General features: G+C 57.2%; 40 protein-coding genes and 15 pseudogenes. 13 read left to right on the forward strand and 42 right to left on the reverse strand.

Annotation, left to right across the window (positions count from 1 at the left end; translation table 11 throughout):
* Nucleotides 1-385: 385 nt before the first annotated feature.
* Nucleotides 386-575 (forward strand): annotated as a pseudogene (locus CO655_RS33625) (transposase); the annotation flags it as partial.
* Here the strand turns inward: CO655_RS33625 and CO655_RS28185 are convergent.
* From CO655_RS28185 to CO655_RS28215, 4 genes and pseudogenes are all read right to left on the reverse strand, one after another.
* Complete coding sequence (locus tag CO655_RS28185) at nt 557-1,054, reverse strand: helix-turn-helix domain-containing protein (protein WP_245423943.1); 498 nt, start codon at nt 1,052-1,054, stop codon at nt 557-559. The pseudogene CO655_RS33625 and the gene CO655_RS28185 overlap by 19 nt on opposite strands.
* Before the next feature lie 98 nt (nt 1,055-1,152).
* Nucleotides 1,153-1,644, reverse strand: coding sequence for an ATP-binding protein (locus CO655_RS28190; protein WP_225882825.1), 492 nt, complete (start codon nt 1,642-1,644; stop codon nt 1,153-1,155).
* 74 nt (nt 1,645-1,718) lie between these two features.
* Nucleotides 1,719-1,952: pseudogene (locus CO655_RS34490) on the reverse strand (DUF5372 family protein); the annotation flags it as partial.
* Between the two features lie 884 nt (nt 1,953-2,836).
* A complete protein-coding gene (locus CO655_RS28215) occupies nt 2,837-3,013 on the reverse strand; it encodes a DUF3606 domain-containing protein (protein ID WP_004668584.1) in 177 nt (58 codons plus the stop codon).
* Nucleotides 3,014-3,487: 474 nt separating this feature from the next.
* Between CO655_RS28215 and CO655_RS28220 the strand changes: the two genes are divergently transcribed.
* Both CO655_RS28220 and CO655_RS28225 read left to right on the forward strand, forming a co-directional pair.
* A complete protein-coding gene (locus tag CO655_RS28220) occupies nt 3,488-3,682 on the forward strand; it encodes a hypothetical protein (protein ID WP_010068053.1) in 195 nt (64 codons plus the stop codon).
* A gap of 58 nt (nt 3,683-3,740) precedes the next feature.
* Nucleotides 3,741-3,851: pseudogene (locus CO655_RS28225) on the forward strand (IS630 family transposase); the annotation flags it as partial.
* Nucleotides 3,852-4,060: 209 nt separating this feature from the next.
* Here the strand turns inward: CO655_RS28225 and CO655_RS34495 are convergent.
* Both CO655_RS34495 and CO655_RS28230 read right to left on the reverse strand, forming a co-directional pair.
* A pseudogene (locus CO655_RS34495) lies at nt 4,061-4,238 on the reverse strand (IS630 family transposase); the annotation flags it as partial.
* Between the two features lie 173 nt (nt 4,239-4,411).
* Nucleotides 4,412-5,323 (reverse strand): LysR family transcriptional regulator, encoded by a 912-nt coding sequence (locus CO655_RS28230; RefSeq protein ID WP_042120104.1) that lies wholly within the window; start codon nt 5,321-5,323, stop codon nt 4,412-4,414.
* A gap of 242 nt (nt 5,324-5,565) precedes the next feature.
* Between CO655_RS28230 and CO655_RS28235 the strand changes: the two genes are divergently transcribed.
* From CO655_RS28235 to CO655_RS28250, 4 genes and pseudogenes are all read left to right on the forward strand, one after another.
* On the forward strand, nt 5,566-6,231 hold the full coding sequence (locus CO655_RS28235; protein ID WP_016737469.1) for an ABC transporter permease subunit: 666 nt from the start codon (nt 5,566-5,568) through the stop codon (nt 6,229-6,231).
* A 4-nt stretch (nt 6,232-6,235) separates the two neighbouring features.
* A complete protein-coding gene (locus tag CO655_RS28240; protein WP_016737468.1) occupies nt 6,236-6,985 on the forward strand; it encodes an ABC transporter permease in 750 nt (249 codons plus the stop codon).
* A gap of 57 nt (nt 6,986-7,042) precedes the next feature.
* Nucleotides 7,043-7,885: pseudogene (locus CO655_RS28245) on the forward strand (transporter substrate-binding domain-containing protein).
* Nucleotides 7,886-7,966: 81 nt separating this feature from the next.
* Nucleotides 7,967-9,201: pseudogene (locus CO655_RS28250) on the forward strand (CapA family protein).
* Between the two features lie 77 nt (nt 9,202-9,278).
* On the opposite strand, the gene CO655_RS28255 reads toward CO655_RS28250, so the two are convergent.
* From CO655_RS28255 to CO655_RS28335, 17 genes and pseudogenes are all read right to left on the reverse strand, one after another.
* Complete coding sequence (locus CO655_RS28255) at nt 9,279-9,764, reverse strand: helix-turn-helix transcriptional regulator (RefSeq protein ID WP_097667546.1); 486 nt, start codon at nt 9,762-9,764, stop codon at nt 9,279-9,281.
* A 374-nt stretch (nt 9,765-10,138) separates the two neighbouring features.
* Entirely contained in the window at nt 10,139-10,528 is a 390-nt protein-coding gene (locus CO655_RS28260) for a hypothetical protein (protein ID WP_176539317.1), read from the reverse strand.
* A 174-nt stretch (nt 10,529-10,702) separates the two neighbouring features.
* Nucleotides 10,703-11,101, reverse strand: a complete 399-nt coding sequence (locus tag CO655_RS28265) for a type II toxin-antitoxin system VapC family toxin (RefSeq protein ID WP_097667528.1) — start codon at nt 11,099-11,101, stop codon at nt 10,703-10,705.
* A complete protein-coding gene (locus CO655_RS28270; RefSeq protein ID WP_097667529.1) occupies nt 11,098-11,364 on the reverse strand; it encodes an antitoxin of toxin-antitoxin stability system in 267 nt (88 codons plus the stop codon). Before CO655_RS28270 ends, CO655_RS28265 begins: the two co-directional genes overlap by 4 nt.
* A gap of 84 nt (nt 11,365-11,448) precedes the next feature.
* Nucleotides 11,449-12,240: pseudogene (locus CO655_RS28275) on the reverse strand (DUF2493 domain-containing protein); the annotation flags it as partial.
* Nucleotide 12,241: 1 nt separating this feature from the next.
* Nucleotides 12,242-13,384: pseudogene (gene virB10 / locus CO655_RS28280) on the reverse strand (type IV secretion system protein VirB10); the annotation flags it as partial.
* A pseudogene (locus tag CO655_RS28285) lies at nt 13,371-13,958 on the reverse strand (TrbG/VirB9 family P-type conjugative transfer protein); the annotation flags it as partial. The pseudogenes CO655_RS28285 and virB10, both read right to left, overlap by 14 nt.
* Nucleotides 13,955-14,625, reverse strand: a pseudogene (locus CO655_RS28290) (virB8 family protein). The pseudogenes CO655_RS28290 and CO655_RS28285, both read right to left, overlap by 4 nt.
* Before the next feature lies 1 nt (nt 14,626).
* Entirely contained in the window at nt 14,627-14,908 is a 282-nt protein-coding gene (locus CO655_RS34500; RefSeq protein ID WP_097667530.1) for a hypothetical protein, read from the reverse strand.
* A gap of 38 nt (nt 14,909-14,946) precedes the next feature.
* The gene (locus tag CO655_RS28300) at nt 14,947-15,879 is read right to left on the reverse strand and encodes a type IV secretion system protein (RefSeq protein WP_176539318.1); all 933 of its coding nucleotides are present in this window, start codon (nt 15,877-15,879) and stop codon (nt 14,947-14,949) included.
* Between the two features lie 2 nt (nt 15,880-15,881).
* Nucleotides 15,882-16,115 (reverse strand): EexN family lipoprotein, encoded by a 234-nt coding sequence (locus CO655_RS28305; RefSeq protein WP_097667531.1) that lies wholly within the window; start codon nt 16,113-16,115, stop codon nt 15,882-15,884.
* Nucleotides 16,112-16,813, reverse strand: a complete 702-nt coding sequence (gene virB5, locus CO655_RS28310; protein WP_097667532.1) for a P-type DNA transfer protein VirB5 — start codon at nt 16,811-16,813, stop codon at nt 16,112-16,114. The genes CO655_RS28305 and virB5 overlap by 4 nt, the downstream gene beginning before the upstream one ends.
* Nucleotides 16,810-19,176: a VirB4 family type IV secretion system protein gene (locus CO655_RS28315; protein ID WP_097667533.1), complete on the reverse strand. Its 2,367-nt coding sequence runs from the start codon at nt 19,174-19,176 to the stop codon at nt 16,810-16,812. Before CO655_RS28315 ends, virB5 begins: the two co-directional genes overlap by 4 nt.
* A pseudogene (locus CO655_RS28320) lies at nt 19,169-19,506 on the reverse strand (type IV secretion system protein VirB3). Before CO655_RS28320 ends, CO655_RS28315 begins: the two are co-directional and overlap by 8 nt.
* A gap of 5 nt (nt 19,507-19,511) precedes the next feature.
* Nucleotides 19,512-19,810, reverse strand: a pseudogene (locus CO655_RS28325) (TrbC/VirB2 family protein).
* Nucleotides 19,807-20,475, reverse strand: a pseudogene (locus tag CO655_RS28330) (lytic transglycosylase domain-containing protein). Before CO655_RS28330 ends, CO655_RS28325 begins: the two co-directional pseudogenes overlap by 4 nt.
* Nucleotides 20,476-20,478: 3 nt before the next feature.
* On the reverse strand, nt 20,479-21,015 hold the full coding sequence (locus CO655_RS28335; RefSeq protein WP_097667534.1) for a hypothetical protein: 537 nt from the start codon (nt 21,013-21,015) through the stop codon (nt 20,479-20,481).
* 98 nt (nt 21,016-21,113) lie between these two features.
* On the opposite strand from CO655_RS28335, the gene CO655_RS28340 reads away from it, so the two are divergent.
* Entirely contained in the window at nt 21,114-21,485 is a 372-nt protein-coding gene (locus tag CO655_RS28340; RefSeq protein ID WP_004673403.1) for a hypothetical protein, read from the forward strand.
* A gap of 769 nt (nt 21,486-22,254) precedes the next feature.
* Nucleotides 22,255-22,437, forward strand: coding sequence for a hypothetical protein (locus CO655_RS28345; RefSeq protein WP_097667535.1), 183 nt, complete (start codon nt 22,255-22,257; stop codon nt 22,435-22,437).
* A 110-nt stretch (nt 22,438-22,547) separates the two neighbouring features.
* Here the strand turns inward: CO655_RS28345 and CO655_RS28350 are convergent.
* A pseudogene (locus CO655_RS28350) lies at nt 22,548-23,467 on the reverse strand (zincin-like metallopeptidase domain-containing protein).
* A gap of 294 nt (nt 23,468-23,761) precedes the next feature.
* Between CO655_RS28350 and groEL the strand changes: the two are divergent.
* Nucleotides 23,762-23,989, forward strand: a pseudogene (groEL, locus tag CO655_RS34505) (chaperonin GroEL); the annotation flags it as partial.
* 744 nt (nt 23,990-24,733) lie between these two features.
* On the opposite strand, the gene CO655_RS28355 reads toward groEL, so the two are convergent.
* The 10 genes from CO655_RS28355 to CO655_RS28400 form a co-directional block, all read right to left on the reverse strand.
* Nucleotides 24,734-27,532, reverse strand: a complete 2,799-nt coding sequence (locus tag CO655_RS28355) for an EAL domain-containing protein (protein WP_097667536.1) — start codon at nt 27,530-27,532, stop codon at nt 24,734-24,736.
* 175 nt (nt 27,533-27,707) lie between these two features.
* A complete protein-coding gene (locus CO655_RS28360; protein WP_097667537.1) occupies nt 27,708-29,969 on the reverse strand; it encodes a methyl-accepting chemotaxis protein in 2,262 nt (753 codons plus the stop codon).
* Nucleotides 29,970-30,261: 292 nt separating this feature from the next.
* Nucleotides 30,262-31,227, reverse strand: a complete 966-nt coding sequence (locus CO655_RS28365) for an AraC family transcriptional regulator (protein WP_097667538.1) — start codon at nt 31,225-31,227, stop codon at nt 30,262-30,264.
* 295 nt (nt 31,228-31,522) lie between these two features.
* Nucleotides 31,523-32,788: an NAD(P)/FAD-dependent oxidoreductase gene (locus tag CO655_RS28370; RefSeq protein ID WP_097667539.1), complete on the reverse strand. Its 1,266-nt coding sequence runs from the start codon at nt 32,786-32,788 to the stop codon at nt 31,523-31,525.
* A 63-nt stretch (nt 32,789-32,851) separates the two neighbouring features.
* Entirely contained in the window at nt 32,852-33,163 is a 312-nt protein-coding gene (locus CO655_RS28375; RefSeq protein ID WP_097667540.1) for an antibiotic biosynthesis monooxygenase, read from the reverse strand.
* 12 nt (nt 33,164-33,175) lie between these two features.
* The gene (locus CO655_RS28380) at nt 33,176-34,279 is read right to left on the reverse strand and encodes an NAD(P)-dependent alcohol dehydrogenase (RefSeq protein WP_085739625.1); all 1,104 of its coding nucleotides are present in this window, start codon (nt 34,277-34,279) and stop codon (nt 33,176-33,178) included.
* Between the two features lie 58 nt (nt 34,280-34,337).
* Entirely contained in the window at nt 34,338-35,336 is a 999-nt protein-coding gene (locus CO655_RS28385) for an ABC transporter permease (protein ID WP_085739624.1), read from the reverse strand.
* A gap of 5 nt (nt 35,337-35,341) precedes the next feature.
* On the reverse strand, nt 35,342-36,283 hold the full coding sequence (locus tag CO655_RS28390; RefSeq protein ID WP_004671512.1) for an ABC transporter permease: 942 nt from the start codon (nt 36,281-36,283) through the stop codon (nt 35,342-35,344).
* A 12-nt stretch (nt 36,284-36,295) separates the two neighbouring features.
* Nucleotides 36,296-37,825, reverse strand: coding sequence for a sugar ABC transporter ATP-binding protein (locus CO655_RS28395; protein ID WP_176539319.1), 1,530 nt, complete (start codon nt 37,823-37,825; stop codon nt 36,296-36,298).
* Between the two features lie 55 nt (nt 37,826-37,880).
* Nucleotides 37,881-38,969 (reverse strand): substrate-binding domain-containing protein, encoded by a 1,089-nt coding sequence (locus tag CO655_RS28400; protein WP_097667542.1) that lies wholly within the window; start codon nt 38,967-38,969, stop codon nt 37,881-37,883.
* Between the two features lie 255 nt (nt 38,970-39,224).
* On the opposite strand from CO655_RS28400, the gene CO655_RS28405 reads away from it, so the two are divergent.
* Both CO655_RS28405 and CO655_RS28410 read left to right on the forward strand, forming a co-directional pair.
* Nucleotides 39,225-39,854 (forward strand): 2,3-bisphosphoglycerate-dependent phosphoglycerate mutase, encoded by a 630-nt coding sequence (locus tag CO655_RS28405; RefSeq protein WP_085739622.1) that lies wholly within the window; start codon nt 39,225-39,227, stop codon nt 39,852-39,854.
* Nucleotides 39,855-40,218: 364 nt separating this feature from the next.
* A complete protein-coding gene (locus CO655_RS28410; RefSeq protein WP_097667543.1) occupies nt 40,219-41,325 on the forward strand; it encodes an NAD(P)-dependent alcohol dehydrogenase in 1,107 nt (368 codons plus the stop codon).
* A 236-nt stretch (nt 41,326-41,561) separates the two neighbouring features.
* On the opposite strand, the gene CO655_RS28415 is transcribed toward CO655_RS28410, so the two are convergent.
* The 8 genes from CO655_RS28415 to CO655_RS28450 all read right to left on the reverse strand — a co-directional run bounded on the left by CO655_RS28415 (nt 41,562) and on the right by CO655_RS28450 (nt 48,907).
* On the reverse strand, nt 41,562-42,842 hold the full coding sequence (locus CO655_RS28415) for a bifunctional 3,4-dihydroxy-2-butanone-4-phosphate synthase/GTP cyclohydrolase II (RefSeq protein ID WP_176539320.1): 1,281 nt from the start codon (nt 42,840-42,842) through the stop codon (nt 41,562-41,564).
* 16 nt (nt 42,843-42,858) lie between these two features.
* Complete coding sequence (locus tag CO655_RS28420) at nt 42,859-43,377, reverse strand: NAD(P)H-dependent oxidoreductase (RefSeq protein WP_085739693.1); 519 nt, start codon at nt 43,375-43,377, stop codon at nt 42,859-42,861.
* A 360-nt stretch (nt 43,378-43,737) separates the two neighbouring features.
* A complete protein-coding gene (locus CO655_RS28425) occupies nt 43,738-44,136 on the reverse strand; it encodes a GFA family protein (RefSeq protein ID WP_008534386.1) in 399 nt (132 codons plus the stop codon).
* 11 nt (nt 44,137-44,147) lie between these two features.
* Nucleotides 44,148-45,365 carry an LL-diaminopimelate aminotransferase gene (locus CO655_RS28430; protein WP_097667548.1) on the reverse strand — a complete coding sequence of 406 codons (1,218 nt, stop codon included), beginning with the start codon at nt 45,363-45,365 and terminating at the stop codon, nt 44,148-44,150.
* 77 nt (nt 45,366-45,442) lie between these two features.
* Nucleotides 45,443-46,612 carry an ABC transporter substrate-binding protein gene (locus CO655_RS28435; RefSeq protein WP_097667545.1) on the reverse strand — a complete coding sequence of 390 codons (1,170 nt, stop codon included), beginning with the start codon at nt 46,610-46,612 and terminating at the stop codon, nt 45,443-45,445.
* Nucleotides 46,613-46,735: 123 nt separating this feature from the next.
* Nucleotides 46,736-47,857, reverse strand: a complete 1,122-nt coding sequence (locus tag CO655_RS28440) for an LLM class flavin-dependent oxidoreductase (protein WP_011053356.1) — start codon at nt 47,855-47,857, stop codon at nt 46,736-46,738.
* Nucleotides 47,858-47,917: 60 nt separating this feature from the next.
* The gene (locus tag CO655_RS28445) at nt 47,918-48,325 is read right to left on the reverse strand and encodes a carboxymuconolactone decarboxylase family protein (protein ID WP_008534380.1); all 408 of its coding nucleotides are present in this window, start codon (nt 48,323-48,325) and stop codon (nt 47,918-47,920) included.
* 72 nt (nt 48,326-48,397) lie between these two features.
* Nucleotides 48,398-48,907 (reverse strand): flavin reductase family protein, encoded by a 510-nt coding sequence (locus CO655_RS28450; protein ID WP_008534378.1) that lies wholly within the window; start codon nt 48,905-48,907, stop codon nt 48,398-48,400.
* A 134-nt stretch (nt 48,908-49,041) separates the two neighbouring features.
* Here CO655_RS28450 and CO655_RS28455 point away from each other — a divergent pair, with 134 nt between their 5' ends.
* Nucleotides 49,042-49,809 carry an SDR family oxidoreductase gene (locus CO655_RS28455; protein ID WP_064842546.1) on the forward strand — a complete coding sequence of 256 codons (768 nt, stop codon included), beginning with the start codon at nt 49,042-49,044 and terminating at the stop codon, nt 49,807-49,809.
* The last annotated feature ends 556 nt before the right edge of the window (nt 49,810-50,365 follow it).

Consider the following 50,365-nt stretch of genomic DNA (forward strand, 5'->3'; position numbering starts at 1 on the left):
TTGGTAGAACGCGGATCCGATGACGAACGGTCAGGTGGCCTCCGTTCCGTTCGTTTCATGAACCGGCATCATGCAGACTGCTTTCTGCCGCTTGTAACCAGGGATCAGCAAACACCATGCCAACTGCTCCGACGCGCCAAGAAGATCATTTTCTTTTATCAATGGGCGGGTTGAGGGCAGGTTGATGTGGATTTGACGGAGAGACGGTCGAACAAAACGTTCCAATCACGACAAACCTGACAAAAGTGGCGGATGCCCGACATTTGCGAGAAATGTCGACGGTTGCGCTGGGGACAAGGGAATTCACGTGGACTTCAAATCGCGCCAAGGATCATGTGCCTGTTCGTGGCTAAGGGGCGTTACCCGGAAAATCAAAACTCGCGGAGCTCTCCGCTATTCCATATCGCGCCGCGATATCTTCGAGCGCTTCCTGAAAGACGGCCGCGTCGAAGTGGACTCCACATGTTGAGCGGGCAATCAAGCCCCAGGCGTTAAGAAAAAATAGCCTGTTTGCTGAAGGTGACGAGGGCGCGACATACTCCTCATCTGATGATGTCTATAAAAGAGGATTTTGAACCGGATCCTGAGATATCGGACGCCGGGATCGCCTGGCATCGGCTTCGCGGCGCACGGTTTCGTGTTGAAGGTCGGAAAGCTGGATGATCCACGGCGCTCCGGTGCATAACTGGCGAGCGGGAAGGACACCGCTGCTGACCATCCGGTAGGCGGTAGCTCGACTCACCTTTAGAATGTCGGCGGCCTCGTCGAGGGTTCTCTCACCGCGTTCGGCCCGTTCACCTTCTCGATAGACGGAGACGCCGTGGATGTTGCGAAGACTGCAGACGTGGCTTCGCGTCCAGCTGGCGCCATGCCCTGTCCGCTTGCCGGATCGATTCAAGATCGCTGCGATCGACAAATCGGGCAACTGCCTCGCCAAGTTGCGAACGAGATCGACAACATCAGCCTTAACTGCCCAGCGGGTCTGGCCGATCTTGTTTTTCTTCACCGTCATCCGGGTGTGATCGCCACCCTGCCAATGAATGACGAGCGCCAATGTGTCGTCAACGGTATCGACAATGATTTCTTTGATCAGCAGCCGAATGATCTTTTGGCGTGTCTCGATAGACGCGTCGGGACCTGTGCCATGCCTTACTATAGATCGCTACCGAGCATCATCAATCTTGTACGGTCGTCGGCCGATAAAGCAGGCGTGTTACGGTCGGTCGAGAGCATCTCGAACTGGACCTCGAGATCACGCAATAGGATCAGCTTCTCATTCCAGCGCCGCTCCAGTTCGCCGGCGACCAACCGATTGCCCGGATCGACAGCATCATACTGGCGGCGCGCCCTGGCAGCCTCGTATTGTGCTTGCTTGATTAAGTTCTCGAGTTGCTGTTGATTGTCGCTATGACGCTGCGTGTGCGCCTCCATTGCCCGCAAGGCCGCCTCGATTCCCGGAGGTTGCAATCGCTCGAGCACCTCCTGCGCCACGGCCCGATCGACCCGCATGCCGCCGAACCCGATACAGTTGCCGACCGCCATGGCGCCGAACGTGCCGCGACAAACATATCGCTGCGCCGCCTTTCCCGGAGTATTGAATGTGCAATCGGCGACCGCAGCGACCGCAACGGAATAGTCAGGCAACAAAGCTTGGCGCGCAGTTCAACGAGTTTGGTTGCCGAAAGGCGCGGCGCAGCTACGATCTCGATCGAACTTGCCGCAGGATCAAACATCCATGCCGGAATTTGAAATGAACCACCGTGTGCCAGAATGAGCAGATAGTGAACGCCTTCGTGCTCATGGCTGCCGGTTACCAAGACGGTTTGGTCAACCAGTGGATGGAAGGGATAGGTGACCCTTGCTTCAAACGTCGGAAATCCGGCATTATGAACCCGGCTCGGAAGGCGGCGGCAGGACTTGGGCGACGATCGCGACGCTGCTTCAAACTGCATTTTGCCGCGCGCGGCAAAAGCACGTTTATACTGACCAGCAAACTATGCCGATTAACCGACTTTGCCAACGTTTCCGGCACCATAGCAGCCGCCTAGTCGGCATAGCTTAGGGTCTCTCCGTCGCGAAGGAGAGGACACATGAACGCAACTCAGGATCGCATCGCCCTATGCAGGAAGCTAGTCTACAGTCCACATCGGGACGACGATGCACGTGGCACTCGCTAAGCCTGTTTCGGGATCTGATCGACTGGCATGTCGGCAATGGAATACTCCGCAGGATTTAAGCGAGGTTCACGTCGACCGCTTCCCTGAGCATCGTTTCAAACACTGGAGACCCGACTCGGGCGATTGATCGGCGCTCCGCCGCTCGCCTTTGGCGTTACGGGAGAATGGCTTAATACCGACCGCGCTTCCTATTCAGCGCAGTGAGCACGAGAAGATCGACGATGCTGGCCGGTCCCAAAAACGGGATGGCAGCTTCTAGAAGTCGATTGAACGGACCGGTCGGGACCGGCGTCCGCACGCGGTGCCCCACGGTCTGTGGGCCTCTGAATTCTGTTCTGCAGGTAAAGTCAGCCGACGCCGTCGCGTATCGCGACTTTGGAGCTCGTTGGGTTCGCTCGCCAGCCCCTTCCTCATGCGATGCGGCTCCGCCCCTTGCAAGAAACGCTCCGGCGTCCCAATACTTTTGGCTTTGCTCGACGGCGCTGTATCCCGCAGCTTCGATAGCCTTGCTCCGAAACGCTTCCTGCGGGGTCGTCAACTCCTGCAGTCAGGCGCCTTCCGCCGCTGCGTTATGATCCGTCGGAGCCAGACTTTCAGCGGCTGTTTCCGCCGCTGACTTTATGGCTGCGGACCCTCACGGTTGAACTCTCCAACCCGGATTAGTGCCGGTCGAGTTCGGCTTCGACCTTCTTGCGACTGTTGCCTACGTTCTTCACGGTCTTCTTCACCGCTTCCTTGGAAATGCCTTCCTTCCGGGCTTCGTACTTCACCTCGTGATCCTGACCACCTGCGACGCGAGCACGATCCTGGCTGCGGGCTTTGGATGTGGTTGCCATGGTGAGATCCTCCTAATGTCGGTCCTTACGAACGGGCGCCGATTCAATAAGTTCCGGCCTCCGTTATGGTGAGGCGCGCTTCGGCGATGTCGCGGACGCGCTGCACATGGCCTCGGGCGAGATGGTTCACTTCGACGATGAGATCGCGCAAGGCATATCTGCGACCGCAGTTAATCAGTAGCGGACAATTCTTCCCAGGCAGTTGGTACGGCTCGTCGTGTGCCTATGAGCAAACCCATGGATTGATTGTCATAGAAAGCAGGACTAGAACAACAGCGCTAATGCAGGAGCGCTCGGCATCCGAACGCAGAACAAGATCGCGGCGGAAGCCACGCAAGAGCGTCGTCTGCGAAGAGAAACCAAGCGGCTCGGCAGGTTGCGGCTAACCTCTGACCGAGTCGGCACCACGAAGGAGCCAACCCATCGGGGACAGATCCCCCTCAGCCGCTACATCAACGTGATTTGGAGTTTGGAATGGATCAATTTGCTACCGCCGACAACACCTCCGCAGCCGCTCGTCGCCGCGAAGCCAGGATTGCGAAGGGCTACAGCCTTGAGGACCTGGCCATCGCCACCGGACTTACGGTCGAGGAAATCGCAGCGGCCGAGGAACCCCTTCAGATCGTGCCTCAGCACCACCTCGAGCGCATTGAGCATGTGATCTCATAGCTTCCGTCGCCACCGGCACGCGGTCCCGGTTTAGGGGCCGCAGTCAACCACGGAGGGCGCGGAACGAAAGATCGATGCTCTATGGGACGTCCTAGGCGCATTGATGCTCCGCTTCACGCCGACAGAATGCGCAAACTACTTCAGGGCTGCTGGATATGAGCCGGATTGAACAGGATTTGCTCTAGTCGATATTGCGTCCAATTGAAGTGTCATCCGCCATTTTAAGATAACTGCAGAATCACTTAAAGAGAACATGGCACCAATGATCGCACAAACAACCGGTCCGCTTCTGCCAACCGACGCAGTTCCGATTGTCGCGATGTTCTTCTACGATATGGCGCAACTATCTGCTCGGTGGCTTAGGTAAGCCACCGCCGTTCGCGGCTTGTGGCTACTCATCCTGCCGGGCTGCGCTGTCCGTCGCGTCACGCGCCGCACCCAATCGATCGCGATGCTGATGCCAATGCGGAAGCGCTTGGACGCCGCCCGGCACCACACCCCTCCTGTATCACCGCTTCTACAACTTCTCGCGGTTATTCGAAACAGGTCTCGCCATCCAGCTCAGCCTCCTGACCGGCCAGAAGGATGAATCTGATTTGCGTCATAGGGAATCCTTCTCACGGGTCTACCTAAAATCATCCCGCTCTAAGCTTACGCGCACAACTCGCGGTTCAGCATGAACTCGCAACATCTGTTTTACGGTGCGAGGGTCATACCTCGATGCGATCGTCAAGCAGCCCGATCTGTCAAAGCCGCGACTATCTCTTCCAATGCAAATCTTAGGCTATCACTCAGCTTTCGATCTTTTTGCCAAACGACGACGTAGTGATATGTTGCCCCTGGCTGAAATTCGCGGAATGCAACGTCGAATTCAGCATATTCGCTCGCAATGATCTCGTTCGTAATCGAAACGCCGATCCCTGCCATGACATAGCCAATGTCATGGCCATTGGCGTCATATTCCACGGCGATGTCAGGAGCGGTTCCCATATATCGAAGGGCATTGACGCTCATTTGGTGAGAGGCAATTTGCGGGTCGATATCGATGATCGCCTCACTAGCAAGATCTTCGGCAGTGACAAGCTGCTGTGCCGCAAATCGATGGTTGGCCGGAAAAAGACATACGTTGGTGGCCGAGCCGACGGGCACCCAATCAAGAATGCGCTCATCAAGAGGCAATCGGGAGATGCCAAGATCCGAGCGGCCGTTTAACACATGATCTGCAATCTGCTCATAAGTTCCTGATTTCACCTGAACGGCGTAAGAGCGGCTTCTCTCCCGAATCCTTTTGACCACTTTCGGCAAGGTCGCGAAGGAGAAAGCGCTTGGCGCCGCGATGCCGATCATTCGCGTATCGTTGTTCCGCAGGAAGTCGATTGACGGTCCGATCCGATCAAGTCCGGCAAACGCCGCGTCGATTGTGCGTAGAAATTCCCATGCCTTGACGGTTGGCACCAGTCTGTTGTTTTCCCGGCGGAAGAGCGCGAAGCCGACAGTCTCCTCTAGCTGCTTGATGTTTTGGCTGACCGCCGGCTGGGTTATTCGCAACATCTGCGCTGCGAGCCTTTCCGAGCCGGCGCGCATAACCTCCCGCAATATTTGAAGGTGGCGGATCTTCACTCCGGAGTCGGTGACGTCCATGGCCGGGAATCTCAATCGTGGTCGAGCGACGCGCCTCATAAGCTGCGCTTATCAAAACTTCCTGAATCTTATAAATTGACGGCGGCAAGTCAAAGTATATTTTTGACATACGCCAAACTTAGAGCGCCGGTTAAGCTAATGAATCCAATCTACCCTCGGTTAAATCTCGGCAAGCCCTTTGTATATGTCGGGAGAATACCTTTCCTATTTCGGTGCGCTCGCAAGAATATTGGAGACTTGCATTGTACGCATTTGTAGATCAATTTTTATCTGGATTGAAGAACACACTTTTAGTGTTTGCCTTGAGCTGCGCTTTCGGGACCCTATTAGGTTTGCTTATTGCCGTTCTCCGCAACTCGACCCGTAAGTCGGTTTCATCGTGCATGCGGGCCTACACGGGCATCATCCGGGGTGTTCCGGAACTTCTGATCATCCTCCTGACGTATTTCGGCGGAACCGCCCTTTTGAGCGCGATTGCCGGTGGCTACATCGAGATTAATGCATTTGCGGCCGGTGTCGCGGCACTGACCGTCGTGTTCAGCGGGTACGCCGCGGAAATATTCCGTGGTGCGATCAACGCGGTTGCACCAGGCCAACGAGAGGCTGCAGCGGCGCTCGGGCTTTCGAACGCGCAGATTTGGTTTCTGATCATCATTCCCCAGATGATCCCGATCGCTCTGCCGGCATTCTGTAACCTTTGCATCTCCTTGATAAAGGATACATCGCTGATTTCCGTCGTCGGGCTGACGGATGTCATGCGCGTCGCCTATATAGGCGCAGGCTCACTGCGCGCTCCACTCCCCTTCTATCTCGCAGCGTCTGCAATCTACCTCGCCCTCACAAGCCTGTCCCTTCTTTCGTTCCGGTTATTGGAGCGCCGCTATTCGCTCCCGGCGATGAAAGGTTGAGGCAATGAGCATGACCATCGCGCTTGAAGCGTTTCTCACCCTTCCCCGCGGCCTTCTTCTCACTCTGGTTCTGACATTCGCATCGCTTGCCGCAGGCTTCGCCGTCTCGGTCCCGCTCGCCTTCCTACGGGCATCATCAAATCCGTGGGCTTCCGCGCCCGTGCTGGCATATACCTATGCGTTCCGCGGCACGCCACTTCTGGTTCAGCTTTTCCTGATTTACTACGGGATTGGCCAGCTTCCCCTCGTCCGCCAAAGCTTTCTATGGGCCGTGATGCGAGAGCCGTTCTGGTGCGCCTTCATTGCTTTCACCCTGAACAGCGCCGCCCATACGACAGAAGTTCTGCGCGGCGGGATCCAGGCGGTCCCGCGTGGGCAGATTGAAGCGGCCAAAGCCTTGGGCCTTTCCCGTTTCCACACTGCCCGTCTTATCGTGTTCCCTTTGACCCTCAGGATCGCTCTTCCCGCCTATGCAAATGAGGTGGTTGGAATGCTGAAGGCAAGCTCCCTTGCAAGCACCATCACGCTGCTTGAGGTGACCGGGCTCGCCCGACAGCTGGTGTCGGAGACATTCGCCCCATACGAGGTCTTCATTGCCGCGGGGGCTTTCTATCTGCTGCTTACCCTCTTGATCACGCAAGGTTTCCAGATGCTGGAGACGCGTTGGACGCCGACGGCAAACCGTCCACCGCCGGCGCAACCTGTACCTCGAAGAGCGAACGGAAAGCCGCCTCTCGCCTCGGCTGAAACTTGACGCCAGCCCACATCCCGGACGCCAACAATCAAACTCAGCAATGAAAGGAACATCGTCGTGAAACGAACACTTCTGCTTGCCCTGTCTCTTGTCGTCTGCGCCAACAACGCGGGAGCAATGGACAGGAAGACACTGACAATCGCCTCTGAAGGTGCTTCGCCGCCCTGGAATGCCATCACCCCCCAAGGGGAGCTCGCCGGCTTTGACATCGACGTCGGCCGCGATCTTTGCCGGAGGATGAAGTTCGAGTGCACTTTCGTGCCTCAGGACTGGGACGGAATCATACCGGCGCTCACCGTTGGAAAGTTCGATGCCATCATGTCGGGGATGGCGATAACTGAGAAGCGGAAGAAATCGATCGCTTTTTCCAAGCCCTACGCCGGAGGTTTCAACCAACTTGTCATGCGCAAAGACCTCGATCTTCCGCCCACGGATACGTCGGCCGAGCTCGACCTCACAACTATCGACCCTGAAAAGCAGGCAAAGATCGAGGAGCTTCGAGCCGCTCTCAACGGCAGAACTTTGGGCGTATTGCGATCATCGAATTCGGAAGCGGTGCTCAATGAACTGTTCGGAATGGTCGCGACGATCAGGAGCTACGATTCCCAGGACAACATGCATCTCGATCTCGTAGCTGAGCGCATCGATGGCGGCCTTGCCGACTATTTCACCTGGAAAGCCTTCCTCGACAGCACGGATGGCGGGATTGCAACGCTCTACGGCCCGCAGCTCTCCGGTGGCCTGTAGGGCCCAGGTGTCGGCGTCGGGCTTCGGCAAGACGACGGCGAATTGGTTGCGGCATTCGATAGCGCCATCGAGGCCGCCACGAGCGACGGAACCCTTAAGCGGCTGAGCGAGCAATGGTTCAAGATCGATGTTTCGCCGCAGACATCGAACTAGACACTGGCTCTACGACACGCATTTCCCCCGAAGCCATAGCGCGTGAGCAGTCGGCAGTCCCAAAGATCGAAGGTAGACCACATGTCCGCACCCTTTTCCATTGCTGTCACCGGCCAGTCGCTCATCCGTCATGATCTTCGAGCGATCGGCGATCCACGGCTCGCTGAGATCGCCGAGATCCTCAAAGCAAGCGATGTTGCCTTCACCAATCTCGAGACGACTATCTATGGTCGTCATGGTGGATGGCCGCTCAAAGGCAGCTATTTCGGCGCTGCAACGCCGGATGTCTTGGCCGCGTTGAAGGAGCTCGGTTTCAATAGCCTGGCTCTGGCAAACAACCATGCTTTCGATCTTGGACCGCCGGGGATCCTCTCGACGCTGGAGGAGGTTGCGGCACACAATTTCCTGCATGCCGGCATCGGCCACAACAAGCATCATGCTTCTACGGCACAGAAAATGACGTTCGGATCCCGAAATGTTGCGCTGATTGCCATGGACGCTGGGCCAGGCCCGTCTTTCATGTACGCCGAGGATGCAAGTGAGGGCAGGATAGCAAGGCCCGGCATCAATAGTCTGAAGGTCTCCAGGGTATTCGACCTGGAAGCGGGAACATTCAACTTGCTTCGCTCCATTCAGGAGCGTCTTCTAAGTTCGCCTTGGAGCGCGCGAATTATGCCCAGCCGGAGGATCTGCCTGATCTTCACGGCCAAGACGAAATTGATTTCTATGGAACCGTGTTTCGAAGATCAGATGAGACCGCTCGCCGCATCGTGGTGGACCGGCACAGCGCCTGGGCCCACCTTTCGGCGATCGCGGAAGAAGCGGGCCGAGATACATTCGTCATCGTGTACTTGCATCATCACCATTGGGAGCCGAGCTGGCAGCAAGTCCCCGCCTGGGTCCGCGAATTTGCGCACGATTGCGTGAACGCGGGCGCAGGGCTCTTTGTCAGCCATGGCGCTCCGGTCCTTCAAGCGGTCGAGATATATCGGAATACGCCAATTTTCTACGGCCTTGGCAACTTCCTCTTCCATACGGAAAAGGACGAACAGCAATGGAGCCCGCCGGAGGTGTGGAGGAGCGTCATCGCGACCTGCAATTTTGAATCTAGCGGACGGCTGGAAAATATCCGCTTGCGCCCGATTGTGATCGGTGGAACCGAGGCATTATCGGATCCTGCACGCGATCGCCTCCCCTTCCCTGTGCTTGCCGATGGCAGAATGGCGGCAGATATCCTTGACGATCTTGCCGACCGCAGTGCCGGTTTTGGCACTGTGCTTGACCGAGAGAAGAACGTCGGCCAGATCGTTTGTTAGATGCGGAATAAACCTGCAGTGCGCGACGAGAACTTTACGAACGCTGACCAATTTGCGGCCGCGCTCTTGTTGTCTTTTCATGGGGAAACGTCCTTGTGTTCTTCCATCTCTTCATCGACAATCGAGCTGACGAGGGCAACGACGCGGCTACGCACACGCGGGGAAAGGAGCAAAACGTCGTCTATCAGACGCCGTCCCTCCGCCGTGTAAATATAGGCAATCTTCTCATCAATCTCTGTCATGAATTGCTGGCCCTGAGTGGTTTCGGGATCTGGAAGGCCTTCGAAAAATCTCGAAACAGGGATCTTGAGGCAATTGGCAAGCTCGTAGAGCATCGAAGCGCTGACGCGGTTCTTGCCGCTTTCATATTTTTGCACCTGCTGTAAGCTGACCCCGATGCCGGCGCCAAGATCCCCCAGGGACACATTCGACTGCATTCGGCGGATACGGATTTGCTGTCCGACATGCCGATCAACTGGGTGCACCAACTCGCGCGCTAAATTCGACTGTTCGGCTTGCGCAGGCCTCGAAGTCCGAACCTGTGCTGCTGCATAGCGCTTCATGGTGGACACCCCGATGGCGAGTTTCACGCGGTGCGCCCCCGCGGAATAACTCGCTCAACCCACTGATCGGGGAGTTAGAACACCGTGCTAGACGGCCCTATGGCCTTTAGTTCCGAGGAACCTGGACATACGCCACAGGCTCCTCGACCGAAGGTCAAGGAGTGTGGTGCCGAATCGGCCGACACCAACCGCTAACAGCGGGTTCTAATCCCCAAGGCAGCGCGTACTGCCTCGCGGCCAAACTTAGTGGAAATCCGCCCGCTGCAACCGAATTCTTTACAAAATTCAATAGCTTCGCTTTACGCGCGGACACTTCAAGAGCGAGAGGTCACGCTTCGGGCGGTAAAGTGGTCAGAAAACCAAAGGAGGTGCGATCAGCGGAACGCCCATTGCGAGGATTGTCTGCCCACTCTCCCTGAGGAATAGGCCACCGCAAGCTCCGCCCATAGGGGGTCCTGGGTGAAGCTGGAAAGGGGCCCGCAAGCGTCGATAATGCTCATCTTGCCGAACTGCTCGAGAAGCGTTTCAATTCCCCCACGGCTAAAAGCATTCAACAGCGAAAACGGCTCGCACGGCGAGGAGATGATGCGATGGCCCCAAACCCCCGGCCGTTCGTCGTTTGACAGGGCGTTGAGAAGCTGTGTGTCACGATGGTTGCTCCTCAACGCCTCGCAGAATGCCCAGCGCATCAACGGATAATAGATCGTATGCCGACTTCCACCTAGGACACGCACGCCAGGCAGGATCGACGTTACGATGAACATCAGCAGAAGGTTCGGAACGATCTGGCCAGTTCTCAGGGCCTCCACAAGACTTGGCGGCGAGAATTCAACACGGACATCATCTGTCGCCTTCGACCGGAGGACCCTGCCATCCAGCCAAAGTGGAAAAAGCCGCCCTTCGAGCCGGGTTCATCCGCGGAGCCAAGCTCGGTGTGATCACAAGGCAACAGGATCGGAGCAAGTCACAAACGGAATGCCATAAAGCGCGACATTTTGATCGTCCGAAACCAAATACGCTCCCTCCACCACGGCTTGCGCCATGAGCAGATGATCGAAAGGATCGCGGTGATGAAGTGGAAGAGCAGCGAGAGCGATAAGATGCGCGTCCGAGATATCCAGCCGGTCGAAACCTTGATCCGGCAAAATCGCAACAATCTCTTCGAGATCGGCATCAAGTTTGCCGATGCGCAGCTTCACAGTGATTTCCCAAAGGGAGACAGCACTGACGAGGACATCATTCTCGGGATCGCCGATAAGGCGACGCGCATGGTTCCCTAGCTTCTCGTCGTCGTTCAGCCACCACAGCAAGGCATGTGTATCGAGCAGCAGCCTCACGTCCCGTCTTCCATGGACTTCAGAACATCCGCCGGCAGACCATCGAAGTCATCGGCAACTTTGATCTTTCCGCGCAACGCGCCTGGTTTCCGCATGACGGCGCCGGCTGACGGCGGGCCGATTTCGGCGACAACCTTGTGATGCGACGTCAGGACGAACCGCTGGCCGTCTTCGACCTGCTTGAGGAAAGACGTCAGGTTGCCGCGAAATTCCCGCACGCCGACACGGCGGGGAGATGGTATCTGCTGCCGAGATTGGGTCATGGCGAAGCTCCGTTTCAACGGCAAATGTGTACACAATTTTTGCGAAATGCAAGCATCTCCTTCAGCCGTATGGACAGATGGCGCTTACGCGCCATCTCCCGCCGCTTGCCAAAACGGAGATGCCAAGTCGGCGGGCCTTGTCGGCCAGATTGCCGGTAATGCCGGAGCCGGGGAAGATGACGACGCCAGCCGGCATGACCGAGAGCATGTCGTCATTGCGGCGGAACGGTGCGGCCTTTGCGTGCTTCGTCCAGTTCGGCTTGAAGGCGATCTGTATCACCTTGCGCGCTTCTGCCCAGCAGGCAGCGATACGTTCGGCGCCCTTCGGCGAGCCGCCGTGCAGCAGCACCATGTCGGGATATTTGGCGAGGGCTTGATCGAGTTTCGCCCAGATTCGTTCGTGATCATTGTAGTCGATGCCGCCGCCGAAGGCGATCTTGGTGCCTGCCGGGATCAGCACTTCGGTCTCGGCGCGCCGGCGGGCGGATAGAAAGTCTCTGGAGTCGATCATCGCCGCGGTCATGTCGGCGTGGCTGACCTTGGAGCCCGTCCGCGGCCGCAATGCCGAGCCGCATTGGGTTCGAAGAGGTCGCCCGCATAGGCGCGCATGAACTCGAAGGCATTGCGGCGCTCAAGCAGCGTGATGCCTTCGGCAACGAGGCGCTCCAACTCGACACTCTTGACCTCCGAGCCGTCCTGCTCGCGCTGACCGTTGCGTTGGCTATCCCCATTACGCTGAAGCTCACGCTGGATGCGCTCGCCGGCGCGGTGGAAGAGATTGACCGTCGACCACAGGAGGTCTTCGAGATCGGACTCCAGGCGGGTATCGCCGAGCATTTCGAATAGAGCATCGAACATGGCGGTCAGCGCCGACTGGAAGCACCGCGCGGTCGTAGACACGATTGCGTGGCTCGGTCACGCGAAGCCGGTAAACGCTCGAGAAATCGAGGTCGCGGGCGACGAAGATCGAAACGAGTTCACCCTGATGCTTCATGAGGGTCGGCGGAATGTTGATCGATTGCTCGACGGCGATCGCCGCGGCCTGCTGACCGGCACTGGCGGTGTTTTGCGCGTCGACATCACCGTCCTGCAGCCGGCTGCTGGCATAGGAACTGGCATCGCCGACAATCGACAGGAGCATTGCGCTGCCGAACCGCTCCCACCAATGAGTGTCCACATAACCATCGATGCCGGCCCGGCCGAGCGCATCGGTTGCCGGCGACGCCAAAGTGATGATCACGCCTTTCGGCGTCTTCGCCCGGTTCCAAAGGACGAACAGGCGCTTTTGTCCACGCCGAATGCCGCCGCGATATTCTCCGACGATCTGCGTGCCTTTTTCCATCAACACCACGCGGCTGTTATCTGAGAGAACGTCCCGGTTGATGACGCAGCTCGTGAACCCCGGCTGATCGGAGGAGAGCGCGGTCTCGAGAACGCAAGGAATGGATGTCCCCATGGCGACGATGAAATCACGATTGCCCAACGTGCCGGCACGCGATCCCTGCAATTGCGTCGGTGTCAGCAAGCGGTTGAAGCGCTGGTCATCGTTTTCGCCCTGCGAGGCGAAGCCGCCGGGATTGGCGCCGAACGGCACGTAATTCGAGGCCTGATCCGACGCCTCGCCCTGATCCTGCCGCCGCGTTGCCGGCGATTTCTCGCCGCCATAGGCGATGACCGGCGCACGACGGGCAGCATCGAGCAGCTTGTCGCCGTCGGTCGGCGCCTGCTCGGCGGCGACAGGCGTCGGGAGTTGGACCTGTGGAAGAGGCGCTACCGGCTGGACCGGCTCCTTGGTCGGTTCGAAATCCGATGTCTGCCGGATGACAACGCGCTCCGGCTGGGCACCGTCTGACGGCTTGTCCCGCCCTCGCATCGACCAGAGAGCGAACGTGACAAAGACGACGATCGCCAAGGCGAAAGCGCCGCGTTTGAGGATCGGGTTATTGTCGAGCCGGCTGCCGGCCGACGTCTCGGCACGCTCGCCCGGGATCTGGGTAATCTCTTCCTCGGCCGTTGTCATAGACCGCTTGCGGTTCGAGCACCTGGGACCCTTGCGCCGTATAACGCCAGTTGCGCGGTCCATAAGCTTCGTGAAGGGCAAGCACGCGATCAGCCTCGCCGGCCTGTGCCGCCCGCGCGCGCGCAGCTGCTTCCTGCCGGCGCCGCTCCGCCTCATCAGCGGGATAGCGGTATTTTACATAGAAATAGGTGTTCTGACCGGCTTCGACGCTGCCGTCGCGGACGGTGAGTTCCATCTGATAGCTGCGGGTCGAGCCGTCCCGTCGTGTCGTCACGACCGAGATATTCGTCACCGACTGATTTTCCCTGGGCTTCAGGAACAGGATGTTGCCGGCCGGCGCCACTTCCCAAGCAACGCTGTTGCCAAGCGCCACATGAGCGATTTCCTCGTCGGCGGCGAATTCGATTTGCACCGAAGACCGCAGTGTGCCGACGACTTTGGTGATGTTATAGGGCTGGTAGTCGACGAAACGGATGCGGCTGTCCTGCACGGCGCCGCGCGGCGTCTCGAGGGCGAGCGCTGCAGACGAAAACCCGGTGGCCAGGATGAGCGGAAGGAGAAAGCGGGGTCTCAATTGATGGCCTCCGGATCGGCGCGATATTCGCTGACGACGAAGCCGAGCGGATTGGTCAGCCGGTCGGTCGAGAACATCGGAGCGTTGGCATAGGAGAAGGTCAGGGTCGCAACCCAGTGCGTGGTGCTCACCTCGTCACCGCGGGTCACGGTCCTCATATAGCGGACGGATGCCACATTGGCGTTGATCAGCGAGATGGAAACAATGTTGATCCGCGACGTGGCGCTGCGGCCATAAATGTTCTGCGGGGAATCCGGATTGCTGCCGCGGTAGACTGCGGCAAATCGAGTCTGCTCCGGCTGCGTCGACAGCAAGGCGACGGTGCGGAAATTCTCCTCGCCTTCGCTCCAGACGTAACCTTCGCGGGCGCGGACATATTTGGCGGCAAAATATTTGGTGACCGCCTCGTCGTAGGTGCCGGCGGTGGATGTCAGCGCCGAGACCACATCGACGATACCGGTGGAATTATCGACCCGCACGACGAAAGGCTCGACGGTTTTGAGAGGCGTGAGACCGGCAATGGCAAACACCGAGACGCCGGCAGGATGCTGGCGCAAACAGCGACGAACCAGGCGATCCGGGCGGAGCGCTCGACCTGGATCATCCGATCCTGATCGAACCGGCGGGCCTTGTCGAAGTAACTTTTGAGGTTATTCGTGGTCACCATGTCATTCGCCCTCGCATGGACGGTAGGAGCCCGCGACATCGAAATGCGCGAAAGCGGCCGGTGTGGCTGAAGATGGTTCCGGCACATAGGCGGCGGCGTGACTGGTCGGCTCAGCGGGAACGGCCCGGGTCGCCGGCTGCTCGCCTCCACTGTCCTGCCATTGCCACATGGCGCGGTTCAGCGGCCGGCGGGAATAACCATCACATTTGGGCAACGGGTGGGAAATCGAACCGCAGCCTAAGAGGCCAGCGGTCACAAAAAACGATAAAACGATTCGGAGCATCCTAAAACCTGTTCAATTAGCTGAAGCATTGGGGGTCGTCATTCGGTCCGGCCTGGAGTCAGACGGCGGCCGACGGAACGCGCGCCGCGGCCGACCGCTCTGACTGTGTGGGATGTCGCCCAGGCGAGCGCGCTTTCATGCGCATCGCGGGCCGCGCCGTAGCCATAGGTGAGCGACGCCCCGCCCGCCGCAAGAGCCGAAGCAATGCCGGGCAGTTGGTAGAAGACGTAGAGTGCGGCGACGCAAATGGCGCAGAGCGCGATCGGCCGCATCAGCACGTCGCTATAGCTTTCGATCGCCGTAAACGTCGTATCGATGCAGGTGATCAGCAGCGAGCCGATGGCAACGACCAGCACCTGAAGGATGACGAAATTGACGAGCTGGCCGATCCAGGATTCGGTGAACCGGCGGGTCGACTGGAACATGGCGAGCGCGATGAAGATCGGACCTATTGCCAGCACGATGGCAAGCGCCAGCCGGGCATAGAGCGAAACGATATAACCGATCGCCGCGACAAGAAAGCTTGCGCCGATAACCAGTAGGCCGCCCACGCCCGTGACGATATCGATAGGCCAGGAACCCCGCGACCATATCTCTTTGGCGCATTTCTGGCCCTTATCGAGCAGGCTGTCGAAGGTCGATGCGCTCGGCGCCGTGCCCGAATTCAGCGCCTGCGAAATCTCCCTGGGTAGGGCGTCGAAGAAGATGTTGGTGACATAGGTCTGATAGTCGCCGGCGTTCCTGACCAGCATGACAATGATCGCAAGCTTCATTGCGCGGAAGGCGAATTCGAGGATCGGTTCCTGCACGGAGCCCCGCAGAACGAGATAGCCGTAGAGCACGACATAAAGCGTAAGTGCCGCCGTCAGCGGGCCACTGACCCAGCTGGCGATATTCGAGGTGCCGGAGGAAATGAAGTTTTCGAGCGGTGTCTTGAACTGCCCATCGACGAAGCTGAAGACCTGGTACATCGTCAGCCTCCCAATGATTTGCCCATGCGCTCCAGCCGCAACTTGCCGTCGGCTGCCTCGGCGTTGCGGCAATTGGGCGTGTCGCGGAGTTCGCCGGGATTGTTGCGGCATTCGCCGATGATTTTCGCGAGCAGCGCATCGTCGGCTGCAAGTTCATCGACGGTGTAAATCGTCTCCGCCTGGGGTGAGCAGGCCGCCAGGAGAAGCATGGCCGTGCCAGAAAGAAACCATTTCATTTGAGCGCCGCTCCCATCGTGTCCATGCGCTTGCGCCAATCTTCGGCCTTGCGTTGGTCATCGACCTGTGCCTGGGCCTGCTGGACCATCTGCAGGCCCTGCATCCGCAGCACGTCGGTTTGCAGGAAGGCGGTTTCCGCCTGGAGGCGCGCTTGAAGGTCGGCGATATCCTTGGCGTCGGCCGCACCGGAAATTTTCTGGCGAAGCTCGTCGATGCCGTCGATGCGCTTGGTGGCGGCGTTGTAGATCTGCTGTCCCAAGCTCATCTGCCCGGCGTTCTGGTTCTGGATGCGCGACAACTCCTGCGCATAGAAATCGTCGGCATCGGTGCGATAGCTGGAGTTGTCCTGAAGGAATTTCGAGGCGGAACTGCCGAAGACGCCGCTACCGGAACCTTTGAACAGCCCCTCGATCGCGTTGAAGTCCTGCGGTAGCGCCTTGCGGATCGAAGGATCGTTCAGCAGGTTGGCGACGTCGGCCATGTCGGTGATCTTGTTCAGCGATCCATAGAGCTGCTGGGCCTGCTGGAGCTGCTGGTTCAAGGTGTCGAGCTGGGACTTCAGCTGCGTGATGCTCTCGATCTGCTTGGCAATCGACGTCTGGTCGATAACCGGGATGCCCTGGGCAGACGCCAGCATCGCTGACGTCTGCAAGGCGACCGATGCAAGCAAGAGCCCTGTTGCACTTCCTCGGGTCATGCTGTCCTCCTTCTGTGGTGGAACACGGCAAGCCAGTCCTCCGATCCCTCACCGATCTCCGATCGGATCGTATCGGCCAATTCCACATTGGCTGTCCGGCCGGAGAGAATGGCGAGCTCGTCGTCGAAACCGTTGAGGTTCAGCTCGGCGACGACACTGTTGTGCCCCTGCTTGACGATGAAGCGGCGGCTCTCGACGGAGAGCTCGCGCGAGACGAGCTCGAATTCGCGCTCCGTCAGCCTGAAACCGTCGACATAGTCGGCGCGGTCGCCGCGCGGGTTGGCTAGGTAAATCTGTGTCGGGCACTGCTCGATGATCGTATGGGCGATCGGCGAGACGATGGCGTCGCGCGGGCTCTGGGTCGCAAACAGCATGAGACCGTTCTGCTTGCGGATTGTCTTGAGCTTGTTCTGGGCGAGATCACGAAAACCTTCGTCCTGCAGCGCCTTCCAGAATTCGTCGATGACGATGATGATGCGGCGCCCGTCGATGAGCTGCTCGATGCGAAAGAACAGATAGGCCATCAACGGCGTGCGGATCTCCTCGTTGTCAAGGAAATCGGTCATGTCGTAGCCGATGAACCTGGCGCCGATGCCGATATCGTCGGTCTCGTTGTCGAAGACCCAGCCGAGCGGCCCCCCCCTCTCCCAGCGTCTCAGACGTGCGGCGATACCCTCGGGATCGGTATTGTTGAGGAAGGTGCGCAGGGCGCCGATGGAGCGACGCTCCACCGGCAGGTCCGCCACCCCGTCGACCGCCGAGGCGATGTCTCGCAATTCGGTGATCGATAATTCGCCAGATGCGGGCCTAACCAGCTTGGCGATCCAGCCGGTGAGGAATACCTTGATTTCTGCCGTGAACTCCAGCGATTTCAGCGGCGCGCAGCCGGTGGCGACACCATTCCTCAGCGGTAGATAGGTACCGCCGGCCGCGCGCACGAAAAGGTCGGCGCCGCGGTCCTTGTCGAAGAAGACCATATACGGATCATGCTTTTCGAGCTGGGACAGCATGAAGTTCAACAGCACCGTCTTACCCGTACCCGACGGGCCGCAGACGAAGGTGTTGCCGAGATCACCGTGATGGAAATTGAAATAGAAGGGCGCGCCGGATGCGGTCTTCAGCATGGCGACGGCCGGCCCCCATTCGTTGCCGTCCTTCTGACCTGTGGGATAGGAGTGATAGGGAGCAAGCGCTGCGAAGTTGCGCGAGGTTATTGCCCCTGAACGGGCCCGATAGCGGAAATTGCCCGGCAGCTGCGCCCACCATGCAGCCTCGAGCCCAAGATCCTCGCGGGCGACGACCGCGCCGCCGCTGGTGAGATAAGCGCGCGCCTTCGCCAAGTGATCGGTCAATTCCTTGACCGAGGGCGCAAAGACGGCAAGCGCAAGGTGATGCTCCCCGAGTACGAAGCGATTGGATTCCAGATCGTCCATCGCCTCGTCGAGCTCTTCGATCTGCGAAGCGGCCTTGTCGCCGGCGCTGACCATCTGGTTCTGCTTGCGGCCCATGATCGTTCGGGCGTCGGCCTTCGACGTGAAGGCGAAGGACTGCGTCAAAATAAGCTCGAAAGGTGCGGTCAGGATACCGTCGAGCATGCCGCTGCGCGTCGTCGCCGGATATTCCTTGAAGCCGAACATGCCGGCATAGCGGCTGTCGGCCTCGTGACGGATCTCGACGGTCTCGCGCCCGAAAATAACCCGGTCGGAATAGATCGCCGAGGAAATTCGTCCTTGCGTCAAGGGAATTGGTTCGCGCCGACCGCCGACGATCTGGTGAAGCACTTCGCTCGGCTCGGAGAACAGGATGCCGTCACGTTCGTGCAGGGTGAGCAGCCGCGGCTCGAAGCGCTGCAGGCCGGCGACGACGTCCGCGACCCGGTCACGCAGATGTTTCAGGGCCTGTTCGTCGAGTTCGATGCCGGATCGGCGCGCCTTGCGCAGCCGGGAGATAAGATTGACTGCCCTTTCGGCAGGATCGCGGCCGGGGTGCCAGACGAGCGTGAGATAGAGATCGTTGCGAAACAGGTCTTCGCCAACCATCCGCTCGCGGTATTTGGCATTCAGACCGTCGGAGAAGGGATTGGCGAAGCGTCCCTCGGGATAGGCATTGTCGCGGCGGCGCACCACATGCGTCCACAGCGCCAGTCGCTCGTCAGCGATATTGCGATAGAGCGTGTTCAGGCTGCGGTGCAGGCCGTTGAGGTCCCTGACGTCTGATGTCTCGAAGGAAATGCCGTCGAGAGCGATCATTGTCATCAACGCTCGGGTTTCGAGCGCGATCGTCGTCTCGTCGACATGCCTGACATAGGGGATGAAGGTCTCCGGCCCGAGCTCGCGAGACCGGAGCGTCTCGATATTAGCCAAGGCCGAGATCCCTTTCGTCGTAGCGCCGGGTGAGCGTCAGGGGCGAGAGCGTGGCCCGCCCCAATAGGCGGCATTGCGGGAGCGGCCGCGGGTTTCAATCCACGCAATCAGGATCCGAAACATGTTGTGGTCGTGTTTGACGAGCGCGCCAAACAGGACATGGAAGACGATCCCGACCAGCGCGTAGGCGATTGATCCCGCGGTGATGTAAAGGATGGTCGTCAGCATGATGTTGACGCCCATCGCCTCCATCGTCACGCCGGCGATCATTGCCGGGCGCGTGCAGGCGAGAAACAGCGTGTCGTCTTCGAGGATCGGAATGCTCGCCATGGCGCTCAATTCCCGACGATGGTGTTGACCAGCTCGGTGGCGCCGAAAATGCCGCCGATCCCGATAATCCAGAAGCCGGCCCTCCTCAAATCCATGTAGCCAAACATCCAGGCAATGCAGATGATGATGACGGCGATGACCGCCAGCAGACGGGCGATATTGCCGGTCAGCATGTCGACGATGTTCTGCAGCACGGTTTCGATGCCGGCGGCCGGGCGAAAGCTGGCTCGACCAGGCAGATGACAATGGCGGCCGCCATCAGCGTAGATGCGGCAAGGGGGCGAAGAGGGCCTTTGAAGATCATTCACTTTGCTCCGATCGATCATTCTGGTAAACGAGAGCCGAGGATTGCCGCCTTGAGCTGAACACGTCCCAGGATGGGGCCTCGACGGTTTAGGAGGGTTGTAAAGGCGGTTCGGGAAGTGCTGGTACCACCTCATCCTGTGGTTGCCCGCCCGACCCGGCCTGGTCACCGCGTTCGCCAATGGTGAGCGAGGCAAGCGTTGGCGATAACTGCTTTGCTTCCTGGCGTACCTGCTCGTCATATTTGGCCATGGCGCCGAGGGATGGATCATCGCGGCCATAATAGGACTAGAGCATCACCCTTTCGGCCTGAGCCGGATCCCCCGCGCGTAATGCGGCGCGGTAGTATCCGTCGAGAAGCGTGGCCGTGGCCTTGAGGTTCCGGCAGGGATCGAAGGCGTCGGCGACGGATAGCTTTAGTTTCTGAAGGTGCTCGATGCCAAGGCCGCCAAGGCCGATCTGGAGATCCTGGCGATCGGCAATCAGGGACGTGGCAACCTCGATCGCCTCCGCCTTCGATACGGGTTGAGCGGCCAGCGGCGGGCCCGTGTTGATGCGGATGGCGAAGGGCTGAAACCGGCTCTCGAGGCTGACAACGCCGGCCAGCGTCTCTACCTGAACCATCGGCGCACAGGTTTGCGCGATTTCGACAAACGCAGCACCCATCGGTCAGTACCAAACGCGCTGTTTACCGGCGCCGTCGATGGTGACATCGACATAGTGCGGCTGCGATCGCACATTCGGACGACTTATCGGATAGCCCATGCACTGCCGGTGCCCGTCCACGCGCTGCCAATGTGGCGACAGGACCGAATTGTCGCGGGAAGTATAGTCGTTCCCATCCCAGCAGAGGCTGTTGCTCACCGGCTGCGGCGATGTCGATACGCAGGTTGCTTGCCGACCGCTGCGACCGCTATCAGTCGTGAGTTTGTACCCCGCATCGCAATAATAGGGTTCATAGCCCGGCCGCGAACTCTGAAAACCGACGCCGCTACAGGTCGGGAATGAGTGCCCCTCGGCAAGCTCCCGCCACAGCTTCTGGAGCGGCGGCCGGCATTCGGCATATTGCGTCGGCCCGCCGGGATTGGAAAGGCATAGGATAACCTGGCATCCCCAATCCTCGGCCCGCGCTTTACTGCCGAAAATAAGATAGGGTGGCGCAACGAAGCAGACCGTAAGCAGTGAATTCAGGAGAAGGCTTTTCATGAACAGGATCCTTCGAGACGATGGCGCCCTATTGCGTTTCGGGAGACCCAATCTGCCTGCCCGCATTCATACTATCGTATATAACACAGTTAAATGACATGACAAGCGCGATTAAAACGCAATGGCACAACCTTGCCTTCTCCGGACTCATTCTCCATGAGATCCTCGACCATCCGCTGGAGGACGAGACTCCGCAGGCGAGGCTGAAGCAGATCGGCATGATGACGATCCTCTACACGATGACTCAGGCCCACCAGAAGCTAACCCTTTCGAATATTATTGAGATTACCGAGCTGACGCGAAGCGGTGTGAAGGAGACGGTCGACCTTTTGGTAAAGCGGGGAATGCTGGTGGAGACGATGGGGAAGAACGCCATGGGCCGGGGGACGGCGCGGCAATTCGAGATCTCTCAGGACCTCCTGAGCAAGCTGAGCTCTTTCCGCGCCAGCCAGGAGGCGGGGTTAAACTGACTGATTTTCGGCTTTAATGGAGTGAGATGCGAATCATCTGGCACTCCCGATCGTATCGTTGCCGGCAGCGATCAGAAATAAATGGGGCAACTCGCCCGCAGGCGGGTTGCAATCGAACAATGAAGAGTATCGGAGAAATCAGCATAGCGGCGCCGTGAGGCGGATTTCGGGAATTCTCGCCACGCTAAGGGCGGAACAAGGGCAGCCGCAGGAGCCTCAGCATAGCGGCCGTCAAGGGAGGCGGGACCGACTGCCCCCGCCCGTGCGTTCCCTATCTCCGTCGCCGCTCAGCATATGGAGCGCGTTGCGCACCGGCGAACTCGGCTGGAACATGACCTACCGGTGAGGGCGCCGATGGTTGGCTCTCCAGTGTCTATCCGGCATTACGCGCCAAGCGAAAACAGATTTCATGAACGGGTCCAACGCGTTTGGACGGAGAGATCGCTAATCCCAGGCAGGATCTGACGAAACAGGAAAGAGGTTGTTGCAGCTTTTATCCGACGGCGATAGTGACGGTGCTATCCATAGGAGACTGAAACTTATCCATTCAAACCGTCCGCCTCCATCTTTCCAATGCGCGCCAGCGGCTGCAGGCACCCGCTCGTGTTGAGGCCGCGGCCAAAGCTGTCAGCGCAAATTTATCAAAGCAATATTTTTTGCTAGTTCCAAATAGATCATCCGACGACCCGCTGTCATCAACGCTTCTCTCGATGCTACGCACGACGACTCGTTCGCGCGGGACATCGTTCTCGTTCGCCCTCGGCGGACGATGGCTTCCGCCATCGCGATGCTAAGGGAGGATCTGCCGGAGGAGGTTGCAAGCCTGGACAGTCGCGTGATTTTCAGCATCGACGGTCGAGGGGATGCGCTGGTTCTCACCACGGGCCGCATGACGACGCCGTCGGAATACTTCGCGCGTCACTTCAATATGCCGGTGAACACGCCCCACTAGCTGCGCGAGGTCAATGCCTGACGATTTTAGACGCCGGTTCGCGGGATAGGAGCTTGCGGCCGTCGGGTCGCGGCAGTGGGCGGCGTCCGGGTGGCTAAGAAGGAGCCGGCTCACGCCGCCTCCTCCTCGTTGAGGTCCGGCTGCAAGTCATGCAGATAGTCGACCGCGCGCTGGGCATGAGCTGCCGCTGAAAAGATGGCACGCTTGTCGCTGCCGAGAACCTTGAGCCAGTCATCGAGATAGCTTGCATGGTCGGGGCGTGGTTCGAGCTCGGGGACGATACCAAGATCGGCGCAGAGAAAGCAGCTGCCGAGTTCGGCAATGAGCTCTTCGCGGGCGCGTTCGCTCCTGTCTTTCGCATAGCGGCTGAGATCCCGATCGAGCCTTCGCGGTGCAGCGGTCCAGTGCGTCATCTCGTGACTGAGAACGGCGACATAGGATGCATCGTCCCGGAAGGCGTCGAAGCACGGCATCTGGATGTAGTCACGGGCAGCAGCATAATAGGCCGCCGATCCTCCATGGCGGATCAGGGCGCCGGTATTGGCAAAGAAGCGGCCGGCAGCACCGATGCGGCTCATCCAATCCTGGTCAGGCGCGATGGAATGGGCAAGGCCATCAAGGCCGGTGATCTGGTCGGTGTTGAACACGGTGTAGGTTTTGAGGAAGGGGATGTCGCGTTCGATTTCGGCGCCTGTCTCCGTCGTCTCGGCGCGGATGAAAGAGCTGGAAAAGATGACGGTCGTGCCGGTTTCGCCCCTGCGGACGGCGCCGCCAAGCTCGATTGCCTGCGAGACGTCATCCACCTTGGTGATGCAAAGCCGCGGGCGATGGCTTCAGACCAGAGGAGCAGAACATTGATGCCGCTGTCTGGTTGGCCATTGTGGCGCAGTGGCCGGCTGACCTCGGCTGTCCCGCCTCCCGCCGTCCACGGCTTGGTCCATGGACGGACGCCCTGTTTGAGATCGGCGATGATCTTGGTGGTGATGCGGCTGTAGATATCGGATCGTTGATTGGATTGCTGCCTGTTCATGTATGAACCTCCGTTCGAGGTCGCGGCCATCGCGACCTGCTACGGCGGTCCAAAAGCCGGGCTGCAAGTGCGGCCAGCACCCGCAGGGCCGCAACGAATTGAAGGACGGCAAAGCCGTTGCGGGCAGCGCGAGCCTGGCAGGACCAAAAGCCGGGGCAGGACGGGATGCAGCAACACCACGGCGAGACTGGTTTGAAACCCAGGCAGAGATGAAAAATCCAGTCTATTACGCAAGGCGGGAGCGTCCGGGATGAATCGATGGACCCGAAGCGTGGCATCGACCTTGCGCGGCCGTTCCTCGTCGACGCAATGGAGAAGGTTAGCAACGAGAGTGCCATTTCGTCGAGGAAGCAAAGACCGCCGAGACCAAACTCGTAGTCTTCGCGCGCATGCAATTCGACCGCGTACCTCAGCCCCTACTTCGTCGCCAACCAGGACAAGATGCGGGTAGAGTTCGAGGATCCGTATATCCTCATTTACGAAAAGAAGCTATCGAACCTGCAGTCCTTGCTGCCGGTAAGTTGAGGTCTGATGGAGCATTCCAATCGGCCGACCGCCTTCAGCAAATAGGCAGAACCATTACGAAATCACGGCGCAATCGCTGGCGTTTTTTTCCGCCACCCGTTCAAATGGCCGAAAGTTTCGAGTTGATCGAATTGAAGCTCCCGTCTTCGGGAAGTGGTGGGATCCGGGAACGTTTGGCAAGATTCAACGAACCACTGGCCGCCACGCCCAGAGAGGGTCATAGGGAATACGATGACAAGCGCGGACGCTCAGTCGTTCAGTCAGGTTGCGAGCACGTATCAGCTTGGGATCGGTATGACTCACATAGCGCCTCCAACTGATTTACGGCACTAGCCAAATCGTGAAGTTCCGATTTCAGCGATTGTATGATGTCGAAATGTCCGGAGCCATTCGAATTCGCAGTTGAACTTTTCAAATCCGCAGATTTTCTATTCGGATGGGGAAATGGGATGAGCTTTTGCACGGTTATGCTTTTGACGATATTGACTCAGAATAGTAGATTTTACTGGGCACGTCTTTGCAATGGCAATCGAAAGCGAAAACACGTCAACGTATGTTTCGTCGCGCAATTCGGTACAGGGCTTGCATATTTCGGAACATCAAAGCACCTGAAGTTTTCAGTAGTTCCTATTGGTCCGCGTTTTATCCAATCGCCCAGAGTAGTTTGGGCTTCCGTTGGATGGGTGCGGTATAAACAGCGCCGCAGGTGGCGTGGATCCTGCGCGCTGTTAGTGGTAGGCTTCACGCGGTTCGGGTCCCAACAGATGCGGGAGGCAAGCGCATGAGTGCCACCCCTTCCTCTGCGGGCATCGGCGTAAGATGGGAATCACAGCGAGAGAACTCGGGCGCTGCGTTTGCAGCGAGAAGTTCGGACTTCGGGATGGGCTTACTATAGTAGAACCCCTGTGCCACAGCGCAGCCGCTTTCAGCCAAGAATTTTTCTTGATCGACCGTCTCCACGCCCTCAGCGACTACATTTTGCCCTAGGCAGCGCGCAATTGAGAGAATTGCCTTGACCAGTTCTCTACTTCGCTTGTCGGATCGATTGATGAATGACCGGTCAATCTTGAGGGTATCAATGGGAAAGTTAGCCAAATAGCTCAGAGATGAGTAGCCGGTGCCGAAATCATCGATCGCTATGGAAATTCCGCTCGCATGCAATTGAGAGAGTGTCGTCGAAACGCCCTCGCAGTTATGGAGCAGGAGACTCTCAGTTATTTCAACCTCGATCCACTCCGCACGACAACCGGTTTCCTGCAATACGTCCGCCACCGTTTGCGACAAACGCGGGCATTGAAACTGCTTAGGAGACAAATTTATCGCAATCTTGTGCGGGGGCAGTCCATCTGCATTCATGACGGCAGCCGTGCAACACGCCTCATGCAGCACCCATCGTCCAAGATCGATGATCAATCCCGTTTCCTCGGCGACACCTATGAATTCTCCCGGAGGGATCATTCCCATCTTCGGATGATGCCATCGTAGCAGTGCTTCTGAACCGATCACCTTTCCGTTGTCCAATAGGACCTTTGGCTGATAATGGAGTTCAAGTTGCTCATGTTTCAAAGCTAGGCGTAGGTCTGATTCTAGCGCTAGGCGCTTTTCAGCCCCAATCGTGAGATCCTTTGAGTAGAAGCGGAAGTTGCTACGCCCCGAGCGCTTCGCCAAATACATCGCAGAATCCGCATATTTCACCAAATCGTCGGGAGCGTCGCCGTCATTTGGAAATACCGATATCCCGATGCTGCAGGATACAAAGATCTCCCTGTCGGAAAGCATGAAGCGTTCGCCGAATGCGGCAAGCATTCTGCTGGCAATTTGAGCCAAATCGTCATTGTCCTGAACATTGGGCAGTAAGACTGCAAATTCATCTCCACCGAGTCTCGCCACGGTGTCGCTGGCACGGACGCCTTTTTTCATGCGTGTCGCCACCTGCCGCAGCAACTCGTCACCGACGGGATGTCCCATAGTGTCATTGATCGCTTTGAAATGGTCCATGTCGATCAGCATCACCCCGGCTCGCTGGCCCGCCGAAGCCGCGTCCCCGATCATCTCGCGTAGCCGTTCATTGAAAAGTGTCCGGTTAGGCAGGCCGGTCAGAGAATCGTAGAATGCCATCTGATGGATTTTCTTACGGGACGTGTCCAGTTCGGTGATATCGCGGGCGACGCCGAGGATCCCCATCAGCTTTCCCCCCGTGAATACCGGAACCTTACGAGTCTCCAAAAGCGTTGATCGACCGTCCTCGTGAGCGGTAAACCGTTCCTCATTGATGAGAATACGGCCGGCCTGCATGGCCTCCTCATCCTTGTCACGAAAAAACTGGGCTAGTTCGGGAGTAAACAGGTCATAATCCGTTTTCCCGACGATTTCCGCTTCTGCCTTGCCGACCAATTCTTCGAAGGCATGATTGCACAACAGATATTTGCCTGTTACGTCTTTCAGCCATACCATATCCGGAATGGTCTGCAGGACACTTAGGAGGCGAGCCCGAGCTTCAATAGTTGTGCCCTCGGCGTGCTTTCGTTCGGTAATATCGCGAGATAACACCAGAAAAGTGACGGTTGAGTGATTGCTGCTTGGTCGCCTTGCGACCGACAGTTCAAACCAACGGAATTCGCCGTTTGGTAGGGCTATACGGACACAACGACCGTAGGAGGCGCCGGTTTTATCGGCTTCTTCAAGAGCCAGCATAGCGATGTCGGCCTGATCTGGAGGGAGCACATCGCGGACAAGCTTGCCGAGCAGCACTTCTTTTCGCTGCGCCAGGATCTCCTGATTCCTTGCCCAGACCTGCAGGTAGCGACCGTCGGCATTTACCTCGAACAGAACGTCAGGAATGGCGGCAATAATTCCCTCTGCGAATTCAAGAGCCTCTTTGAGATCATGCTCCGCACGTTTTCGCTCTGTGATGTCCAACATCGCGCCAACCAAGCCGATCCTGTTACCAGCGATATCAGTGATTGCGGTCTTGCTGAGTAAAAGATCAACGACACCACCATTCTCGGTGGTGGCCTTTGCTTCATATTGCTGAACACCGCCATTTGCAAAAAGCGCCTCGTCCAACGCGGCATACGTCTCGGCTATGGGTGCGGGCACCAAATCGAAAACGGTTTTTCCGATAATATCTCCCTTTGAGCGGCCGGAGAAGCTTTCGAAGGCCCTGTTGCAACCAAGGTGTATCCCATCTCTGTTTTTGAAGAAGACGGGTAACGGGATCGCGTCGAGTACGACGGCACTGGACATCTCTTCGGCGTTAAATGGCAAGTCGACGTTTGTCGCAGGATGCCGGGGATTCGCCCGGAAAGCCTTCTCAAACGGTTGCTTCAGACTTGCGACATCTGCGTCGTGACCGTGCGATGGCCGGACAACGGAGGCTTCCGAAAATGGCGGGGCCGTGCCCGTGGCAAGCGGAGGGCTGGCATTGACCGCGTTGCGGAAGGCTCCACGCCCCTGGTCGATTTGAGCATCAGTCGCCATCTGCACTTCCACAGGCTGTTCGGGGCGGGATGTGCGTTCCGATTGACGTACGTGTTTCATGTGCCTGTCCTGCTTTGTCACGTGGCTGAGCAATCATGCGTCAAGCCAGCATTTTGTTAGGACCGCACAAGTCATTTGGCGGAGTACCATGCCGCTACCCCATCGGGATATCGCTCTCATTCAGAATCATCAAAGACGTGTATTTGCATGTGGTCGGCGACGCCGCCCATATCATTTAGAACGCTTGCCAATCATCATTCGAAGGCGCGAGCACCAGGTTACCACGGCGCATCGGATAGTCTCCGCGGTCAACCATTGTCTGACCGGGCGGGAAGCTCTTGCCAAGTTCGCCCGTGACCTTCTGTGGCTTCCCGCTCTCGTCTTTGAAGTGGAAATGTTTCAACAGTGCGGCTAGGCTTTGGCTCTCTTGAGCGAGGTGCGATCCTGCAGTATTCATCTCCGCGACCATGCTCGCATTTTCTTGAGTGGCATGGTCCATATGGTTGACCGCGCCGTTGATCTCGCGCAGGCCCGACGATTGTTCCTGGGAGGCCGTTGCGATTGCGTCCATATGAAGATTTACATCCTGCACAAGCTCTTCAATCGTTCTCAGGCCCGATCCGGTTTCACTCACGAGCCTTACGCCTTCGTCGACGGCAAGAGCTGAATTGCCGATGAGATCCTTAATTTCTTTTGCCGCTGTCGCTGAGCGCTGTGCAAGCTCCCTGACCTCCTGGGCAACAACCGCAAAGCCTTTTCCCGCGTCGCCAGCACGCGCTGCTTCGACGCCGGCGTTCAGCGCCAGGAGGTTCGTTTGGAAGGCGATCGCGTCGATGACGCTGATGATCTGGGAAATCTGCTTGGAGGAGTTTTCAATGCGATTCATGGCGCCGATAGCATCGCGTACAACCCGACCGGACATTTCCGCATGATCTCGCATCTGTTGGACGGCTCCGCGCGCATCAGCCGTCCTCTTCGTGGTCGATGCAACGTTGACGGTTATCTCCTCCAACGCCGCTGCAGTTTCCTCGAGCGAAGCCGCCTGCTGCTCCGTGCGTCTTGAAAGATTTTCAGATGCGGCCGAGACGCCCGAGCTGCCATTCGTGACCGTTTCGACTGAATGGCCGACGGTAACAAGCACGTCCCGGAGCTGACGAATGGAAGCGTTGAAATCCCTGCGCAAACTTTCAAACTGTGGCGCTAACGGCTCCTCAATCTCATAAATCAAGTCTCCATCCGCCATCCGCTTCAACCCGGTTGCCAATGCCGTCGTCGCTCGGATGAGGCGCTCTTCTGCTTCTTTTTCCGCCCTTACCTGAATATCCAGCTTCTCTTGGTCAGAACGAATGCGCTCAGCTTCCGCGGATGTCTCCAGGTTACTTTTCTGTATGGCCGCGCCGCGGAAAAACTCAAGGCAACGCGCCATGTCCCCGATCTCGTCGCGTCGGATCGTCAAGGGCACCGGCGCCGACGTATCGCCTTCTGCGAGTGCCTTCATTCGGCTTGTCAGAGTCCGAATGGAGCTTGAAATTCTCCGAACGACCGAAATGCACAAAATGAGTACCGTAGACATGATCAGAAGCGTGGCGCCGGAGTAGCCGATAAAGGCATTGCGAAGATCGGCGTAACGCTGAAATGCCATCTCGTCCAACTCGTCGCCGGTGCGCATAATGAGTGCGGTCAACAAAGCAGCCCGCTGTTGGGTGATTTCATTCCATCGATCCAACGTCTCGGGGGGGAAGGAAACGCCCGGCTGGTTTGCATACATCTGATCGCGAACGCCCGCGATGAACTTGCCTGCGGCGCTGGCCTCGAAGTCGTCATAAGATTTGACGAGATCGGCGGGGAGAAATTCCTGCATCGCAGGTACATAAAGCTGCTTTAGATTTTTTGACTGTAAGAGGGACGAAAATAGATCGACGGACATGGCTGAATTTTTGACGTAGGCTCGGCCGGGCCTGATCTCCAGCAAACTAGCTTCCGTGATCTGCATGAGCGCGTGAAAACCGGTAATTTGGCGTGCTAAATCCAAATCATTGACAGTCGCCCCAGTGCGACGGACGAGCTCCAAGCCTGCAAGGGCAGCTGGGCGCAAAGCAACAGCTCCCTCCGCCTCGCTAGCCGTTCCGTCATCGACGCGCCGGCGGAAGCTATCGATATTGTCCCGCCTTTCACGAATGATCTGTACCGCCCGTTCTATGGCCGGATCGTCGAATGCCTTTTTCCAAGAGTCGTAAGCGGAAAAGACCGCTGTAAAAGCCCTGTCCGATGCAGCTTGCTTTGCCCGACGCACGTCGGCGCCTGCAAACGCTTCCGCCGCTATAGCTTGGGCGAGGAATCCGCCTTCCCGCCCAAGTCGCTGCGTTGTTTGTGCGCTGCGGAAGGTAGAGTATTCTCGGTAATATCCCAGTGATGTTGATACTCCGATGATTACGAACGCCGTCAACGGGATAATTGCCAAAATCATTAAAAGTAGAGATAGCGGCAGTCTCGACATATGTTCCTCATAGACGACTATAAATTACACCGGCTTCCATTAGCGACGCGGTCCAGAACATTGCGACATTGACCGCTATGTGTGAGATGACCTCGGCATAATTACTATAAGATTAATCCCTGTAGTGGTCTTGAACTGCGTTGCGCAGATCGGAACATCGTCGCGTTCAGGGGATCATCTGCAAGACAGATCTTGGGCCGAGGCAGTCGGCTTTTCTGGAGAGTGCTGTTGCTACAAGCCTTGAGGACGGTCGAGCGTGCCGGCTGATCGTAGCTCGGTCGGCGCAATCTGCTTATGATATACGCAATGTTTCCGAGGGAAGTACCCCATAGCGCTTGCGATAGTCCGCAGAAAATCTGCCTCTATGCACGAAGCCCCATTTCAGCGCGACCTGCGTGACCGAGAGGCCAGGTTCGCCTGTCATCAGTTCCTGATGCACTAATTCCAACCGTAGGTGCTGCAGGAATGCCAGAGGGGTCGTATTCCGAAAGTTGCGAAAACCGCTTTGAAGAGTGCGTCGGCTTACGCCACAAGCCGTTGCGATTTCCTCAAGAGATAGCGGCCGAGTAATATTGGCACGCATATAGTCGACCGCCCGCTTAACGGCCTTGGGTAAGGGTGAATCAGCAACGCGGCATAACTCAGATGAGTAGCGATGCTGCGCAGCTTCGATCAAAAGCTCCATCGTCGTTTCAGTGAGGTGATGAAGTGCTATCGGTGATTGAAGGAGGGTTCCGTCTCGTAATCCAGCATACAGCACTGGTACCAGTTGAACCAAAAGGGAGCCGAACCCGACCGATAGGTCGATTTCTGGCGAAAAATCGAGGCTGCCTCTTATTGGCGTATTGAGCCGACATCCCAAACGGCGCGTCAGCTCATCATGGGCGATCCTAAGCCCCAAATGTTTCCTGGGCCCAATGAATTGGGTCGTACTCGCCGACATACTGTTCACGAAAACGCCCCGCGTTCCCTCTGACGGGATTTGTCTGCCGTCAACGGTAACGACCGATCGCCCATGTAGTGGAAGCATGATGATGTTTGCCTCCGCCGGTCCCCGGTGCTGGACCGTTAGGTCGCCCTCGTAGTGCGCGGCAATAACTGCAATCGGACCATTGGTAATCGCATGTACATCGTAGGCGATCGTCTTATCGCCATGTACATGCGCTTCAGATTGCGGGGAAAGCCTCGAAAGCGCTGCCGCGAGTTCCTCGCTGCAGGTACCTTTGAGCGAGAAATGGTCAATCTTAGAGGGGGACACTCTCAACTCTCCACATCATCACTTCCTTCCCGAAACGGTATTCAAGCATGAGGCCCGCCTATCGCTAACGACAGGCGGACAGGGCAATTGACTTGTCGCGGCCAGTCCTCGCCGTGAATTCGACGCAGTCGAAGTCGCCTAAGTTGATAGTGCGAAGATCAATCATTGTTATCTATGGAACTCCGACAGAATTGTTACCTGCTGCCAACCATCGCTTCGCAACCGATTCCCAATGTCTGGCCTTCGATGGCCTCCATTCACGGCCCAGCAGACTCGGGCGTGCTCGCGCTAGCGACTAAACCTCATCCTTTAAGGTTTCTTTTTGCGTGATCAAACGTGCGGAGTGATGGCCGGAAACAAAGATCCATAGCCAGCTTAATCCCACTGCCAATCTGCTCCTCGTACCTATCAGGAAGTAGATATGGGCAAGCCCCCAAATCCACCATGCAATTCCGCCCTTGAGCCGGATCTTCCCGAAGTCGATAACAGCCGAATTCGGCCCGATGGTAGCCAGGTTTCCCAGATGCCTATATCTGAACGCACTTGGAGTGGGTGTACCCAGACGTCGTGCTTCAATTACCGAAGCGACATATTTGCCTTGCTGTTTGGCGGCGGGAGCCACTCCGGGGACGGGTGTTCCATCAGCGGCCTTCACGGAGGCAGTATCTCCAATAATAAAAATCTCGGGCTTACCGCCAACAGTCAGATCTGGCTGCACGACCGCCCTACCCGCCCTGTCCTTTTCACCACCGACCCAGGCGGCGGCGTTCGACGCTTGCACCCCCGCAGCCCAGATGACGGTCCGGCTTGAAACGAACTCATCTCCGATCGCGATGCCGTTCTCGTTGCATGCCGTCACGGGAATGCCTGTTCTCACTTCGACGCCCATCTTGATTAGCGACTGCTCGGCATATCTCGAAAGTGCTTCCGGGAACACGGGTAGGACACGTGGACCTGCCTCGATGAGAAGGATGCGCGCCGATCTGGTGTCGATGCTACGGAACTCCTCAACAAGGGTTCGTTGGGCCAGTTGCGCTATAATCCCAGCCATCTCCACGCCTGTCGGGCCTGCTCCGATTATGCTGAACGTGAGCATTGCCTTCCGCCGTTCGGGATCAGCCTCCAATTCGGCCTTCTCAAACGCGAGAAGAAGCCGCCGCCGGATGGTCGTCGCGTCTTCGAGTGCCTTTAGCCCGGGCGCAAACGGCTCCCACTCGTCCCGGCCAAAATAGGCGTGCCTTGCACCTGTCGCGAGAACGAGCGTGTCATAGGGAATAGCATTCCCATCCTTGAGCGATACTACGCGTGCCTCGGTATCAACGCCAACAACCTCGCCCAGCAGCGTCGATACATCCTTTCGTCCTCTGAACAATGCTCTGATGGGCCAGGCTATCTCCGAGGTTGCCAATACAGTCGTGGCAACTTGGTAGAGGAGCGGTTGAAAGAGGTGATGGTTGCGCCTGTCGACGATCGTTATGGAAGTGTCGGGACACTTGAGGTCCTTCGCTAACTGGAGTCCGGCAAAGCCACCGCCGACTACGACAACTCGATGCGTATCCATTTCGTCTCCCTCAAACCTGCGCGCTCGGGGCGCGCGCCTCGTAGAAATGGCCATTGCGCCCGATCAGTCGCTGATACGGGTATTTACATTAATCGACGGTGGACTCACCAACAGTGGAAGAAGAGGCTCCAGCACCCGCTTGACATTAGGATGTTCGCCATGGCCAACGACAGCCGCCTCATTCTGCCAGCCGTCTAAGATGATGAAAGTGTCCGGATCGTCCGACCGCTGGTAGAGGTCGTAGTAGAGACAACCAGACTCTTCGCGGGCGGGTCCAATGAATTCCTGAAGGAGTTCTTTTACGCGGTTTCGATTTTGGGACGTGGTTTTGAATTCCACGACAAGGTGCTGTTCCTCTGACTTCTTCGATGTCATTTGCGCTGGCTCCTAATTGAAAACGACGACCGGCTTGATCACTCGCCCGGCTTCGGCGTCCGCGATCGCTTCGTTGATCTTCTCGAAGGGATACTTGGTGATCAATTTTTGGAAGGGGAAAAGCCCAGCCTGATTAAGATCCATCATCTGCGGAATGAACAGCTGTGGAATCTGATCACCAAGGATCGCACCCTGGATCTTGCGATTGAACACCATTAGATCGAGGGGGATGGGAATGTCGTTCCCGAGCGCGTCGAGGCCAAGCAAGACAACGTGCCCGCCGGCACGGGTGCACTTGATCGAGTTCAGAATAACCGGAATGATGCCAACTGCGTCGATCGCGAAGTCGGCACCGCCGCCCGTCAGCGCATGGATCTGGTTGACTACGTCGGGATCTTTGCCGTTGATCGCATGTGTGGCACCAAGCCCCATGGCCATGTCTAGCCTCTGCTGATTCAGATCTATGATGATAATCTTGCTGCACCGACGAACTTTGGCGGCCATCACGGCGGCCATGCCGACAGCACCTGCGCCGAAAACGGCTATCGTCGACCCTATTTCCGGTTTCATCGCGTTTATCACTGTTCCTGCACCCGTTGCCATGCCGCACCCGAGTGGCGCAGCGTCGGTAAGGTCGAGGTCTGTTTTCGGCAAAAGCGCTGCATTGTTTTCAGTCGCAAGGATATGCGTCGCAAAGGACGACTGGCCCACGAAATTGCTGCCAATGCCAACTTCATCGCAGAGCAATGCCTTCTTACCATTCGGACGAAGCCCCGTAAGATTGTACTGGGTATAGTTTTGGCAGTTCATTGGGTGAGAACGGCGGCAGTCGGCGCAGAATCCGCATGAGCTCTGGCTCAGTGCGACGTGATCACCCACTTTGAGGCTCTGAACGTCTGGTCCGACCGCCTCGACGACGCCGACGCCTTCGTGCCCCGGGATCACCGGTGCCGGCGGGCCAAAAATACCGTCGCGAAGCAGCAAGTCCGTGTGGCAGATCCCGCTCGCAACCGTGCGAACCAAGATCTCGTTGCCTTCGGGGTCAGCCAGTTCGAGTTCACGGAATTCCAGCGGGCTCTTTGGCTTCACGGCGACAGCCGCAGTGATCTTCACCATTATATTCTCCTGCGTTCTCCCGCAATTGCTACGGGAATGACTTGATCGGCCCGACGGACTAGACGCGACCCGCGCGCGCACCGTAGATGATTGCGGCAAATGCAATGATCACGCCCTGGACGATAAGCTTGCCCGGCTCCTGGATGCCGAAGACGGTCAGCATCGCGAACAGGAAGCTGAAGGCAACGACGGCAACGAACGGCCCGGCGACGCCGCCCCGGTCGACGCCGAACGTCACACCGCCGAGGATCGTGGCGGCGAGCGCATTCATGAAGGTGTCGAAGCCTGGCTTGATGGTGCCGACCGCCAACGCGGATAATTGGACCAGGGCCGCGATGCCTGTCAGGGCGCCCGCGAGCGTGTGCGAGACAAAAATCGTACGTGCCAACGGAATTCCTGTAGTTTCCGCCGCCCTCGGATTGTCGCCGACGGCCCTGAAGTAACGCCCGACGATGAGAAAACGAAATGCGATAGAAATCACGGCGGCGATGACGATCCACAGGACCACGGAATAGGAAAGGCCGTGGATAGTGCCGCTCGTAAGTATTCGAAGCCAGCTTGGCGTTGAACCGGGCGCGCGGCCGGCGCTCATGTATTGGACGATCCCAATCAGAATGGCCGAAACACTTAGTGTGGAGATAACGGCAGAAGCGCGCACGTATGCTACGAGTATTCCGTTTACACCCCCCACAGCTAGCCCAATCACAACAGGCATGAGGACGGTCATTAGCGGTGGATAGTTGTTGAGCTGGCCCGAGCTGGCCAGATAAATCGCGAACGCGAAAATACCGCTGACAGAGAGATCGATGGATCGCACCCGCATGACAAGCGACTGGGCGAGCACCGCGATCCCGAGCGGCGCTGACTGCTTGAGGATTACAAACCAGTAGTTGGGATTTATGAGCGTGGCGCTCACTGCTGGAGCAACCGCAACCAGGATTGCGAGCACATAGTATGCGGGCGGTAGCCCGAGTATCCACGAAATGGCGCTCTTACCCCTCAATGAGCGAGATGGTGCTTCAGTTTTCGAGTCTGATGTGGTCATCGAGAAGTCCATCTCTTTCAAAGTCCGATTGTTTTGCGTCGCTGCGAAACGACGAGTACGAGAAGCAACACACCCTTGACGACCGACTGAAGAAATGCAGAGACGTTGGCCAGATTCATCACATTATTCACTGTCCCGAGGATCGCCGCGCCAACGACGGTTCCCACAATGCTTCCGATGCCCCCGGCGAGGTGGACCCCACCCAATGCTGCAGCCGTTACAGACTCAATCCCGAATGAAGCGCCGCCCTTAGGATCACCCGATGCAAGGCGGCCTGCAAGAAACATCCCCGCAGCGCATGCGAATAGAGCGGAAAGAACATACGCTTTGATGATGGTGCGCTCGACGGGAACACCGTTCATCCGTGCGTTGAAGTCATTGCCGCCGGAAGCGAAGAGGTAGAGGCCGAAGGGACGACGATAGAGAATCCAGGATGCGAAGAGCGATGCCGTGATCAACCAAAACAACGAGTTAGGTACGGGGCCGATGGATCCGGCTACCGAGCCGGAAAGCCACTCCGGAACGCGCCCACCTGGGATTGGCAAAATGATCAACGCGATACCTTGGCCGATGCCCATTGTTGTCAGCGTCATGATGATTGGATGTACATTGAGGCGCGCGACACCGTAACCGTTCGCTACTCCGAACCCCATCGCCACCGCGATGCAGATAAGCACGCGGGTTATCTCAGGAAGATCAAGCGTCATGATCGTCGTCGTTAGACTGATGACGGACCCAACCGACACGTCGAGGCCGCCAGTGAGAATGACGAACGTCTGACCGAGAGCCGAGATGACGAGCACCGTCGATTGCGCCAGGAGATTAGACAAATTCTCCGGATCCATGAAGTCCGGCAATAATATTACCGAGGCGACAACCATCACCAGGAGCGTTCCAATGGAAAGCCCTATCGCTCCCGCGCGATAAGGGAGCTTCAGGCGACTGGCAAATGAATTCATAAGTTATCCTCCTCAATGCACCGCAGCACGGGGATCCGGTGACGCACTCGCCCCCAGCGCAGTCTCGAGGATTCTTTCCTCGGTCGCCCCCTCTGCGGACATCTGCCCGACGATCTTCCTGTCATGAACGACCAAAATGCTGTCGCAGAGCCCTATAAGCTCAGCGTGCTCGCGCGACGAAACCACGACCGCACCGCCACGATCACTGAAGTCCCGCAGCAATCTGTAAATCTCTGCCTTTGCACCGACGTCGACGCCGCGCGTGGGCTCCTCAATAACGAGGATGTCCACTCCGGAGAGCAGCCAGCGGCCCAGCAGCACCTTCTGCTGATTCCCGCCCGAGAGTTTACCTACGGGCGCATTGGGATCGGCGGCCGCAACTCGTAACGACTTGATCACCTCGCGGACCCTCGACACCGATCGCCACGCAACGCTTGCCATATTCCGATTGAGCTGTTTTCCCAGCGCGATGTTGTCGTAGATAGGCAGGCGCAGGAACAGCCCTTCCTGCTTCCTGTCCTCAGGGATAAAACCGATTCCTGATGCGACCGCGCGAGCGAACCCTGACCCTACATTCACCACGTGCATGCTGTTGTCGGGGCCGGCACGCCACACGGCGATGGCCTTTGGCGATTCAACGCCCACAACGGCACGCATTATCTCTCGCTGGCCCTGTCCTTCGAGCCCTGCCAGCCCGATGATTTCACCTTTTCTGACAACGAAAGTGACTGTCGAGCTGCTGTCGTCGAGGCGCAAGTCCGAAACCTCCAGCATTGCCGCTCCGGTGGCCTGCGAGCGCGGCGGAAAGAAGTTCTGAAGTTCGCGACCAACCATTGTCGCTACCAGCGTTTGCAAGTTGAAGTCCTGCGCTCTTGCAGTCCTTACCCAAGCGCCATCTTTCATGACGGTGATGGTGTCGCATAGTTCGAAGACTTCATTCATGCGATGAGAGATGTAGACGACAGCCTTATGTTGAGCCTTAAGGTCGCGGATAACCTTGAAAAGATGCGCGACATCGGTCGAGTTCAACGCCGCCGTTGGCTCGTCGAAGATGAATACGTCCGCGTTCGACGTAAGTCCCTTCGCGATCTCTACTGCCTGCTGCTGCGCGACAGTCAGTGTCTCGACGATCGCGGTTGCGTCGAGCTGCGGAAATACGTCAGCCAGCAAAGCGCGAGCGCGTTTCACTACCTCGACGCTATCGATCGAACCGTCAATGCGACGAGGTTCGTGGCCCAGGAACATGTTCTCAGCAACGGTGAGATTAGGGATCAGGGTAAACTCCTGAAACACCGTCGACACTCCCGCCAACCGTGCCTCCTTAGGGGAACGGAAATTGACTTCCTCCCCGCGGAGCCGAACACTTCCTGCGCCCGGCTGATATACCCCCGCCAGAATACGCATCAGGGTGGACTTCCCCGCGCCGTTTTCCCCCATCAGAGCGTGCACGGAGCCACGTTCCAGGGAAAAGCGAACGTCCGAAAGGACTTTCGTGAAACCAAACGATTTGTTGATGCCGACCATCTCGACAAGCGTGCTCATGGGAATTTCCATCTTCGACAGGGATACGGGCACGAGTGATCGTGCCCGTAGTTCATCAAGCCTTGAAATAATCAAGGAGCTTTTCGTTCGGCATTTCGGTCGGCGCCCAGTACGCATCAGTGAGATCTGCGCGATAGAACTGGGAGAGCGTCTCGTCGGTGATCGGCTTGGGGCGGTTCGTCCAGTTACGCTGAATCGGCTTCCCATCCAGCAAGGCGAAGGCGGCCCGTAGCGCGGCAGTAGACAGAGCGGGTGGGCAAATCGGACCGATCGAGGAAAGTTTTTCGTCATTCCAACGACGCATCCAGCCGTTAAGTGCTTCGCCCGTGATTGGCGGGATCGTTGAGGCGCCAGCCTCCTGCAAGGCATCCAAAACGCCAAGAGACATGTTGGCTCCATCGGTCCAGATGCCCGCGACATGGGGGTCGGAGAGATACAAGCTTTCGGCGATCTTCTTTGAGTCCTCATAAGACCAGCTTCCGTGCTGGGTCGACGTGATCTGAAGTCCAGACTTGCTGAAGACTTCCATGGCGCCTGCATAACGATCTGCATCGATGGGATGCCCGGCGACGCCACGCAGAACCCATACCTTGCCCTTGTTGCCAAGCTTGTCGACGAGGAACTGAGCCATCACGCGCCCGAAATAGAAGTCGTCGCCCTGGACCTGAACCGTAAACTCCTCGGTGTCGACGCGTCCGAGATAGACTACGGTTGGAATGCCAGCAGCCTTTGCCTTCTTGATGCCCTCGACGGCGGAACCGGTGGTTAGCGGTGCGATGATGATCGCATCGACCTTCTGGGCGATCAGATCCTCGATATCGGCAACTTGTTTGGAGGCATTGAGATCAGCGCTCCGGAACTGGTAATCAGCGATCCGATCCTTGTTCTTTTTTATTTCATATTCGGCTTCAAACGCCGTCTGGTAGGTATGCGTTGAACCAGCGAGGCCGTAGTGGCTGTGTCCGATCTTCCACGGGCCTGACTTCTTGAACTTACCCGCGTCGACAATTGGGTTGGCGCCTTCGGAGGGCCAAGTGTCAGGTAGGAGACTGATCGCGTCGTCGGCGCGAAGAATCCCCGGCATTCCGAACGTGCCGGCTACAGCAATTGCCCCGCTCGCTTGTAGAAATGTACGTCTCTTCATGAAAATTCCTCCTCCGGCCGCTCTGGGCGGCATTGTCTGTTAAGGCGAGAGCCTTGCCTTCCCAAGCCGTGCCGGACTCTCCTCAATACGGCGGAGTGCATTGGTATGAGCTATCAGACAATCTGTCAATAAATATAAACTTCGACGTTTGTTTTTTTGACATCGTTCTGTTTTCACTTGCACATAGTCGCACTTGACTGATTGTCCGATAGTGCGACAATATTCGTGTTCGCTAAATCGATGGGAGGGTTATGAATGTCCACTCTGGTGATTGTCCGGCATGGCCAAAGCGAAGGGAACGCGCGCGGGGAGTTCACGGGTACGAGCGACGTTCCGCTCACACAGGAGGGCTGGTCTGAGAGCAGGCGAGCCGGCTCACTGCTCGCGAACCTCGGCATCTCGTTCGATATTGCGTTTAGCTCTGCCCTCTTGCGCACAGTCGACACTTGCAGAGCGATTTTGAACGAAACCAACGGCGATCTGCTGGAGCCAATCAGGAGAACCGAGTTGAACGAACGCGACTACGGACAGCTCACCGGCATCAACAAGAACGTGGCACGTGAGCGGTGGGGCCAGGATGTTGTCCAGGTTTGGCGCCGCTCGTACAGCACTCCACCACCTGGGGGAGAAAGCATACGGGACATAAGCGCGAGGGTTCTGCCCTTTTTGATAAGCGAAGTGTTCCCCGCCTTGCTGAGAGGGAAATCGGTTCTTGTGGTGGCCCACGGGAATACGATCAGGTCACTAAAGCAGGGCATCGAACGCCTCACGATCCAGGATACGCTCGCTATTGAGTCACCGACCGCCGCGCCAACTGTATACCGGATTGCGTCGGACCTCTCGATCATCGAGAAGACTAACGTCCTGGTTGGTACTGTCTGTTAAGCCTGGCTGGCAGTAGCATCGTTTGTAGTCGGTTGAACTTGGCAATAGCGGTGTCTCGAAGCTGTCGATAGCCTTCAGAACCGGCTCGACGTCGGCAAGCGACGCCATCCGGCTCGCCTCACACGTTGCTACTAAATTTTCGTCTGCCGATCTTTCAGCCCAAAGCGGGACAAGACGCATGCTCCCTTTCGAACATGCATCGGAACCCTTTGATCACTTCAAATCGGCGTTCACTCGTGACTTTGCAAAAATGCAGCCCTGCTCCGGTTGAACTGATCTAATTTATTAGAGTAATTATTGACTGATTGTCTGATGATGAGTACGTTCGCGCGAATTGCGTTGTGAGCCTTGGAGGAACAGTTACATGAAGCAGGCATATGCGGCGGTTTCGCGCGAAAAGGCGAAGCCCTTGATCTTGGAATGCATAGGGATTGAGGAACCTCGTGCAGACGAGATTTTGGTCCGCATCGTCGCATCGGGGGTATGTCATACCGACCTGGTGGTCAGGGACCAGGGATATGACGTACCTCAACCTGTTGTGTTGGGACACGAAGGCTCTGGCGTCGTCGAGGCCGTCGGGAGCGCAGTTAAAGATCTTGTGCCCGGTGATCACGTTGCTTTGAGCTACGCCTATTGCGGCAAGTGCGAAAAGTGCCTTTCCGGTACACCTTTCTACTGCGAGGACTTCTTCGGTCGCAATTTCCGCGGCACTCGTCCGGATGGCACCTGCCCGATCCATGATTCTCACGGGAAACAGATTAGTGGCTGCTTCTTCGAGCAGTCGTCATTTGCAACCTACGCCATCGCCAGCGAACGAAACGCCGTGAAGGTTGCAAAGGATGTTCCACTCGAGTTGATCGGACCGCTCGGGTGCGGGCTTCAGACCGGTGCTGGCGCGGTACTGAATTGCCTCAAGCCGAAGCCCGGCTCGTCAATAGCAGTGTTCGGTGCTGGTGCGGTTGGCATGGCGGCTACGATGGCCGCGAAAATCGCCGGATGCGCGACCATCATCGTGATCGACTTGAACGATGAACGGCTGGAACTTTCGCGCGAACTCGGCGCGACGCACGCGATAAATGCCCGCAAATTGGACAGCGTTGCCGCGATCAGGAAGATCGTCCCCGCAGGCGTTGATTTCAGCTTGGAATGCACGAGTTCGCCGCGAGTTTTCCGTCAGGCAGTCGACTGCCTTGGTACGCCGGGAACATGCGGTCTCGTTGGCTCGTCCGCGCTCGGCACTGAAGGCACGATCGATATCGGGAACTTCCTTTTCGGCCGCACATTGATCGGCGTTGTCGAAGGACAAAGCATTCCGTCCGAGTTCGTCCCGCAGTTGATCGAGTATTGGCAGCAGGGACTTTTCCCGTTCGACAAACTGGTTCAGTTCTATGACCTCGACCAGATCAACGAGGCGATGGCTGATTCCGAGAGCGGCAAAGTCATTAAGCCGATCCTTCGCATGAAGCATTAGTTTTGCGAGACTTTTCGAAAGACAAGACGGACCGCGATTAAATGCGATCCGTCGGAACAGCCGTGCTCAAGACGAGATATGGTCGAACGCTGCTTTCGATGCAATCGCGGGCCACATCACTCCGATACGCCTGCACAAATGATGTGCTGGCAGGGCCCACGCAAAAGCTCTAGGACTCTGCCGGTCAAAGGCGGCCCCCTACGATCACCGGCAGGTAAGTGGCGAGGGCGGCTCCGTTACCCAAGGGGTCCAGAGAACACCTGCGCGCCAAACACTGAAAAGACGTCGTTCCGGCCGACGTGTTCAGCTGACGTGTCCTGGTCCAACAGGTGGCCAAACCGATCGCGCTTTGTCTTAAGATAAGTGATGTTGGACGCGCTAGATGCGGCGATCAGACTCTGGCGAGACGACACGATGACGCCTGACGTTCGCAGCGCCTCTATTTTTGTAGGATTGTTGGTCAGAAGCCGAACGCTGCCGATACCGAGGTCGCGGATGATATCCGCCGCTGCGTTATATTCGCGGGAATCAGATGCGAAGCCGAGTTCCCGATTTGCCTCAAGAGTATCACGACCATGATCCTGCAGGCTGTAAGCCGCAATTTTGTTTCCTAAGCCGATGCCACGCCCCTCTTGCCCACGCATGTAGATCACGCAACCAGCGCCCGCTAACTGGACCGCCCGAAGAGCCATTTCGAGCTGTTGACCGCAGTCGCATCGCATGGACCGGAACGCCTCACCTGTCAGACATTCAGAATGCACCCGTACCAGAACGTCTTCCTTCTCGCACAACTCGCCAAGTGTCAAAGCTAAGTGTTCCGTTCCCGTCAAACTATCGCGATAAGCAATTGCCTTGAAATCCCCAAACCGCGTTGGCATAAAGGACTGCGCGTAACGCTTTACCCTCGTATCACGACTCCTGCAGTATTCAATCAAAGCGTCGATCGTTACTATGTGCAGGCCATGTTCGATTGCGAACTTCTCGAGATCTGGCAGTCGAGACATGGTTCCGTCGTCATTGGCGATCTCGCAGATTACGCCAGCCGGCGCCAGGCCGGCCAGTCGTGCAAGATCCACGGCAGCTTCGGTGTGGCCAGGACGGCCCAGGACACCGAGACGATTTGCACGCAAAGGAAAAATGTGACCCGGTCGCGATAGGTCTTCCGGCCGCGTCTGCGGATTGATGAGCGACTTGACGGTTGCTGCTCGATCTTCGGCTGAAATCCCTGTCGTTGTGCCGTGTTTGCAATCGACGGAAACGGTAAATGCCGTCTGCAGTAAGTCCGAATTACGTGTGACCATCAAGGGGATCTCGAGTTTGTCGAGACGTTCGGCTGGAAGTGGCACGCAGATAAGGCCTCTCGCATATTTCATCATGAAAGCGATGTGCTCAGCTGTTATTTTTTCGGCAGCAACGACTAGGTCGCCTTCATTCTCCCGGTTTTCGTCGTCGACCACGATAACCATCTCGCCCGCTTCGATCGCCTCGATCGCCTCATCTATGCTCGAAAAAGACATGGAATCCTCCTCCTTATTATGGGCTGACGGCGCGACGCGCGGCATCGAGCTCTCTGTCGACAAGCGCGCGCAGGTTCTCAGAAAGAGCACCGTTCTGAAAATCTTCATCGAGAGCGAAAATGAAACGGCTATGTATTTGCGCTTCGAAAAAGTCGAATAAGGCTTCCATCGAGGCTTCGACGAGCGGCTTGTGACTCGATGCTTTACCGGTTGCAAAAGGGATCACATAGCGGCCCTTAAGCGCTTTCATGTCGACAAGGTCGAATAAATGCTTCAGCAACCCAGTGTAAGATGCTTTGTAAACCGGACTACCAACAACTAGCACGTCACTAGCCAAAATATCGTTGAGTGCCGCTTTAACAATCTCAGCGGCGCTGGAGGGCAACACTGTTGCCCCAAGGTGCGGATGAAGGTCGACAAGGTCCCAGCAGCTTGCTTCGTTGCCGGACGCGCGCACCCGATCCACCATGAAGTCTGCTACGGCCCGGGTTTTCGAGGGGCGCGATAAATTCCCCGTTATTACAACAACTTTCATGTCGCAGGACTCCCAACATTCTCGCATAAGACAATCTTACAATTTTCACTCACATCGCAATGGAGGTCGTTGAGGACCCGTGGGCGCAAAAATAGTCCTGCGGTGTCCTGAGCCTTCACAACCCGTAATTTCCGAACCTCGAAGGCTGGATTGCTTCGCAGAAGTCTTCTGTCTCGTACGACTTTATTCTCTCAATGGGTGGGCTCGCCGTGCAAGCGAACCTATTGTCTGCAATCCCTGCCGCTTTTACCGACCCAGCACGTTTGCGTTAGAACCTCCTGGACACGGAATGAGGCGTTGCCGCTTGATATACGGTCGCCGTGGCTCCACCTCAGTTACGACAGGTAGTATCCCGGTCACTTACGGGAACTCTGGTGAGCTTGCCTTCGATGGATCATGGGCGAGCCAAGGTTTCGCATGCGATACCCATACGTTTGACATCGGCACACTTCCAGGATCGGTATCGAACGTGCCGGCTCTAACGACTTTGAGCTCCGGGCTGGCCGGCCGCTCCGCATAAACGTGCGAGCCACATACCGAACAAAACCACCGCAGCTTTCCAGGCGTCGATTCGAAGCTATGAAGCGTATCTTGGCCTGTAAGGATCTTGAAGTGCTCGCTTTTCACCTTCGCAGCGGTATTGTGATCAGCGGCGTGTGACTTCCGGCATGTTTGACAGAAGCAATTCCACATGGGTCCATCAATTTCCTGAACCTGGTACGTAACGGCTTTGCATTGGCATGATCCGAAGATTGGCATCGGGTATCCTTTCACTGATTCATTACGTTGATTTCAAATTTCTCGTCGCCGCTAAGCCAGCGTTTGATGTTGCGCGCAGCCTGGCGGATGCGGTGTTCATTCTCGACGAGCGCCAGACGGACATAGTCGTCGCCCTGTTCGCCGAAGCCGATGCCCGGGGCGACGGCGACGTCGGCCTTCTCGACCAGCAGCTTGGAGAATTCAAGCGAACCGAGGTGACGGAACTTTTCCGGGATCTTCGCCCAGGCGAACATGGTGGCAGCCGGCGGCGGCACATCGAAGCCGGCCTTGCCGAAGCTTTCGACCATGACGTCGCGGCGGCGTTTATAGACGTTACGTTCCTCAGCAATGTCGGAGCCGTCGCCGTTCAGCGCATGCGTCGCCGCCACCTGGATCGGCGTGAAAGCACCGTAATCGAGGTAGGACTTGACGCGGGTGAGCGCCGCGATCAGCCGCTCGTTGCCGACGGCAAAGCCCATGCGCCAGCCGGGCATGGAGAAGGTCTTCGACATCGAGGTGAACTCGACCGTCACGTCGATTGCGCCGGGCACTTCGAGAACCGACGGCGGCGGGGCGCCGTCGAAATAGATTTCCGAATAGGCAAGGTCGGAAAGCACGATGATGTCGTGCTTCTTGGCGAAGGCAATGACGTCCTTGTAGAAATCGAGCGTCGCTACAAGGGCCGTCGGGTTCGAGGGGTAATTGAGGATCAGCGCCAGGGGCTTCGGGATCGAATGCCGGACCGCCCGCTCAAGCGGCGGGAAAAAGCTTTCGTCCGGCTCCACCGACATCGAGCGGATCACGCCGCCCGCCATCAGGAAACCGAAGGCGTGGATCGGATAGGTCGGGTTCGGGCAGAGGATGACGTCGCCGGGCGCGGTGATTGCCTGCGCCATGTTGGCAAAGCCTTCCTTGGAGCCCAAGGTGGCGACCACCTGGGTATCCGGGTTGAGCTTGACGCCGAAACGGCGGGCATAATAGGCGGCCTGGGCGCGGCGCAGCCCCGGAATGCCCTTGGAGGAGGAATAACGGTGGGTGCGCGGATCCTGGACGACCTCGCACAGCTTGTCGACGATCGACTGGGGAGTGGGAAGGTCGGGGTTTCCCATGCCGAGATCGATGATATCGGCGCCGCCCGCTCGCGCGCTTGCTTTCAAACGGTTGACCTGTTCGAAAACATAAGGCGGCAAACGTTGAATTCTATGAAAGTCCAGCACACTATTTCCAATCAAATCGCAGATACCTCCCGCGCCGATTATAGAAACCGACGCGGGAGGCTGGGAGGTCTCCTTCCGGAGAACATTCATTACTTCTTCGGCCGCCAAGCTAACGGATCTTCAGGACGTTCGAAGTAGTTTGCAGCGACGTCTGCAGGCCACCAGCCGTTGTTCTTCGGCTCGATCCAATCCGTAGAATTGGGATCGCAATCTTCCTTCAGCACTTCCTTCACGTCATCAATGGTGTAAGGAAGCGCAGGACGAAGAATCGACTGGATCTTTGGTCCCTGGCCTTCGAGCGTTCGCATCATGACGTCCCACACAAGGCGGGCATCAGACCGCGGCGGCCAGAAATGGAAGCTCTTGCTTATGAAATCAGGGTTCTTACGCCAGTAGCAGGCTGCGGAAGCCTCACCCCCGAGCACGATAGGCATCATGTCGCGGCCGGATTGCTGTACTGCGTTCACGACACCGTTTTCTGAAGCGGACTGAACGAGAATGCCATTAACCTCAGCAAGATTGGTGGCAAGAAACTTCTGAACCTCAACCTGGGCGACCTGGTCGGTCCATTTGCCAGCTATCGTGCCTACAATTTTGATACCGGGGAATTTATCGAACGCGTTCTTCGCGCCGATGTCGAAGCTGTCCGATGATGCGAAACCGGGGATGCCCGATACCATCAGGACGTTGCCTTTTTCACCGATTTCCTTGGCAAGCCATTCAGCAGCCTTGTAGCCACCGTCGGTGTTATTCTCTGTGGCATTGATTGCGTAGGGTGATGTGACATAGCCCGAGACTGAGAAGACTGGCACGCCTTTCGAATGAGCATACTCTATGGTCTTGTTAAGTGCGGTAATGTTCGAGCAGCAAATGACGATCGCATCAACACCGTCGTCAACCATCTGCCGCATCTGCTGGATTTGGACAGCGTCTTTGAGGTCAGACTGCGTGACGATAAGATCAGAGACTAGGCCTGCTTCCTTATATTTCGGAAGCAATACGTTGGTGAATTCGTCCAGGATGTTCGCGCGCCAGGTATTACCGGCATATGTGGATGCATAACCAATTTTCCACGGCGGTGGACGTTTTGGAACAAAATCCTTGTACACCGTCCCCCCGAGCGGAATGGCGGGATCGATATTCTCGTAAAGCGCCTTTTGGTCCGGCGGCAACGAATCGAGGCCGTCAGCCTTCGCCACGCCGCTCATGTGATAAAGGCTCGACAGCGTAAAAAGCGCTGCAACGATTTTCTTCAGCATTCAGGGCCTCCTCCCCTTGTGGTTCCGCTCAACCGCCGGCCCCTTTGGCCGCCAGCCGCGAAAATCCTGCCAGAATCTGGCAGAGTTCGTGTCGGGACGGCAATCGCCGTCCCGAGGACTGGTTCAGTTGCGCAGACCGGCTTGCTTGAGCAGCGGCATGACACGGTCGTTAAAGAAGGGAAGTTCCTCGTTGTAATCGACCATTGTCAGCAAGGCGCCGTTGACGCCTGTATTGCTGAGATCCACGAGCTTGTCGGCGACTTGTTCTGGATTGCCGACGATCGGGTATCCACCCCAGCCAGCGACGAAGCGTTCCTTGAATTTTTGATACATTTCGGCAGAATGGTTTTGAGATTGCACCTGCAGAACTTCACAGATGTTCTCGCATGCCTCCCAGTCACCCTTCTGGTTGACGTAGTAGTCGTAGTATTCCTTTGCTTCCTTCTCCGTTTCGCGAACGATAACGGGGCAAGCTGTGAATGTGCCAAGATCACGGTTATATTCAGTACGCGCCAGGTCCTTCACCTTTTTGACCCAGGCAGCGCCGGATTCCATGTCTTGCATGAAGCCGAAGTTGAAGTCGCAGAACTTGGCGGTGAAATGCAGTCCCTTGCCCGAGGCGCCGGCGCAGATCAGGAGCGGGCGACCCGCCTTGTTGTAGGGCTTGGGTTCACTGAAGGCGTCTTTGACTTTGAGGAACTCGCCTTCGAAGGTAACGCCATTGCGTTTCCAGAGCGTCTCGACGATATCCATCCATTCGGTGGCGTATTCATAGCGGGTGTCGTGCTCCATCATAGGAACTCCGAACATTTCCATTTCGGGAGTGAACCAGCCGGTAACGAGATTGAGGCCGTATCGACCCTTCGAGATGTGATCGATTGTTGTCGCCATCTTGGTTGCAACAATCGGGTTTAGCGTCGGAATGTGAGTCGTTGAGAAGAACTGGAGCTTCGTGGTGACCGCCGCGAGAGCGGCCGCCCAGGTGAACGTATCCATGTTCACGCCATTGAAGTTTGAAGGACCGCCAAAACCACGCCAGCGTGCAATCGGCACCATGCATTCCCAACCGGCTGCCTCAAGCTTCTTTGCAATCTCGACGTTGTGGTCGAAGGTAGGTTCGAACGTTGTCTCAGCGAGCGTAATCGCGCATGCATTCGAGCAATTCGTGCCAAATACGCCGAGCTTGAGCTTGTTATCATTGAACATTGGGTTTCCGGCAGCGCGGAAATCGTCTTGTGCGGTCACTGTAGTCCCTCCTCGGGCTGGCAACGGATGATGCTCAGCCCACTCAAATGCGTTGAATAACTAGATGCCCATCTCGTCGAAAACTTCCGCTGCCACGCGGAAGCTGTCGATGGCCGCAGGAACACCGCAGTAAATCGAAACCTGGAGGAAAACCTCCCGAATTTCCTCTTTGGTAAGACCGTTGTTGATTGCTCCGCGAACATGCAGTTTCAGCTCATGCGGACGATTGAGGGCCGAAATCATCCCGAGATTGAGGATGCTACGCTGCTTGCGCTCCAGGCCCGGCCGATTCCAAATCGCGTCCCAGCAGTATTCCGTGACGAGGGTTTGCATCGGCCAATTGAAGTCGGTGGCTTTGCTGACCGACGCATCAACATAGGCCCCCCCCAAGACTTCGCGCCGGGTCTTTAGTCCGCGCTCAAAGCGCTCTGTGACTTCACGTCCATGAATTTCTCTTGCGGGTGCCATATTGCTCACGCTTTTCTCCTTGCCGCCCTTGGGCTTTCGATGAGTGATGTGATTGGTGGTTAAAGTCACCTACTATGCGGCCGATCCACTGATGGACGACGACCTGACGAGTTGACCGTTTTCGTAGAGAAGCGGCGCGATTGACTCGATGAACCGTGCTTCGAGCACTTCTCCGAGCACAACATCATGCGTTCCAACGTGAACGACATCTTTTAGCTTGCAGACAAACGCCGCCTGCGCATCGGACAGGACCGGCATGCCGTCGAGAGACAGCCACTCGCCGTAATGAAAGCGCTCTTCACCCTTCAATTGCCCACTGAACAGCGGCACAAGATCGGCATGTGAAAGATGCAGCATGTTCACGGCGAACTTCCCGGAGATCTTCAAAGGCTGATTCACCGAAGCCGATTGGTTGATGCAGACAAGAACAGTTGGTGGGTCCGCGGTAACCGACTGGACCGCGGTGGCGGCCATGCCATGACGGACCCCGTTGAGTTCGGTCGTGATCAAGCAGATGGTTGATGTGAACCGACGCATAGCTGCCTTAAAAGCCAACTGCGCCTCAGTGCTGGTATCGGCCATATTGTCCTCCCACGGCCAAATTCGATCGAGCTTAGATAAACAGATCAGCAGACAATCTGTCAACCGGATTTTCACAATTGACAGATTGTCTGCTAAAATGTCTTCTAAGGCACCCAAAAATGAGGAGATGGTCGATGGATCTGGATCAAAGGGTTTGTATCGTCACAGGGGGCGGCAGCGGCATTGGTCGTGCGACCGCCGAGCTTTTCGCAAAGAACGGCGCCTATGTGGTTGTTGCTGATGTCAATGAAGACGCCGCGATTCGTGTGGCGAACGAGATCGGCTCGAAGGCTTTCGGTGTTCGCGTCGACGTCTCGTCCGCCAAGGACGCGGAAAGCATGGTTGAGAAGACGACCGCAAAGTGGGGCCGAGTCGACGTGCTCGTCAATAATGCCGGGTTCGGAACGACGGGGAATGTGGTGACCATTCCTGAAGAAACTTGGGACCGGATTATGTCCGTAAACGTCAAAGGGATCTTCCTTTGCTCAAAGTACGTCATTCCTGTTATGCGACGGAACGGCGGAGGTTCGATCATCAATACGACTTCCTACACCGCAACCTCAGCAATCGCGGACAGGACTGCCTACGTAGCATCGAAAGGAGCAATATCTTCGCTGACGCGCGCGATGGCCATGGATCATGCGAAAGAGGGAATTCGTGTCAACGCGGTCGCTCCAGGGACAATCGACTCTCCTTACTTCACGAAAATCTTCGCCGAAGCGAAGGACCCCGCGAAGCTTCGCAGCGATTTCAACGCCCGTGCCGTCATGGATCGGATGGGGACAGCTGAAGAGATTGCTGAAGCAATGCTTTTTCTTGCGTCCGATCGTTCGAGGTTCGCGACCGGTAGCATTCTGACGGTCGATGGCGGCTCCTCGATCGGAAACCACCTGGTCAAGTGAAGGAAAGGGCGGCACTCGTCATGCCCTTACATTTGAGGCAGGAACACCGGGTATAAGGCTCCAGCCTCGTTGATCATTGACGTGTTCGCAACCCGTCAATGACAGCACAGAGCTGTTGGCCTAGGCGCAGCTCTTGTCGGACTTGCGGCACGCTCCAGCAAATATGATAGAGAAGGAGAAGGACTGCCGGCGACAACTGGATCTAACAGCGGAAACTGGATCAAGGACAATGCGCAATTTTTGTCGAATAACCCCACGATGTCGGTCAGATGACGTCATGCGAGTGCCGACCTTCCGGAATAGCCGCATGCTGGTCCCGAATGCCTCTATCGCAACGCTGTCGGCATAAGTTTAGTCCGGAATACAAGGTGATACGATCGTGTCCCGGGAGGTGGTGTAGGTCGCGGCTGATGGCCGTGCTTTCCCGACATGGGTCGGAGGGGATATCAGCGTGCCACAGCGGGCAGGCTGATTTGGGGATCATCTCATTTGGGCCATGGTCTCAAGTGTCAGATACCTGGCACGCTGGACGGCCCATTCGTCATTCTGTTCGAGC

Origin of the sequence: Rhizobium sp. M1, from assembly GCF_002531805.1 — a bacterium.
Lineage (GTDB): Bacteria > Pseudomonadota > Alphaproteobacteria > Rhizobiales > Rhizobiaceae > Rhizobium > Rhizobium etli_C.

What these genes read in the sequence shown, in the direction of transcription:
- CO655_RS28215 (WP_004668584.1), bottom strand. Translation starts at nt 3,013, where the DNA reads ATGGCAACCACATCCAAAGCCCGCAGCCAGGATCGTGCTCGCGTCGCA.
- CO655_RS28220 (WP_010068053.1), top strand. Translation starts at nt 3,488, where the DNA reads ATGGATCAATTTGCTACCGCCGACAACACCTCCGCAGCCGCTCGTCGC.
- CO655_RS28230 (WP_042120104.1), bottom strand. Translation starts at nt 5,323, where the DNA reads ATGGACGTCACCGACTCCGGAGTGAAGATCCGCCACCTTCAAATATTG.
- CO655_RS28240 (WP_016737468.1), top strand. Translation starts at nt 6,236, where the DNA reads ATGAGCATGACCATCGCGCTTGAAGCGTTTCTCACCCTTCCCCGCGGC.
- CO655_RS28255 (WP_097667546.1), bottom strand. Translation starts at nt 9,764, where the DNA reads ATGAAGCGCTATGCAGCAGCACAGGTTCGGACTTCGAGGCCTGCGCAA.
- CO655_RS28260 (WP_176539317.1), bottom strand. Translation starts at nt 10,528, where the DNA reads ATGTTCATCGTAACGTCGATCCTGCCTGGCGTGCGTGTCCTAGGTGGA.
- CO655_RS28270 (WP_097667529.1), bottom strand. Translation starts at nt 11,364, where the DNA reads ATGACCCAATCTCGGCAGCAGATACCATCTCCCCGCCGTGTCGGCGTG.
- CO655_RS34500 (WP_097667530.1), bottom strand. Translation starts at nt 14,908, where the DNA reads ATGCTCCGAATCGTTTTATCGTTTTTTGTGACCGCTGGCCTCTTAGGC.
- CO655_RS28300 (WP_176539318.1), bottom strand. Translation starts at nt 15,879, where the DNA reads ATGTACCAGGTCTTCAGCTTCGTCGATGGGCAGTTCAAGACACCGCTC.
- CO655_RS28305 (WP_097667531.1), bottom strand. Translation starts at nt 16,115, where the DNA reads ATGAAATGGTTTCTTTCTGGCACGGCCATGCTTCTCCTGGCGGCCTGC.
- virB5 (WP_097667532.1), bottom strand. Translation starts at nt 16,813, where the DNA reads ATGACCCGAGGAAGTGCAACAGGGCTCTTGCTTGCATCGGTCGCCTTG.
- CO655_RS28335 (WP_097667534.1), bottom strand. Translation starts at nt 21,015, where the DNA reads ATGAAAAGCCTTCTCCTGAATTCACTGCTTACGGTCTGCTTCGTTGCG.
- CO655_RS28340 (WP_004673403.1), top strand. Translation starts at nt 21,114, where the DNA reads ATGACAAGCGCGATTAAAACGCAATGGCACAACCTTGCCTTCTCCGGA.
- CO655_RS28345 (WP_097667535.1), top strand. Translation starts at nt 22,255, where the DNA reads ATGGCTTCCGCCATCGCGATGCTAAGGGAGGATCTGCCGGAGGAGGTT.
- CO655_RS28355 (WP_097667536.1), bottom strand. Translation starts at nt 27,532, where the DNA reads ATGAAACACGTACGTCAATCGGAACGCACATCCCGCCCCGAACAGCCT.
- CO655_RS28360 (WP_097667537.1), bottom strand. Translation starts at nt 29,969, where the DNA reads ATGTCGAGACTGCCGCTATCTCTACTTTTAATGATTTTGGCAATTATC.
- CO655_RS28370 (WP_097667539.1), bottom strand. Translation starts at nt 32,788, where the DNA reads ATGGATACGCATCGAGTTGTCGTAGTCGGCGGTGGCTTTGCCGGACTC.
- CO655_RS28375 (WP_097667540.1), bottom strand. Translation starts at nt 33,163, where the DNA reads ATGACATCGAAGAAGTCAGAGGAACAGCACCTTGTCGTGGAATTCAAA.
- CO655_RS28380 (WP_085739625.1), bottom strand. Translation starts at nt 34,279, where the DNA reads ATGGTGAAGATCACTGCGGCTGTCGCCGTGAAGCCAAAGAGCCCGCTG.
- CO655_RS28385 (WP_085739624.1), bottom strand. Translation starts at nt 35,336, where the DNA reads ATGGACTTCTCGATGACCACATCAGACTCGAAAACTGAAGCACCATCT.
- CO655_RS28390 (WP_004671512.1), bottom strand. Translation starts at nt 36,283, where the DNA reads ATGAATTCATTTGCCAGTCGCCTGAAGCTCCCTTATCGCGCGGGAGCG.
- CO655_RS28395 (WP_176539319.1), bottom strand. Translation starts at nt 37,825, where the DNA reads ATGAGCACGCTTGTCGAGATGGTCGGCATCAACAAATCGTTTGGTTTC.
- CO655_RS28400 (WP_097667542.1), bottom strand. Translation starts at nt 38,969, where the DNA reads ATGAAGAGACGTACATTTCTACAAGCGAGCGGGGCAATTGCTGTAGCC.
- CO655_RS28405 (WP_085739622.1), top strand. Translation starts at nt 39,225, where the DNA reads ATGTCCACTCTGGTGATTGTCCGGCATGGCCAAAGCGAAGGGAACGCG.
- CO655_RS28410 (WP_097667543.1), top strand. Translation starts at nt 40,219, where the DNA reads ATGAAGCAGGCATATGCGGCGGTTTCGCGCGAAAAGGCGAAGCCCTTG.
- CO655_RS28415 (WP_176539320.1), bottom strand. Translation starts at nt 42,842, where the DNA reads ATGTCTTTTTCGAGCATAGATGAGGCGATCGAGGCGATCGAAGCGGGC.
- CO655_RS28420 (WP_085739693.1), bottom strand. Translation starts at nt 43,377, where the DNA reads ATGAAAGTTGTTGTAATAACGGGGAATTTATCGCGCCCCTCGAAAACC.
- CO655_RS28425 (WP_008534386.1), bottom strand. Translation starts at nt 44,136, where the DNA reads ATGCCAATCTTCGGATCATGCCAATGCAAAGCCGTTACGTACCAGGTT.
- CO655_RS28435 (WP_097667545.1), bottom strand. Translation starts at nt 46,612, where the DNA reads ATGCTGAAGAAAATCGTTGCAGCGCTTTTTACGCTGTCGAGCCTTTAT.
- CO655_RS28445 (WP_008534380.1), bottom strand. Translation starts at nt 48,325, where the DNA reads ATGGCACCCGCAAGAGAAATTCATGGACGTGAAGTCACAGAGCGCTTT.
- CO655_RS28450 (WP_008534378.1), bottom strand. Translation starts at nt 48,907, where the DNA reads ATGGCCGATACCAGCACTGAGGCGCAGTTGGCTTTTAAGGCAGCTATG.
- CO655_RS28455 (WP_064842546.1), top strand. Translation starts at nt 49,042, where the DNA reads ATGGATCTGGATCAAAGGGTTTGTATCGTCACAGGGGGCGGCAGCGGC.